Here is a 55,541-nt window from a genome sequence, read left to right as displayed (position 1 = left end):
TGGCGGCGGCCATCCTCGCCAAGCTGTTCCCCGGACGTGTCTATGTGAAATCCTGCGGCGTGCGGGAGGGTGAGCCCGATCCCTTCGTCGACGCGGTGATGGAGGAGATCGGCTGCGATCTGTCGGCGCATCGCCCGAAAACCTTCGAGGATCTCGATGAATCGGGCTTCGACCTGGTCATAACGCTGGCACCCGAAGCGCATCACAAGGCGCTGGAGATGACACGCACGGATGCGGTCGAGGTCGAGTACTGGCCGACGCCCGACCCGACGCTAGCCACGGGCTCGCGCGACCAGATTCTGGACAGCTACCGCAGTGTCCGCGACATGCTGATGACACGGATCAAGAAGCGCTTCGGCTGGACATCGACGCCCGGGGGCTGATCCGCGTCCGGACAGCTCCGGCGACCCGCGAAATTCCGCGAATCCAGCCTGTTCCCTTTCTTGATGCGATCCGCTAGGTTCCCGCCACATCTGGCTCGCTAATCAGGAATCCATATGGCCAAGGAAGAAGTCCTCGAATTTCCGGGGGTGGTTACGGAACTGCTCCCCAACGCGACGTTTCGCGTCAAGCTCGAAAACGAACATGAAATCATTGCCCACACTGCCGGCCGCATGCGCAAGAACCGCATTCGCGTGCTTGCGGGTGACCGCGTGCTCGTCGAGATGACGCCCTACGACCTGACCAAGGGTCGCATCACCTACCGCTTCAAGTAAGGCCGGCGTGATCTTTCGTCACCGCCCGCCGTCCGGCAGAAAGAATGCGGTCCGATGATCGCCTCCGCACCCGACCAGAACGACACATCGAGGGGCCGGCAGGATACCGGCCGCCCGACACTCGTGCTCGCCTCCGGCTCGCCGCGCCGCCTGGCCCTGTTGCAGCAGGTCGGTATCGACCCCGACAGCCTGTTGCCGGCGGATATCGACGAGAGCCCGCGCAAGGGCGAGACGCCGCGGGCGCTTGCCCAGCGGCTGGCCCGCACCAAGGCGGAGGTTGCCCGGCGGGCGGCCGACCGCGTGGAAGCCAATATCGACGGGCTCGTGCTGGCCGCCGACACGGTCGTCGCGGTCGGGCGTCGCGTTCTTCCCAAGGCGGAGACGCGTGAGCAGGCCGAGGCCTGTCTGCAGCTTCTTTCGGGACGCGGCCATCGCGTCTACACCGCGCTTTGCGTCAGTGCGCCGAAGGATGTCGTAAGGCAGCGCCTTGTCGAGACCCGTGTCCGCTTCAAGAAGCTGTCCCGTGCCGAGATCGCAGCCTATCTGGCAAGCGGTGAATGGCGCGGCAAGGCGGGCGGCTATGCCATCCAGGGGCTTGCGGGCTCCTTCGTGGCGAAGCTCGTCGGCTCCTATTCCAACGTTGTCGGCCTGCCACTGCATGAAACCGTCAACATGTTGTCCGGTCTCAAGTATCCGGTTCTCGACGGATGGCAGGACCCGGCGCGGATCCGTCCCTGACGCCCTCCCTTTTGTTGTTTTCGGCTTGGCCTTGTCGTCTCTTCCCTGCGATAAATGCGCAAGGGCATGCGTCCGCGTGACCTGGCAAGAACGACAAGATGCGTGGGAGGACACATGAATCTCGCTGCCTGGCTGGCGCGGGCCGGCCGGTCCCGGCCTGAGCAGACGGCCCTGGCGAGAGGGTTTGAACCCGTCGCCACCTATCGCGATTTCGCCGGCCGTTCCGCCCGGCTCGCCGGTGCCCTGCGTGGTCGTTACGGCCTTGAGGCTGGTGATCGCGTTGCGATTGTCGCCAAGAACGGTCCCCATTACCTTGAGGCGCTGTATGCGATCTGGTGGGCGGGCCTTGCCGCCGTGCCGGTCAATGCCAAGCTGCATGGCGCCGAGATCGGTTGGATCCTCGAGAACAGCGGTGCGCGTCTGGTTTTCGCAAGCGAAGGCATGGAGGCGGAGATTGCCGCCCATGCCCCGGAGGCACTGCGCGACATCGTTGTGCTCGGCAGTCCCGCCTTCTGGACGCTGGTCGCGTCCGATCCGTTGCTGCTGGCCGATGTGGCGCCGGACGGGCTTGCATGGCTCTTCTACACCTCCGGAACCACCGGCCGGCCGAAGGGCGCGATGCTCAGCCATCGCAACCTGGCGGCGATGAGCTACGCCTATCTGACTGATGTCGATCCCACCGAACCCGGCGACACGCTGCTTCACGCGGCACCCATGAGCCACGGCTCGGGCCTTTATGCCATGGCCCATGTCATGCGCTTTGGCGTGAATGCCGTCGCCGCGTCGGGCAGTTTCGAGCCTGACGAAGTACTGGGCATCGTTGCCCGCACGCAGCGTCTGTCGATGTTTGCCGCGCCCACGATGATCAAGCGGCTGACCGAATGCCAGATGGAGGCCGAAGCGGACAACATCCGCACGTTCATCTGGGGCGGCGCGCCGATGCATGTGGCGGACGCGATCCGGGCGGTCGACCGTTTCGGTCCGCGCTTTGCCCAGATCTACGGACAGGGCGAAACACCGATGACCACGACGGTGCTGTCGAAGGCCGACATCGCCGATCGCGATCATCCGCAATGGGAACAGCGGCTGGGCACCGCCGGGATCGCCAACTCGGCCGTCGAGGTGCGCATCGACGGCGCACATGGGCCGCACGGGGAAAGCGGCGAGATCCTTGTGCGCGGCGACACGGTGATGCTCGGCTACTGGAACAATCCCGAGGCCTCCGCGGACGCGCTTGCCGGGGGCTGGCTGCACACCGGCGATGTCGGTATGTTCGACGCAGACGGCTACCTGACGCTGAAGGACCGTTCCAAGGACGTCATCATTTCCGGCGGCACGAACATCTATCCGCGTGAGGTGGAGGAAGTGCTCCTGACCCATCCGGGCGTGCGCGAGGTCTCGGTGATCGGGCGCCCCGATGCGGAATGGGGCGAAAGCGTCGTTGCCTATTACGCGGGCGAGGCCGAGCCGCGCGACCTAGACACGCTGTGTCTGGAGCGAATAGCCCGGTTCAAGCGCCCCAAGGACTATGTCCGGATCGAGACGCTGCCCAAGAACAACTACGGCAAGATCCTGAAGACGGAACTGCGCTCCAGGGACGCGCGCCGCGTGGCGGAGCGGGGCGGTTCGCAAGTGGGGGGAACGGAATGAGCGGACGTTTGGCAGGCAAGGTGGCGCTCGTCATCGGGGCGGGGTCCGTCGGACCCGGCTGGGGTAACGGCAAGGCGACGGCCGTGCTCTTTGCCCGCGAAGGCGCCCGGGTGGTCTGCGCCGATATCAGTGCGGCGGCGGCCGAGGAAACGCGGGCCCTGATCGAGAGCGAGGGCGGAGAGGCGGTCGCCATCGCCTGCGATGCCACCAAGAGCGCGCAGGTCGCGGCCGCCGTCCAGCTTGCCGTCGACCGTTTCGGAGGGCTGCAGGTGCTCGACAACAATGTCGGCATTGCCGAGGTCGGCGGTGTCGTCGAGCTCGACGAGGCCGAATGGGACCGGGTCCATGCGGTCAACCTGAAGAGCGTCTTCCTCGCCATGAAGCACGCCATCCCGGTAATGGAGCGCGGCGGCGGCGGTGCGATCGTCAACATCTCGTCGATTGCCTCGCTTCGCTATACCGGGGTTGCCTATTCGACCTATTATTCCTCCAAGGCGGCGGTCAATCATCTCACCGCCACCACGGCCGTCGAATATGCCGCGCGTGGCATCCGGGTCAACGCGGTGCTGCCCGGCCTGATGAAGACCCCGATGGTCGAACATGCCGCGGGCCTTGCCAGCGTCTATGGCGATGGAGACGTCGAGGCGATGTGGCGCAAGCGCGACGGCCAGGTGCCGATGGGCCACATGGGAGATGCATGGGACGTGGCGAACGCGGCGCTGTTTCTCGCAAGCGACGATGCGCGGTACATCACGGGTCATTCGCTGGTGGTCGACGGCGGCATCACGCTAAAGTATAGCTGAGAACAGGTCGGCTGCCGTCCGGCAGCCTCGTTGTCGACGATCAGGAATTGCAGATGCCCCCAGTGGAAGGTCAGTCCGGCAAGTCCGCGCGAAAGGATTTTCGCGCCCGGCCGTGCCCGGTCTGCAACAAGCTTTCGATCGAACGGTTCAAGCCGTTCTGCTCGGCGCGTTGCGCCGATGTCGATCTCAATCGCTGGCTTTCCGGCGGCTACAGCGTTCCCGTCGTGGAGCTCGAGCCGGAAGATCTGGCGGAACTGGCCGAGATCGATGCCCGTGAGGATACCGATCGATGACGCTTGGACGGATCGCCATTGTGTGACCGGCATCACCGACAGGGAGCAGGGCCGGGGATAAGCTGACTTTCAGGATCTGGCAGCCCACTCGTTCCGGCAACTTCGCCCGACAGGAGCCTTGAAATGACCTTCTCCGCCCGTCTCCTCGCCACCGCGCTCGTCGCGGGATCGCTTGTTTCCGCGCAGGCCGATCGTGTCGCGGCGGCGGACCGTGTCGGGGTCGCCAGCGCCGTGAACCAGAGTGCCAGAAGCCAGGTTGGCGGCGGCGCGATGAAGACCGTGCGGATCGGCAAGGAGATGTTCAGCCGTGAGCGGATCGCGACCGGACCCTCGGGTCTCGTTCAGGTGCTTCTCGCGGACGGATCGAATTTCGTGGTCGGGCCGAATTCCAGCCTGGTGATCGACGAGTTCGTCTACCGGCCGGCCGAGGGGCAGGGCAAGCTTGTCGCGACCTTCGGGCGCGGGGTGGCGCGTTATGTCGGCGGCAAGATCTCCAAGAACCGCGGCGGCGTCACCATCAACACCCGCCAGGGGACGATCGGCGTGCGTGGCGGCATGGCCAATCTTGTCGACCGCGACGGCCAGACGATCTTCTCCTTCCTTTTCGGCAAGGATCTCACCTTCACCGGACGCAATGGCAAGGTGACCCGGGTTTACCGGCCGGGCTTCTCCATCGTGCCCTCGGGCGCCGGGGGCACGTCGCAGCGGACGCCCAAGTCGATCCTGGCGCTGGTCAACTCTCTCTTGTCCGGGAATCGGCCCTCCGGCAATCGCGCCGGAAACGGCCAGCTGCGGAAATTCTCGCAGGTCAACTCCGCCCTGGACTCTGCGCCTCTGCCGCGGTTTCCCGCACCGGTTCTGGGCCAGCGCAACGTGCCGCGCGGCTTGCTCGATCTCAATCACGCGAATTCCGTGATCCTGCAGGAAACCAAGCAATATTGCGGCTATTACTGCTGAACCGGGCCGGGTTGCCCGTCATGATCCGACGACAGGCGCATTCGCGCGTGTGAATGTCGGGCAGGCAGGACCGCCGAGGTCCCCTGAGTTGTTGATATCCCTCCGGCAAGCTGGCAGTCTCGGCAGGCAAGGGCGATATCCTGCGCCTGGCGACATGGCGCGCAATCTGGCGCCGGCGGGCTGGGCTCGACGGCTCCGGTGTCCGCTCGTTTGCGTAGCCTGGACGGTCCCGGCGGGGTCGGGCAGGGATGATCTGGGAGACGACGGACATGCGGCTGGGAATGTTGGGTGCCTGCGCCTTGGCGCTGACTTGCGGGTTTGGCGGTACTGCGGTTCTGGGAGTGGCGACGGCGCGGGCCGACTATGCCCTGACGATCCTGCATATCAATGATCTGCATTCCCGCCTGGAAGCCATCAACAAGTACGACTCGACCTGCGGCAGCAAGGACGAGGCCGACGGGAAGTGCTTCGGCGGCGTCGCGCGCATCAAGGCGAAGATCGACGACCGCCGCGCCGCGCTGTCCGCCGCCGGCCGCAACGTGCTGACGCTGGATGCCGGCGACCAGTTTCAGGGCTCGCTCTTCTACACCACCTACAAGGGAGCCGCCGCGGCCGAGTTCATGAACATGATCGGCTTTGATGCGATGGCTGTCGGCAATCACGAGTTCGACGACGGACCCAAGGGGCTGTCCGACTTCATCGACAAGGTCGACGCTCCCGTTCTGTCCGGCAACATCAACGTGGAGAACGAACCCACCTTGAAGGGCAAGGTGCCTGGCACGCTGGTGCTGGAGGTCGGCGGCGAACGGATCGGCATCGTGTCCGCCCTTGCCGAGGACACCGTGGAAACCTCGTCGCCGGGCCCCAATGTCCTGTTCTCGCGGGCCGAGGACTACCTCAAGGGCGCGGTCGAGGGGCTGGAAGCCGCCGGCATCACCAAGATCGTCGCGATCACCCATATGGGGCTGCCGCGGGACATGGAGATTGCGTCTCGCGTGCCGGGGATCGACATCATCGTCGGTGGCCATTCGCACACTCTCCTGTCGAATACGTTCGAGGGAGCGGCCGGGCCTTATCCAGTGCTGGTCCAGAACCCGTCCGGAAAACAGGTTCCCATCGTCCAAGCCTATGCCTATGGCAAGTTCCTCGGCGAGATCGAGGTTGTTTTCGACGATGCCGGAAACGTGACCTCGGCCAGCGGCAACCCGATCCTTCTCGATGCCTCGGTTCCGGCCGACAAGGCGGTGGCCGCGCGGCTCGCGGAACTTGCCGCACCGCTTGATGAGGTCCGTGCCCGGGTGATCGGCAGTGCCACCGGAACGATCGACGGTTCGCGTGACACCTGCCGTGCCGGGGAATGCCCGATGGGCAACCTCGTTGCCGACGCCATGCTCGAGCGCACCAAGGCGCAAGGCGTTCAGATCGCGATCCAGAATGGCGGCGGGCTTCGCGCCTCGATCGAGGGCGGCGAGATCACGATGGGCGAGGTGCTGACCGTGCTGCCCTTCCAGAACGCGCTGGCAACGTTCCAGCTCAAGGGCAAGGACGTGATCGCCGCCCTGGAGAACGGGGTCTCCCAGGTTGAGGAGGGGGCCGGACGGTTCCCGCAGGTCGCCGGGATCCGTTATTCCTGGACCCGTGCCCGCAAGCCCGGTGACGGCCGGATCATCCAGGTCGAGGTCAACGGCGAGAACGGCTGGGAGCCGCTCGATCCGGACAAGACCTATGGTGTCGCCACCAACGACTACATGCGCCGCGGTGGTGACGGCTACAAGGTGTTCGCCGAGGCGGGAATGAACGCCTATGACTTCGGACCCGGGCTCGAAGTGGTGGTGGCCGACTATATCGGCGCGCTTCAGGATGGCTACACGCCGTTCACGGAAGAGCGGTCGCGCGAGGTCAAGTAGGCGCCGCTGCCTGCTCCATCCTTGCGATGTTGACCGGATTTTGGTCACTTGGCGCGTGCGGCCGGTCTGGCCGCGCGCCTTTTGTGCCATGAATGCAACATCCCCGTGGAAATTCCTGCAGGTTTGACCAAGGGTCGGGACTCTCGCAACTCGCCTAACGTAAGCTCGCCGCGTTCTTGTACATGAATTCGGCTCGGAGGGGCTCGTGAGCTTGGCCCAGATTGCCCGGCGCGGTGTGATGCGTATCGCTGGTGCGGCGTTGGCGGTTGCCGTTTTCGCTGGTCACGCGCTTGCCCAGGCGCCCGCTCCGACATCGGCGGAGTTTTCCGCGAACGGAGCCGCTTCCGCGGCATCGGTGTCGGACGACCAGCTGAAAGCCCGCCAGACCGAGCTTCTGGCGGCCATGCTGCGCGATCCGGCCAATCTCGACATTGCCTTCGAGTACGCGACCGTCTCCGCCCGCATCGGCGACTACGAGGCGGCCATCGGGACCTTCGAGCGCATGCTCATCTACGCCCCGGGCCTGCCGCGTATCCAGCTCGAACTCGGCGTTCTCTATTACCGGCTGGGGTCCTTCGACGCAGCGCGCTCCTATTTCGAGGCGGCCCTGCAAGCGCCCGACGTTCCCGCCGAAGTCGAACAGCGGGTGCAGACCTTCCTGGCGGCGATCGACAATGCCGAGGAGCCGACGAAGTTCTCGGCCACGGTGGTTTCGGGCCTGCGCTGGCAGTCCAATGCCAATGCCGGCCCCGGTGGACGGCAGGTGACGCTCAACGGTGTGAATTTCCTGCTGGATGATACGGCTGTCGGCCGTGCCGACTGGAACGTGTTCATCGCCGGCAATATCCATGCCGCCTATGACCTTGGCACCCAGGGCGATCTGCTGGAAGCGGACCTGCTTTTCTATGGCGGCCGCTATTTCGACAGTGCCCGGCTGAACAGCGAACTGGCGGAGCTGACCTTTGGTCCTTCCTTCAACCTTGCGCGGTTCGACATCGACAATGCACGGTTCGGCGTCTACGGCATTCTCTCCGGCGTGCGCCTCGATGACACGAACTATTCCGGCGCCACCGGCCTTGGCGCTCGCGTCGCCGTCCAGCCGAGCCTGCGCTCCGCGCTGACCGCAAAGCTCGAATACCGCTACCGCTGGTTCCGCGACAGCGCGGTCTACCCGACAGTGAGCAACCGCAACGGGTATCAGATCCTGGCGGAGGCGGCCCACAGCTATCAGTTGACGAACAACTGGTCGGCGCGTCTCACCGTGCTCGGTGATTACGAGAACGCGGCAGCCCGCTTCGAGCAGAGCTGGGAGCTAGGAGCCGGTATCGGCGCCACCTATCGTTTTGCCTCGCCGGTCGAGATGATCGAGGCGCCCTGGTCGCTGGACTGGGATGCGGGCTATATTCGCCGGCAGTACGACCGGCCCGACCCGGCCGTCAGCTTCACCGAAAGCCAGCGGGACAACGAGTTCTGGCTCCGAAGCGGGCTGACGGTGCCGTTGCGCGCGGATTTCGCGCTTGCCCTGTCGGCCGAGTTCCGGCGGATGCAATCCAATTACCAGACGCGTGACTATTCCAACGCGTCCGTGACGCTGAGCGTCGTCAAGGCGTTTTAAGACCTGTTATCGGCTGTCGGAGCGAGGAGCCTGACATGCACAAGCAACTCGGCGCTGCCGGCATCGCCGGCATGGCATTGCTGCTCGTCCCGCCCGCTTTCGGTGCCGGCGAGCGGGTGGGCGTTGCCGCCGCGGTCAACCAGGACGCCTCGCGAACCCCGCCAGGCGCATCGGCGCGCACGGTCATCCTTGGCGACAACCTGATCTTTCGCGAGCGCATCGAGACCCGCGGCGACGGGCTCGTGCAAATCCTGCTGGTCGACGGATCGACCTTTACGGTGGGCGCCAATTCCGATCTGGTGATCGATGAATTCGTCTACGATCCGGATGCGGGAACCGGTCGTCTCGTCGCCTCGTTCGGCAAGGGCGTCGCCCGCTTTGTCGGCGGCAAACTGAGCAAGAACCCGGGCGGCGTCACCGTCAAGACCCCCGTCGGCACGATTGGCATCCGCGGCGGCATCGCCAATCTCAACGTGCAGGGAGAGGAAAGCCGGTTCTCGCTGCTTTTCGGTGACGAACTGAGTTTCATCGGCAAGAACGGCAAGCAGAGCCGCATCTACGAGCGCGGTTATACGCTCTCGGTTGCCGCGGCGTTGTCGGGCGGCCTGGAGCGTCCTGTCGTCCGTCGCACCACGCAGGCGGATATCGGCGGCGTGCAACGCGGGCTGTCCGGTTCGCCGGGGCAGTCGGGCGGAGCCCCGACCCCGCCGACCGACCAGAAGGTCTCCCGCTCTCCGGTGGGCAGGGCGAATTCCGGGCGACGGACGACCAATGTCGCGCCGCGGCCGAAGCCGCAGGTGGTGCGCTCGACCAACATCAACGAAAGCGGGCATGTCACCAATGTGATCAACCGGGGCGCCAACAACGACATCGTGCGGCGGACCGACACGCCGGTCGACGGGTCGACCGTGCGCGTTCGCGTGCTCTCGGCCGGCACATCCTACACTCCCGCCTCCGAGACGTTTTCCGTGACCGATCCCGGTGCCCAGGGCCTGCTTGGCGGCAGCACCGTCGCGGACCGTGAGGTTGTCTTCACCGTCGGGGAGGAGGGGACGCAGATCACCGGAACGATCGACGGAGAGACGCTCGCCATACCCTTGCCAAGCGGTGACGAGGCGGCTTTCCGGGTGGTGACGAGCGGCGATCGCGTCGTGGTGGGGACCGTTCACAGGAGCGGCGACCATTTCGTCGCCTTCACCTATTTCGAGGAGATTTCGGCTTCGCTTCTAAGCGCGTTCGAGGGCGGATCGACGCCGGTTCTGGCGACCGGCCAGCCGGTCTTCGGCTTTTGGGGCACCCGCACCGACCCGGCCGCGGTGCGGGCCAACAACGATGCCCAGGTGCGTCGCTACAGGCTGTCCGCCGACCCGGTCCACACCGCTCGGCTTGGCGCTGGCCATGACCTTTACTTCCTCAATCCGCTTGCGGCGGACGCGCTCGGGTCGGCTTTTCTGGCAAATGTTCGCACCAGTGACCTGCTGCTGGTGGCGGGTGACGACCTGATTGCCGATGACCCGCGCTTCCTTGTTGCCTCGATGAACATCGAGGGCAGCGGCATGTCCCAGTCCTCGGCCATCTCCCTGTCAGTGGGACGGATCCACGAAGACGAGACCAGCGGCTTTGTTGTCGGCGGCCCGCGCCGTGGTGGATACCGGGCGTCGGCGGATGGTCCTTCGGTCTCATTCGCCGGCCCCGTCAGCTCCGTTGCGGCCGCGGACGGCAGCCATGTCTTCGGCCCCGACGCGGAGACCTTCGTCCTTGGCTACGGGCTCGATACGCGGGATGTGGGCCACGATGTCTCGGCCGTTCCTCCCTCGCCCTATGACAGCCCGGGCGAGCAGGTGGCCGGTTATCTGCACGTGGCGCAGCTCCAGTCGGCGACGCCGATCTCCGAATATTCGCGCACCTCCCGTGTCCTGAACGGCTTTGCCTCGGGCATGGTGGAGGCGGGCTCCCATGGCGGGGCGGCCACTCCGTTCTGGTCGGTGACGCCCGACGCGCTCGTCATGGTATTCGACGCGACCTCGAATTCGATCGGCGCCGGCATGTCGGTTGCCGACGTATTGGGACGGGATCCGCATCTCGCCGGCCTTGTGCTCGGCTTCGGCGACAGCCTGTTCACCACTGGCCCCAGCGGCCAGTCGGCGTTGATCGATGACGGGACCTACGCCCTGACCCACAATTTCGGCGAAACCTTCGCCATCACCGATGCGGAGGAGGTGCTGGTGCCGGACAGCAATCCGCGCAGCTTCATGGTGCCCTCGACACTGGTCGGCGGCGCCGACGACGCCCTGTTCACCGACGTTGCGCGCTGTACCTGCGCCTTTCTCGAATGGGGGTATTGGGGCACCCGGTTCGCCGGCGAGGACACCACGGCGACGGGGCCGGGCGCTCAGCGCAACGACATCGTGCATCTGGGCACCTGGGCGGCCGGGGACGTTTCCACCTTCGGCGAGTTGCCAATGACCGGCTCTGCCTCCTACTCGGGACATGCGGTCGGCAATGTCGCGCGCAGCACCGAGGGCGGCCAGGCCCAGTATCTGGCGGCCGGCAATTTCAACATGACCTACAATTTCGGCTCGCGGGTCGGCTCGGCCAGCATCACCGGTTTCGACGGCGTGAATGTCGGCGGGACGATCGCCGGGCCGGCCGGGCTTGCCACTTCGCTCAATCACTTCGGCGGTGCCATCGCCGAGGTGGAGGGCGATATTTCCGGCACGTTGACCGGCGCTTTCGTGCGCGGTCCCGCGGGCCCGGCGCAGGGCGTGGTCGGCAGCTTCGGGCTGAGCAATCCGACCGGCACCTACACGGCGACCGGCGTCGTCGTCGGCCAGCAGTAGAAGACCGGCCGCGCACCGAAACCCGTTCCTTTCCAAGGTGGTGCAGCATGGCCGGCAGCCTGCGCCGGCTTTCAAACAGGGCTTGTGCAAAACTTGCAAGCTGTCGCTGGACAGGCCGGGAACGAGCCTCTATAAGACCGGCACTTCGAGGCGTCGCGCATGATCGCGAACCGCCCGGGCCCAGGTAGCTCAGTTGGTAGAGCAGCGGATTGAAAATCCGCGTGTCGCTGGTTCGATTCCGGCCCTGGGCACCACTGCTTCTGCTGAAATTGTAACCCTTTCTCCGCATTGGCCCGCTGTGCCGCCGTCTTCCCGTGCTGCAACGGGGATACGCCGTTCGGCCTGGTTGGCGCGTTCTGGGTGGTGGCGAGGCGGTCCGGTCGGACCAAGGCCGAGGCAGGCCCGGCGTCGGCATATGACGCTTCCGGGCCGGGTTGAAGAATTCAGCCCGATGGAGGAGGTTCGCAGAACCTGACCTGCGCCAGCCAATACGAGGATCTCGCGAAGTGACCACGCTCTATGTCGATGCCGATGCATGCCCGGTCAAGTCCGAGGTGGAGCGCGTGGCGACGAGATTGGAAATCCCCGTGGTGCTGGTCTGCAACGGCGGGATACGGCCCTCGAGAAACCCGCTTGTCTCGCTCAGGGTCGTTGCCGAGGGGCCGGACGTGGCCGACAAGTGGATCGCCGATCATTGCGGTCCGGGGGACGTCGTGGTCACCGCGGACATTCCGCTTGCGGACCGATGCCTGAAGGCCGGCTCGCATGTGTTGCAGCACGACGGGCAGATCCTGACCCTCTCCAATATCGGCGGGCGCCTGGCGACCCGCGACCTGATGCAGGACATCCGCGCCGCGGACCCGTTTCACCAGGGCGGTGGTCGGGCCTTTTCCCAGGCCGACCGGTCCCGCTTCCTGCAGTCGCTGGACAGGCTGGCAAGGCTGGCGCTGAAACACGGGTAGGGGAGAGGCCCACCCGTCTTGCTGGCGGTCCCGGCCGGCCGGACCAACCCTGGTCGGCGTCTTGCTATTCGCTGTCCGCGGCGGCGGCATGATCGGCGGACAGGGTTGCCTTGCGGATCCTGCTGAAGCTCATGGCGATATGCGCGCGTCTGACATGGCCGGCGGCGATCAGGTCGCCGTGGCCGACCGCTTCGGTTATGTCGGCAACCTCGCGCTGGAAGGTCACGAATTCGTTGTTGATCAGTTCGTCGAAGTTCCTGAGGCGCGAAGCCGTCTTCAGCCAGATCCGGGCCGTCTGATAGTAGAGCCGTTCGCTGATTTCGCGCAGGGGTTCGTTGGTCGTCAAAGTGGTGAAGAGATGGAAGAACTCCATGTTGATCCGTGAGAACGAACGCGGATCGCCGTCGGCGACCATCCGGTCGCAACGCGCCCGGATGTCGCGGAACCGCGCCACCAGCGCTTCGTCGACAACGGCCGGCGACAGCTTGCCGATGAGTTCTGCCAGTTCGACGCGCAACTCGTAGACTTGCGCCAGTTCGTTGACGTCGATGTCGGTGACGATCGTGCCGACGCCATGCATGGACCGCAACAGGCCCTCCGCCTCCAGCTTGACGAGAACGCGCCGTATCGGTGTCCGTGACACGTTGAACTCGTCCGCCAGGTCTTCCTCGCGCAGGCGACTGCCCGGCGCGTAGTCAAGCAGGCAGATGCGCGTCCGCAGGGTCTGGTAGATGCGTTCGAATCGGCCCCTCGCGCCTTCGTCGGCGGGTCCCGCGGCCGCGCGTTTTTCCGTCATCGGCTATCTCCATCCCGGTTCAATGGCGTCTCTCCCGCGCTGTGTCGGCGCCGCAGCTTGTCCGGCATTATCAGGCGAACGGCAAGATCCCGGCACTGGAAGCCACGTCGGCCCCCGCGACAGCGAGACGGCCTCCTTGCGCGCCGACGACGGGGGCGTGTCATCCTTCAATGTATACATCTTTGCTGCGTTCTGCAGGGTGGATGACGAATGCTCTCCGGATTTCCGCTAAATTCCATTGACACAGTCTGAGGCAGCGTGATGTTGTGCACAACATAAGAATACAGGAACTGGTGGAACACAGGAGCAGCCTCATGAAAAGCGCAATCTTCAAGGGTCTTGCCACGCTCGGCGTGGCCATGTTCGCGTACGGTTTTGCAGGTGCCGCCAGCGCGCAGTCCCTGCTGGAACGTGCCGAGAAAGGCGAGCCGATCCGCATCGGTTTTGCAAACGAGATTCCGTTCGCCTATCCGGGCGACGACGGCAGCCCCAAGGGCTTCGTCAACGCCTTTACGATCGGCGTTCTGAAGAAGATGGGCTTCGAGAAGATCGAGCCGGTCCAGACGGAGTGGGGCGGGCTCATTCCCGGCCTCAACGCCAACCGCTTCGACATCGTCACCGGCGGCATGAACATCCTGGCGAGCCGCTGCGAGAACATCGCCTTTTCCGAGCCGATGGCGAAGGTCGGGGACGGCTTCATCTTGGCGCCCGGCAACCCCAAGAACATCAGCGACTACGCAAGCCTCGTCGAGAGCAATGCGGTGATGGTCACCGGTGCCGGCTATTCCAACATCGAGGCCGCCAAGGCCGCCGGCGTACCCGAGGCCAACATCATGCAAGTGCCTGGACCGACCGAGATCCTGGCCGCCGTGCGCGCGGGCCGTGCCGATGCCGGCGCCGGCACCTACTTCACCATGACGCAACTGGCCGACAGCTCGAACGGTGCCGTCGAGGCCTCCGATCCCGACGCCATGCCGGAGGACTCCTTCAACTGGGCCGGCATCGGTTTCCGCAAGGCTGACGAGGCTTTCCTCGCCAAGTTCAACGCGGCGCAGGCCGAGTATATCGGGTCCGAGGAAATGCTCGCCGCGGTCGCGGAGTATGGCTACGGCAAGGGCTCGCTTCCCGGTGACAAGACCACCGAATGGGTCTGCGCCAACCGCTGACAATGACGAAGGGCGGACCGGCTCGTCCGGCCCGCCTTCCTTCCCCGATGCCTGAGCGGGCGATGCCTGCCTCGCCTTCGTGGCCTTGAGCAAGGTCTGAGCGGCATGTCCTATTTCGAGTTTCTCAGTCAGTATAGCGACCGGATCGTCAGCGGCACGTTCATCACCATGGCGCTGACGGTCCTTGCCGCGCTGCTGGCCGTGGCGATTGCCGTTGCCGCCGGTCTCATACGGATGGCGCCCAATTTCGCGGTCCGCGGCGTTGCGATGGTCTATATCGAGATCTTCCGCGGCACCTCGCTGCTCGTGCAGCTCTACTGGATCTTCTTCGTCCTGCCGCTCTTCGGCATCACGCTGGAGAAGTTCACGGCCGGTTTCGTTGCCGTCGGCATGAATCTCGGCGCCTATGGCGCGGAGCTCGTGCGCGGTGCGATCCTGTCGGTGCCGAAGGGGCAGTGGGAGGCGGCGCTGGCGCTCAACATGTCGCCGGCCAAGCGCATGCGCCGGGTGATCCTGCCGCAGGCGGTGCTCATCATGCTGCCGTCCTGGGGCAATCTTCTGATCGAGCTTCTCAAGGGTACCGCGCTTGTCGCACTGATCTCCGTCGCCGACCTGATGTTCCAGGTGAAGCAGATCAACGGCACGACCTTCATGTCGGCGGAGGCCTTCGGCACCGCGCTCATCATCTACTACGTGCTGGCGCGTTTCATGATCACGCCGTTCATGCGCTGGCTCGAACGGTTCATGATGCGCAAGATGGGGAGGGCCTGAGCCATGTTCGACTGGCGCTGGGACTTCACCTTCGAGATCCTGCCCCGGCTGATCGTTGCCACCGGCAACACGCTGCTGGCGGCCGGCCTCGGCTATGCCATCGCCGTCGTGCTCGGCCTTGTGCTCGCACTGGCGCAACGCACTCCGTTCAGGCCGCTGACCATGGCCGTGCGCGAGGCGGTCGAGTTCGTACGCTCGACGCCCCTGGTGCTGCAGATCTTCTTCGTCTTCTATGTCGGGCCGCAATTCGGCATCCGCCTGTCGCCCTGGACAGCCGGAATGATCGCCATCGGGCTGCACTATGCCGCGTACCTGTCCGAGGTCTATCGCGGCGGCCTGGAATGCGTACCGAAGGGACAGTGGGAGGCGGCGAAATCGCTCAACCTGTCGATGCCGCGCACCTATTTCCGCGTCATCCTTCCGCAAGCGCTGCCACCGTCTCTGGCGGGCATGGGCAACTACCTGGTCGGCATCTTCAAGGACACGCCGATGCTCTCGGTCATCGGCGTGGCGGAGCTGATGCACACGGCCAATGCCATCGGCTCCGAGACCTACCGCTTCCTCGAGCCCTTCACGCTCGTCGGCATCATCTTCCTTTGCATCTCGCTACCAACGGCGGCAGCGGTCCGGTTTTTCGAAGCCTGGGTGCGCCGCAAACTCGGATTGAGCTGATGGACACCAGAGACGTATCCGGCTTTCCCCTCACGCTGGAGGGCGACCCGACCCCGATGGTGAGCTTCAGGAAGGTCACCAAGTCCTATGGCAGCCTCGTGGTGCTCGATTCTCTCGATCTCGATGTTGCCGAGGGCGAGATGGTGACGGTCATCGGCCCGTCCGGATCGGGCAAGACGACGGTCCTGCGCATGCTGATGACGCTGGAGACCATCAATGGCGGCGTCATCTATGTCGATGGCGAGCCGCTGACCCACATGCCGGAAGGCGGCAGGCTGGTTCGCGCCAACAACCGGCACATGCGTCAGATGCGCTCGAAGATCGGCATGTGCTTCCAGCACTTCAACCTCTTTCCGCACATGACGGCGCTGGAAAACTGCATGGAAGGTCCCGTGCACGTGCTCGGCCTGTCGAAGCAGGACGCGCGGGAGCGGGCCGAGGAGCTTCTGGCGATGGTCGGCATGGCGGAAAAGCGCGACCAGCATCCCTCGCGCCTGTCCGGCGGCCAGCAGCAGCGTGTCGCTATCGCCCGCGCGCTCGCCATGCGCCCGAAGGTCATGCTGTTCGACGAGGTGACTTCGGCGCTCGACCCGGAAGTCATCGGCGAGGTCACCACGGTGATCCGCAAGCTCGTTTCCGAGCACAACCTGACCATGCTGATGGTCACGCACCAGATGGGTTTCGCCAAGGACATTTCCGACCGCGTCTGCTTCTTCTATGGCGGCCGCATCGAGGAGCAGGGCACCCCGGACGAGTTGTTCGGCAACCCGCAGAAGGAGCGCACCCAGCAGTTCCTGAGCGCGGTGAAGGAGGCGGGTTGACCATCGATCTTGCCGACATCCTGGCGGCGCGGGCGACAATCGCCGGCGTGGCCGCACGCACGCCTTTGGTGCCCTCGCTGCATGTGGGCGCCATTTCGGGCAACGAGTTCCTGCTGAAGCTGGAGACGACGCAGCCGATCGGCGCGTTCAAGCTGCGCGGCGCGCTCAACGCGGTCGCGGCGGTTCCCGCTGACGCGCCCGGCGTCACCTGTTGCTCCACCGGCAATCATGGCCGGGGCGTTGCCTATGCGGCGCGGGCGAAGGGGTTGAGAGCCGTCATTTGCATGTCCTCGCTCGTTCCGCAGGCCAAGGTCGAGGGGATCCACGCCCTGGGGGCGGAGGTGCGCATTGCCGGCCGCAGCCAGGACGACGCGCATGCTGAGAGCCGGCGGCTGGCGCGAGAGGAGGGGCTGGCCGAGATATCGCCTTTCGATGACCCTCTGGTGATCGCGGGGCAGGGCACCATCGGTCTGGAGATGCTGGAGGACAGGCCCGACCTTGCGGCGATCCTTGTGCCGCTGTCCGGCGGCGGGCTGGCGGCGGGCGTTGCGCTGGCGGCGAAAGCTGTCAAGCCGTCCATCAAGGTCATCGGCGTTACCATGGACAGGGGCGCGGCCATGTACGCGTCCGTCCGCGCCGGCCGGCCGGTCGAGGTGGAGGAGGTGGCAAGCCTTGCCGACTCGCTTGGCGGCGGCATCGGGCTTGAGAACCGGCTGACCTTCGCCATGTGCCGCGACCTTCTCGACGACTATGTCCTTGTGACCGAGGACGAGATCTACGGCGCGATGCAGACGCTCTACTTTGAGGACCGCATGGTGGCCGAAGGCGCCAGCGTTGTCGGCATTGCAGCGATGCAGGCCGGCAAACTGCCGGCCTTCAAGGGGCCGGTGGCCACCATCCTGACAGGGCGCAATGTCGACATGACCAGCTTCACCGACGTCGTCGCGGGGCGCGATGTCAGATTGGGCGATGTTGAGGTAAAGGGACGCAGCTATGGCGCATGAGGTGACCATCCTGACCGCGACGGAACTGCGCGGACTGGTCAAGCTCGGCCCTCCGGCCATTGACGTGGTGGAACGCGCGTTCGCCGCCCTTGCCTCCGGCAGCGTCATCATGCCGCCGATCCTGTCGATGGCGATCCCGCAGGCCAACGGGGAGGTCGATGTGAAGACCGCTTATATCCCCGGCTTCGACGGCTTCGCGATCAAGGTCAGCCCCGGCTTCTTCGACAATCCGAAGCTCGGCCTGCCGAGCCTCAACGGGTTGATGATCCTGTTTTCGGCCCAAACCGGCCTGGTCGAGGCCCTGCTGCTCGACAACGGCTACCTGACCGACGTGCGCACCGCTGCCGCCGGCGCCGTTGCGGCGCGCCACCTTGCCCCGTCGACGGTCGAGACCGCCGGCGTCATCGGCACCGGCATCCAGGCGCGGCTTCAGATCGAGGCGGCCCATCTGGTGCGGCCGTTCTCCCGCGTTCTCGTCTGGGGGCGCGACATGGCCAAGGCACAGGCCTGCGCCGCCGACATCGCCGACCGGTTGAAGATCGAGGCCGAGGCCGTCGCGGATCCGGCCCAGGCTTTGGCGCGGAGCCAGTTGGTCGTGACAACGACGCCGGCCGAAGATCCCGTGCTCAAGGCCGAATGGCTGCATCCGGGTCTGCACATCACGGCAATGGGCTCGGACCAGTCGGGCAAGAACGAGATCGAGGCGGCGGCACTCGCCGCGGCCGATCTCTATGTCTGCGACCGGGTCAGCCAGTGCGAGCTGATGGGCGAACTGCGTGCCGCGCTTGCCGCCGGTGTGTGGCGCGGCGGCACGCCGCCGGAGCTTGGCGAGATCGTCACCGGCCGGCAGACGGGACGCACATCCGACGATCAGGTCACGATCTGCGACCTGACCGGCACCGGCGCGCAGGACACCGCCATCGCCACCCATGCACTGGACGCCGCGCGCAAGGTGGGGGCGGGCTCCGCCATCATGACCTGACGCCGTCATGGCAGTGCGCCGGGCAGCTCGATACTCTCAGCCGCCGCGACGGGCCTTGTAGACGCGGCTGGTCGGGCGGATGTCCATGTCGTGCTCGATGAAGGCGACCGCGTCGAGCAGTTGTTCGAGCGACAGGTCCGTCGTGTAGCCTTCGCCTTCGAGCATGAAGAGCACGTCTTCCGTGGCGACATTGCCGCTGGCACCGGGTGCGAAGGGGCAGCCGCCGAGCCCGCCGGCGGCCGCATCGACCGTACGGATGCCGAGGCGCAGCGCCTCCGCGACATTGGCGATGCCCATGCCGTAGGTGTCGTGGAAATGTGCGGCCAATGCGTCCAGCGGAACGTGCCGGGCGACCGCCCCGACAACGGCCGCGATCCGGCGCGGTGTTGCCTTGCCGAGCGTTTCGCCGAGCGCGATTTCATCGCATCCCATCTCGAAGAGGGCGCGCGCCACCGGGGCGACGTCGCCGGGGGGGACCTCGCCAGAATAGGGACAGTCGGTGATCGTGGAGATGTATCCGCGCACGAAGACACCCGCCTCCCGTGCCGCCGTGACCAGGGGGGAGAAGCGTTCCAGCGAGGCTGCGACCGCGCGCCCGATGTTCTTTTCGGCAAAGGCATCGCTTGCGGCGGTGAAGACCGCGATGGCGCGCGCGCCGTTTTCCATGGCTTGGTCGAGGCCGCGCCGGTTGGCGACAAGCACCATGTCGCCGTCCCGTTCGCGTGAGCCGACGGCCGCCATCACCTCGGCCGTGTCGGCCATGCGCGGCACCCGGTCCGGGGCGACGAAGGCGCCGACCTCGATGCGTCTCGCGCCGGCGCGGCGCAGATGCTCGACGAGGCCGATGCGCGCCGCCGTCGCGACGGGATCCTTGCGGGCCTGCAGCCCGTCGCGCGGGCCGACTTCGACGATGGTGACGTGCTCGCTCATCCTTGTCTTCTCGCAGTTCCGGCTTACTTGCCGGCGCGAAGCCGTGCGAGGATTTCCTCGGCGAGATCCTGACGCACCTTGCCGAGCGCCTTGAGTTCGTTCGCCACCTGATCGATCTCCGCGCCGACGGCGCCAATCGCCAGTGCGACGTTCTGGGCATGAAGCGCCATGTGGCCTTTCTGGATGCCGGTCGTCGCCAGCGCGCGCATCGCCGCGAAGTTCTGGGCAAGGCCGATGGAAACGATGATGCGGGCGAGCGCATCGGCCGTCTTGACACCAAGGATCTCCAGGTTGGCCTGCGCGGTCGGGTGAACCTTTGTCGCGCCGCCGATCAGTCCGACGGCCATCGGCATTTCGAGGATGCCCACCAGATTGCCGTCGCCATCCGCTTCCCAGCGCGACATCGAGCGATAGTGACCATCCTTCGCCGCGAAGGCATGGGCGCCGGCCTCGATGGCGCGGGTGTCGTTGCCGGTCGCCAGCACGACGGCGCTGACGCCGTTCATGATGCCCTTGTTGTGGGTGGCGGCACGATAGGGATCGGCATCCGCGAAGCGATAGGCCGAGAGCATGTCGTCGCGCACCTGTTCGCCGCCGATCTCGGCGAGCGGCCACACGGCCCGGGCACGCACCACGCGCCGGTCGGCAAGGTTGGTCAGGATGCGCAGCAGGCTGCGCGCGCCGGTCCACTCGACGAGCCTTGGCGCCAACGCCTCGGCCATGCTGTTGACGGCGTTGGCGCCCATGGCATCGCGCGTATCGACGATGATGTGGACGATGGTCATCGGGCCTTCGTCCGTCTCGATGACGCGGATGTCGAGATCGCGGAAGCCGCCGCCGAACTTGACCAGCAGCGGGTCGGTCTCGTCGCAGATGGCGCGGATCTTGTCCATCCGCTCATAGACCTTGAGGCGGACGTTTTCCGGGTCGCTCGCACCCAGCAGCTGGATCTGCGCGGCCATCACCGGGCCGGAGGAGGAGGTGAAGAAGCCCCCGGTCGGCCGGCAGCGTTTGGCCGCGTTGCACACGGCGGCAATGACGGAAGACTCTTCCGTTGCCATCGGCACCAGGACCTCATGTCCGTCGACGAGCATGTTGGTGGCGATGCCGACCGGAATGGACATGGCCGAAATGGCGTTCTCGACCAGCCGGTCGGCCAGTTCGATCTGCCCTTGCGCGGCGGCGGAAAGGCTGGCGATGGCCGCGTTGCCAAGGCCTGCCTGCCGGGCCACGGCCTGGAGGCGGGCCTCCGGCGCCATCTTGTGGAGGCCTTCGATACGGGACGATCGGGCGTCGCTCATCATGTGTCCTGTTAGTTGATCATGGAGTTGGGAAGCCAGAGCACCAGCTCCGGGAAGAGTGCGCAGATCAGGATCCCCAATGCCTGGAGCAGCATGAAGGGGATGATCGCGCGGTAGACGGTGCCCATGCCGATGCCGGCGGGCAGCACGCCCTTCATGTAGAAGAGCGTGTAGCCGAAGGGTGGGGAGATGTAGGCCATCTGCGCCGAGACGAGGAACAGGATGCCGAACCACAGCCTGTCGAAGCCGAGGAAGTCGATCACCGGCAGGAAGACAGGCACGCAGAGCAGGATGATGCCGATCTCGTCGAGGAACATGCCGAGGAAGAACAGCATGGCCAGCATCACGGCGAGCACGATCCAGCGGTCGGCATCCAGCGTCTGGATGAAGCCGAGCAGGAAGTCGGCGCCCCCTGTTCCGGTGAAGATGGCGACGAAGGCGCGGGCGCCGATCGTGATCCACAGGATCATCGTCGTCACCTTGACCACATCCATCCCGACGTCCTGGATCAGTTCCCAGCCGAAACGCCGTTCGATGATCGCCGAGACGAAGGCGAGCGCCACGCCGACGGCGGCCGCCTCGGTCGGAGTGGCGATGCCCATGTAGATGGTGCCAAGGACGCCGACGATGATCAGCATGGGAAGCACCAGCGACTTCAGAGCCGCGATGCGGATGCCCCAGGTGATGTCCTCGATCTCCTCCGGGCGCGGTGCGATCGCCGGGTTGAGCGCGGCCCGCAGCACGATGTAGCCGATATAGAGCGAGGCCAGCAGCAGGCCGGGGACCACGCCTGCGATGAACATCTGCCCGATGGAGGCCTGGGCCGTCACCGCATAGACGATGGTGATGACCGAGGGCGGGATCAGGATGCCGAGCGTGCCGCCCGCGCAGATCGTGCCGATGGCGAGTTCCGGCTGGTAGTTGCGCTTCAGCATCGAGGGCAGCGCCAGCATGCCCATGGCCGCGACGGCGGCACCGACGATGCCGGTCATCGCGGCGATGATGGTGCAGATGGCGATGGTGCCGACAGCAAGCCCGCCGGGCAGGCGCCGCGACCACAGCTCCATCGCCTTGTAGAGGCTCTCGATGACGCCGGAGCGTTGCAGCACGCTTGCCATCATCACGTAGAGGGGGATCGCCAGAAGCGATTCCGAATGCATCGTGTCGTAGAGATTGAGCACGGTGACGGCGAGGGCCGCTTCGCCCCACAGCGTGAGGGTGAAGACAAGGGCGAGGGCGCCGAGCGTGAAGGCAAGCGGCACGCCGGTCAGCAGCAGGCCGACAAGGCTTGCGAACATGACCGCCAGGACGAGTTCGGAACTCATGGCCGCGCCTCCCCGGCCGGCGCGCGCGAGGCGGGGGCGAAGAGTTCGACAAGCGCCTGGGCGAACAGCATGACAAAGGCGAAGGGCACGATGAACTTGACCCACCAGATCGGCGGGTTCCAGGCGGAGAAACTTGTTTCGCCGAGCGCATAGGCGTTCACGGCCAGCGGCCAGCTGACCTTGGCGAAGACGGCGGCGAAGATCGCGATCACCGAGAAGGTGAAGATCTCCAGCACCCGCCGGGGCACGCCGGAAGCGCGATCGCTGAGGATGTCGACGGAGACATGGCCGCGCAGATGCAGCAGGTAGGGACCGGCCAGCATGAAATGCGGTCCGAAAACGAGCGTGCTTGCCTCCATCGCCCAGACGGTCGGGGCGTCGAAGGCGTAGCGCGCCACGACCTCATAGAGGAGCATCGGCACGACGGCGAAGATGATGGCGGCCGCGATGACGAAAAGGATCCGGTTGAGGCCGGTGACAAGGAAGCTGAGCGTTTTCATGGGCTGCCGTCTGGCCGCGTCCGGTGCGGCGGGAAAGGGCGGGCAGCGCCATGCGCTCCCCGCGACGTGTTACGCGAGACGTTCGCTCAGAGCAGGCCGAGCGCCTTCATGAAGGCGGTCTGGCTTTCGACGATCTTGGTCGCCAGCGGATCGCCCTTGGTCGCCTTGGACCAGGATTCGACCGCCTTCGACCGGGCCTCGGCCACGTCGCCCTGGTCGAGATGGAGCACCTCGACGCCCTTCTCGCGATACTTGTCGAGCACCTGGGTGTTCTGCACGATGATGCGCTGGCGCAGCGATCCCGAGATCTCGCGGGCGGCGACGGCAAGGGCCGCCTTGAAGCTCTCCGGCAGGGCCGCATGGGCCGCCGAATTGGCGACATAGCTGGTCGCGGTCGTCGGCTGGTGCACGCCCGGCAGGATGACGAACTTGGCCACCTCGGCGAGGCCCGCCTCGTAGTTGGCGGTCAGGTCGCCGCGGTCGGCGAAGTCGATCAGGCCCTTCTCCAGGCCGGAATAGACTTCGGCGGTCGCCATCGGCGTCACGGCAACGCCCAGATCGCCCATCACGGCGGAGGCGAGGCCGACGAAGCGGCCCTTCTTGCCGGCCATGTCGGCGATGCTTTCCATGCGCACCGTCGAGTGGATCGGCTCCTCGCCATAGACGGTCGGCGCGATATAGGTCAGGCCTGCCTTGCCGTAGGCTTCGCGGGCCATGTCGAGGCCGCCGAGCTCGTAGAACCACGCCTCGTACTGGTCCGGATCGGGGAAGCCGAAGGGGATGGTCGAGGTGAAGGCGAAGGCCGGGATCTTGCCCGCCTCGTAGCCGTCGAAGGTCTTCATCATCTGGAACGCGCCGGAGCGCACCGCGTCGAAGGCCTGTGCTGCGGGAACCAGCTGACCGGCCGAGAAGAGCTTGATCTCGAACTTGCCGTCGGTCAGTTCGCCGACGCGCTCCACGAACTTCTTCTCGAACTCGAACGGCGTGGTGCCACCGTCCCAGAGGGCCTGCATGCGCCATTGGACGGTGTCCTGCGCATTGGCGATTGCGGGCATTGCAAGCGTGGCTGCGCCACCAAGTGCCGATGCGGTCAGGAACCGGCGGCGGTTCAATGCGGTCATGTGTTTCCTCCCAGGGATGGTTTGATTGTCGACCGACGTAAATTGTCATAAAATAGACTGGGACAATCAAGGGACAGTCTCAGGCATTTTTGCGATGACTGTCCCAATAATCGGAGTGGGACAGTCATCGCAAAAATTAGCAATGCACGGGTGACTCGCGCCGGACGGATTGTCCAGCATGTAAGCGGTCTTTTGTCAGCTGGAGCCTACAAACCGGGCGAACGGCTGCCGTCTGTTCGCCAGGCGGCGCGCGAGCACGGCGTCTCCAAGAACACGATGGCCGATGCCTATGACCAGCTCGTGGCGCAAGGACTGCTCGAGGCGCGCGCGGGTTCCGGCTACTACGTCGCCCAGTTCCAACTGCCGCGTGCCGTGCCGCCGGCGCCGCATGTCGCGGCCGCCGTCGATGTCGTTTCGCTGTTGCGCGAGCAGCTCGACCAGCACTACGAGGTCCGCCCCGGCGATGGCCGCCCCCCGGCGTTCTGGACGGAAGGCTCCGAGCTCAAGCGCTACTTCTCCGGCTTCAAGACGGCCGAGCCGGAGGCCGTCGATTTCGGCTACGGCAGTTCCTGGGGTTATGCGCCCTTGCGCGAGCGGCTGCGCATGCTGCTGCTGGAACGCTCCATCTCCGTGCAGCCGGACGGATTGCTGCTGACGCACGGCGTCAATCACGGCCTCGACCTGATCATTCGTCATCTGATCGAACCGGGCGACACCGTCTTCGTCGACGATCCTGGCTATTATCCGCTGTTCGGCAAGCTGACCCTTGCCAAGGCGCGGATGATCGGCATCCGCCGTGGTCCCGACGGTCCGGACCTTGAGGATCTTGCCGCGCGCCTTGCCGTGCACCGGCCGAAGGTCTTCTTCACCCAGTCGCTCGCCCACAATCCGACCGGCAGCACCCTGTCGCCGGCCGTCGCCTTCGGGCTGATGCAGCTTGCAGAGCGCTGGGGCTTCCTGATCGTCGAGAACGACGCGCTCGCCGACATCGTCCCGACCACGCTGCCGCGCCTTGCCGCCCTCGACCAGCTCAACCGGGTTCTCTATGTCGGCACGTTTTCCAAGACCCTTTCGGCGAGCCTGCGCTGCGGCTTCGTCGCCGGTCATCCCTCGCTGGTCGGCGCGCTCGCCAATCTCAAGATGCTGACCACCGTGGCGACCTCCGACTATGTCGAGCGTTTCGTCTTCAACCTCATCCAGGGAGGCCAGTATCTGCGGCACCTGCGACGGCTGAAGGCGCGGGTCGAGGAGGCGCACAAGGCCTCCTGCGCCCGGCTCGAGGCGGTCGGGCTGAAAGTCCGGCAAAGCGTCACGCCGGGCTTCTACCTGTGGACGGAGTTTCCCGGCGAGATCGACGAGCTCGAGCTTTGCCGCAAGGCGGCCGAGCGCAGCATCTTCCTTGCGCCGGGCAGCCTGTTCCGGCCGGACCGCGCATCGGGGGGGCGGGCGGCGATCCGCGTCAATGTCGCCTATGGAACGAACCCGGCCTTCATCGATTTCCTGGGCGAACAGATGCGCTGAAGCTTCCGGACGCCCGGGAAGCCGAAACCCGTCAACCAGCCGGATCGAGCGTCAGGCCGGCTCCCTGGCCGAGTAATCGGCACGTGCCTCGCGGATCGCCGCATGGTGGGTATCCGCCCAGGCGATCAGGCCCTTCATCGGCTCCAGGAAGGAGCGCCCCAACTCGGTCAGTTCGTATTCCACCCGCGGGGGAACTTCCGCGTAGATCGTGCGGTGGACGAAGCCGTCATGTTCCAGCCGTCGCAGGGTCTTGGACAGCATCTGCTTGGAGATGTCGCCGATCTGCCGGGAGATGGCGTTGAACCGCAGTGTTCCCCCGCTCAGAACGTCCAGAACGAGCAGGCTCCACTGATCGCCGATCCTGTCCAGCACGTCGCGTATCGGGCAGGGTTGCTCGAAGGAACAGGATTTGGGGAATGCGGTTTCTTCGCTCATACGGGATCCTTTCCTGCCACCGACAAGGGTCACGCCGCGATGACCATGTCGCGAAAAGATGACTTCTTGCGGGTTTCGCGCGTCCGTCCTAACTGGGTTTCAGTCTGGATAATAGACCAGATCCGATTTTGAAACCAAAGGACGAAACATGACACATGTCGCGCTGATCGGCGCATCCGGCAACGCCGGGTCGCGCATCCTCACGGAACTCTCCAACCGGGGTCACCAGGTGACGGCGATTGCCCGCAATCCGGACAGGATCGCGGCCCTGCCGGGCGTGACCGCCGCAAAGGGCGATGTCTTCGACGGCGAAGGGCTCGCAAGCTTGTTGAAGGGGCATGACGTGGTGATCAGCTCGGTGCATTTCAGCGCCAGCGATCCGGCCATCCTGATCAAGGCCGTGCGTGCCTCCGGCGTGAAGCGTTACCTGGTTGTCGGCGGCGCCGGCAGCCTTGAGGTGGCGCCGGGCCAGAGGCTGGTCGACCAGCCGGACTTTCCGGCGGAGTACAAGGAGGAAGCCCTTGGCGGCGCGCGTTTCCTTGATCTTCTGAAGGATGTCGACGATCTCGACTGGACCTTCCTGTCCCCGTCCGCGATGTTCGTGCCGGGTGAGCGCACCGGCCGGTTCCGGCTTGGCAAGGACGCCCTTCTGGCGAACGAGAACGGCAGCAGCATCTCCTTCGAGGACTATGCCATCGCCATGGTCGACGAGATCGAGACACCGAAGCACTCGCGCCAGCGCTTCACCGTCGGCTACTGACGTAAGAGGCGAGGTGGGGACCATGGAAACCGGTTCGACGATGCATCTGGATTATATCTTCGACCCCCTGTGCGGCTGGTGCTATGGCGCATTGCCGGCCATGGAACAGGCCGGCCGGCACCCGGAGATCGCGGTTGAGCTGGTCCCCTCCGGCTTGTTTGCAGGCGGCGGCGCCTTCCCGATGAACGACGGGTTTGCCGCCCATGCCTGGGAGGCGGACCAGCGTATTGCCCGCCTGAGCGGCCAGCCCTTCAGCGAAGCCTATCGCGCCAATGTGTTGGGCGCGCGCGGAACACGTGTCGATTCCGGCCCGGCGACGCTGGCCCTGACGGCGGTGCGTCTCACCGCTCCTGAGCGCGAGCTGGAGGCGCTTTCCGCCATCCAGCGCGTCCGCTACGTGGCGGGCCGGGACAATGCCGATCCGGCCATCCTCTCCGATGTGCTTCAGGAGATGGGGCTGGACGAGGCGGCGCGCCGCTTTGCCGCTCCGGACGAGGCTCTCGTCCAGGCCAACGCGGCACGCATCGAGGCCGGACGAACCGAGATGGCACGGTTCGGGGTGCGCGGCGTTCCCGCTCTTGTCGCGGGCCGGGGGGAGGCCCGCCGCCTGATCGGCACGGACGCGCTTTATGGCGGCCTCGAAACGCTTCTCGCCCGGCTTCGGGGCGTCTGAGATCAGCTTTCGTCCGGGTCGAGAGTGACGATGACTGCGCCGGCATCGAGCGTATCCCCGGCCGCAGCTCCCACCGCGGTGACGATGCCGGATGCGGCCGCCTTGAGGTCCATGAGCAGTTTCATCGATTCCATCACCGCCAGCGTGTCGCCCTTTGCCACCTTCTCGCCGGGGCGGACGTTGAGCGAAACCAGCAGGCCCGGCATCGGTGCCGTGACGCGGTCCGCCGCGCCGGCGCCTTCGCCGGCCTGGGCGGCATCGAAGTCGGCTGCGGGCACGACCCGGTGGACGGCATCGCAACGCGCGCTCCAAAGGTGGACGGCGTCGCCCGCGACAAGCGCCCCGACCGTCTCTGCCCGGCCGTCGATCGAGATCGCCAGCCGTGTGTTGTCCCGCCAATCGACATCGATCTCGCGTGTCTCGCCTCCGACCGTGACCGCGAAAGGGCTTTCCTGCCCGGAGATCGCCACCCGCGTTTCCGGTCGCTCGGCATCGAGATAGGTGGCACGGGCCGGGCTGCCGGCTTCGCCGAGCAGGCGAAAGCCGCCGAGCGTGTGCCAAGGAGACGGGGGCCGTGCCGGGGAGCAGGGCTGCCGGTTCCGCAGATGCCGGGCAAGGGCCGCGAGGACAAGACTGTCGGAGGTGCCCGCCGCCTGCCAGCCCTCCGGCCATTCCTGCGCGAGGAATTCGGTGGTCGCGCGCCCCTCGGCGAAGGCCGGCCGGCGGATCGCGTCGCGCAGGAACAGCCGGTTGGTGGTCACGCCGGCGACCTCCGTCCGCTCCAGTCCGGCGGCGAGCCTGCGGCAGGCTTCCGTCCTGTCGCGGCCGTGGGCGACGAGCTTGGCGATCATCGAATCGTAGGAGGCGCCGACCGTGGACCCGGTCGCGACACCGCTGTCGCAGCGCAGCTCCGGGGCCGGGTTCCAGTGCAGCAGCGTGCCGGTGGACGGGCGGAAACCGCTGGCCGCGTCCTCGGCCGCAAGCCGGGCCTCGATGGCGTGTCCGGTGGCGCGGATCTCGTGCTGGGCGAAGGGCAGGGCTTCGCCGGCGGCGATGCGCAACTGCATTTCGACCAGGTCGATCCCGGTGATTGCCTCGGTGACGGTATGCTCGACCTGCAGGCGTGTGTTCATCTCCAGGAAAAAGAAATCCCCGGTGGCTCCATCCATGATGAACTCGACCGTTCCGGCATTGTCGTAGTCGATGGCCCGGCCGAGCGTCAGCGCGGCCGAGAAAAGCCGCTCGCGGGTGCCGGGATCGAGGTTCGGGGCAGGCGCTTCCTCCAGCAGCTTCTGGTGGTTGCGCTGGACCGAGCAGTCACGCTCGAAGAGATGGAGGAGGTTGCCATGACGGTCGCCAAGCAGCTGGACCTCGATGTGGCGCGGGTTCTGCACGAGCTTTTCAACGAGCAGCCGGCCGTTGCCGAAGGCGCGCTCGGCCTCGGTCCTGGCGGAGGCGATCGCTGCGGCAAGGTCGGCCTCGGCGAGAACGGCACGCATGCCCTTGCCGCCCCCGCCGGCACTGGCCTTGACCATCACCGGCAGGCCGATGCGCAGGGCGGCGGCGACGAGCGCGGCATCCGACTGGTCCTCGCCCGCATAGCCGGGAATGCAGGGCACGCCCGCCTCTCCGGCGATCCGTTTCGCCTCGATCTTCGATCCCATGGCGGCGATGGCGTGAGGGGCCGGACCGACCCAGACGAGGTCGTTTTCGGCGCAGGCAAGGGCGAGCTCCGGCCGTTCGGAGAGAAAGCCGTAGCCTGGATGGACCGCAGCGGCGCCCGTCGCCCTTGCGGCTTCGACGATGCGTTCGACCTTGAGATAGCTCTGGGATGCGGGCGCGGCGCCGATATGCACGGCCTCGTCCGCCATCTTCACATGCAGCGCGTCGCGGTCGGCATCCGAATAGACAGCGATGGTGCGCAGGCCGAGCCGGCGTGCGGTGCGGATGATGCGGCAGGCGATCTCGCCGCGATTGGCGATAAGCAGGCTGTCGAACATGTGCGGCCTCACATCCTGTAGACCGGGCGCGGGCCGGTGTCCTGTGCCTCGCCGGCGGAAAGCGCCAGGCAGAGACCGAGTACGTCGCGGGTCTGGTCCGGCTCGATGATGCCGTCGTCCCAGAGCCGCGCGGTGGCATAGTAGGGATCGGACTGCTCCTCGAACTGGGCCCGGGTCCGACGATCCAGTTCGGTGATGTCCGCCTCGCTGGCCGCGCCCTTGAGGCTGGCGCGGCGCAGCTCCGTCACCACGGTCGAGGCAACGTCCGGGCTCATCGTGGCGATGCGCGCGTTCGGCCAGGAGAAAAGGAAGCGCGGACGGAAGCCGCGCCCGCACATGCCGTAATTGCCTGCCCCGTAGGAACCGCCGACGATCACCGTCAGCTTCGGCACCCTGGCGTTGGAGACCGCGTAGACGAGCTTGGCGGAATGCTTGGCGATACCGCCGCGCTCCGCTGCCGTGCCGACCATGAAACCGGTGATGTTCTGCAGGAAGAGGAGCGGGATCTGCCGCTGGTCGCACAGTTCGATGAAATGGGCGCCCTTCAGGGAGCTTTCCGAGAACAGCGCCCCGTCATTGGCAAGGATGCCGACCGGATAGCCGTGGATATGGGCAAAGCCCGCGATCAGCGTCGCGCCGTAGTCGGGCTTGAACTCCGAAAGCTGCGATCCGTCCACCATCGAGCGAATCAGCGCGCGCATGTCGGCCGGCCGCTTCAGGTCGACCGGGGCATGGGCCGAGGGGTCCCCCGTCGTGGGCAGGGGCGGCACGGGGGCGAGCGGCGGCGGCGCGATCCGTCGGCCCTCGCCCAGGTGGGCGACAATCTCGCGCAGCTTCCTGAGCGCGCTTTCCTCGTCGGCCGCGACATGGTCGCTGACGCCGGAAACGCCGGTGTGCATGTCGGCACCGCCCAGCGTTTCGCCGTCGACGATCTCGTTGATCGCCGCCTTGACGATGGGCGGCCCGCCAAGGTGAATGCGCCCCGTGCCGCGTACCATGATCACCTGGTCGCTGAGCGCTGGAATATAGGCGCCGCCCGCGGTGCAGCCGCCGAAGACGACGGAGATCTGCGGCAGCCCTTGCGCCGACATCTGGCACTGGCGCCAGAACGCCCCGCCGAAATGGTCCTTGTCGGGAAACACCCGGTCCTGCTCGGGCAGGAAGGCGCCGCCGCAATCGACCAGGTAGATCACCGGCAGGCGGTTTTCCTGCGCGATCTCCTGGGCGCGGGCGTGCTTGCGCACGGTCTCGGCGAAGAACGAGCCGCCCTTCACCGTCGCGTCATTGGCGATGATCATGCAGGGACGGTCGTGGATCAGGCCGATGCCGGTGACGATGCCGGCGCCCGGCACCTCGCCGCCATAGAGCCCGTTGGCGGCGAGCGGCGAAAGCTCCAGGAAGGCGGTGCCGGGATCAAGGGTGAACTCGATGCGCTCGCGCACGAACCATTTGCCGCGCTCGGCGTGACGGGTGCGGAACTTCTCACCGCCCCCTTGCGAGGCGGCGGCGTGTTTCACCCGCAATTCCGCGACAAGCGTTTCGATTGCCAGCGGCTCGGTTGTCGGCGTTTTGACGTCCGGCGTCTCGATAGCGGCCATGGCGCGCCTCCCTTGCCATTATCCGGTTTGACGTTCTACCTAACGTTCGTTAGAAATTAAGTCAACGACAGGTGCTGACGGGGGGCTGCCGGATGCAGCCAGGCCCCGGGCGGGACTGTCGCGGCAAACGGGGAACAGGGCCGGGAACCGGCAAGGCAACAAGGCAGGGCACATGAAGGCGACACTCGGTTTCGACGCGACAACGGCCAGCAGCTTCTTCTTCGAGGAGGAGCATCACATGCTGCGCGCGCAGGTACGCCGCTTCGTCGAGCAGGAGGTCAAGCCCCACGCCGACCAGTGGGAGGCGGACGGGCTCACCCCGCGCGCCGTGCTGCGCAAGATGGGCGAACTCGGCTTCTTCGGCATCCGCTATCCGGCCGAATATGGCGGATCCGGCATGGACGAACGGGCGACCGTGGTGCTTGCCGAGGAACTTGGCCGCTCGACCTATGCCGGCGTTGCGATCACCGCGCTGGTCCATACCGACATGGCTTCGGTCCATGTCTTCAACGCCGGCAGCGCGGCGCAGAAGGCGCGCTATCTGCCCGGTGTCATCGCCGGCGAGACGATCACCGCCGTCGCCGTGACCGAGCCGGATGCCGGCTCCGACGTGAAGGGCATCCGGACCACGGCGCGGCGCGAGGGCGACCACTATTTGCTCAACGGGTCCAAGATGTTCATCACCAACGGGGTCCATGCAGACCTTTATTGCGTGGCGGCCAAGACCGAGGCGGGCGGCCCGGCCAGCCAGTCGGTGACGATGTTCCTGGTGGAGAAGGGCACGCCCGGCTTCAGCGTTTCGCGGGCGCTCGACAAGCATGGCTGGCGCAGTTCCGACACGGCCGAGCTCTCCTTTGCCGATGCGCGCGTGCCGGTGGAGAACGTCCTCGGCGAGCAGGGGCGCGGTTTCTACGCCATCATGAAGAACTTCCAGAACGAGCGGCTCGTCCTCGGCGCCATGTCGATGGGCGAGGCACAGGCGGCGATCGAGCTGACCGTGGACTATGTCCGCGAACGCAAGGCGTTCGGCGCACCTTTGTGGGAAAAACAGGTGGTTCGCCAGCGGCTTGCCGAACTCGCGACCTGGGTTGAAGCCGGGCGGCAGATGATCTACGCAACGGCGGCCCGCGCCGCCGCCGGCGAGGATCTCGTGCGCGAGGTGTCGATGATCAAGTCCTATTGCGGGGAACTGGTCAACGAGGTCATGTATGCCTGCGTCCAGTTCCATGGCGGCATGGGCTTCATGAGCGAAAGCACGATCGAGCGGATGGCACGCGATGCCCGGGTCCAATCGATCGGCGGCGGCGCCACCGAGGTGATGCTGGAAGAGGTCGCCAAGCGCATGTGAGACGGGCGGAGTTTGTCGCAAAGCGGCGGGTTTGACTCAATTTTTGCGTCAGATTTTCGAAAAATTGTCGAAACGGAGAGTCATATTGATCGAAACGACGGCGCTCCGGAAGCCGACGCGGAAGGCGCGGATGGCGCGCCACGAGATCCTGACCGTTGCCGCCCGGATGATGCGCGAGCGCGGTTATGCCGAGACGTCGCTGCGCGATCTGGCGGCGGAGGTCGGCATGAAGGCCGGCAGTCTCTATTACCACTTCTCCTCGAAGGAGGAACTGGCCTGCGAGGTGATGCGGGCCGGCGTCGAGATCGTCTCCGACGCGGTCACGCAAGCGCTGGAGGAGGACGCAAACACCTCGCCGCGGGAGCGGCTGGTCGTGGCGCTCCGGGTCCACCTGGAGACCCTGCAATCGGCCAGCGACTTCGCCTCGGCCCATATCCGCTGCTATCCCTTCGTTCCGCCGGCCGTGCAGGCCGAACTGAGAGGCGTGCGCCGCGACTACGACAAGGTCTGGAACGGCATCATCTCCGCCTATCTCGGGCCGGACGCCGACGCCAACCGCATCCGCTACCTGCGCCACGCCCTGATCGGCGCGCTCAACTGGTCACTCGAATGGTTCGACCCGCAGCGCGACAGCGTCGCCGAATACGCCGCCTCGCTCGCCCGGCTGCTGCCGGAGGAGGGTGCCCGCCCGGCCTCGTGAGGAGCGCGGCGGCCGGCGCTTGCATCGCGGCGCGCGGTCGGACATGAACGGAGCAGAACCCTTTTCCGTCCGGTCCGGCCGGCGGCCGTCAAGAGGCGCTGTCCTTCATGTCGCTGACCATCGTCACCGCCGCCGATACCGCCTTCGCCCGCACGCTGGCGCAGTTCCTGAAAAGCATCCGGCGGCACGGCATCGAGAAGACCGCGCGGATCGCCGTCTACGACCTCGGGCTCGGTCCGGCTGAGCGCGCGGCGCTTGCCGCCCGCTTCGCCTTCGCGCAGTTCCTGCCCTTCAGCCTGGTGCCCTATCCCGCGCATGTGGCGCCCGCCACCGGTACCTATGCCTGGAAACCGCTGGTCATCGCCGATGCGGCCGAGCGCTTCGGCGGCCGGCTCTTCTGGTTCGACAGCGCGACGCTGTTTCACGCGCCCCTCGATGAACCGCTCGCCGAACTCGGCCGCCTCGGCGCCTACACGCTGTCGGGCCAGTCGAACCTGGCGCAGCGTTGCGCCGCCGAAATCCGCGAAAGGCTCGAGGTGGAGCCGCAGTTCCTCGACCGGCGGATCCGCGTCGGCGGAGTGCTCGGTCTCGACCTTGCCCGGCCCGCGGCCCGGGAATTGCTGATCGACTGGGCGGAGCTGGCGTTCGATCCGAAGGTGTTCATTCCGGCGCGGTCCGACCACAGCCACAATGCGGACCAGGCGATCCTCTCCATCCTGCTGTTTCGGGCCGAACGGCGCGGCGATCTCGCCCTCAACGAGGGCGACATCGACATCAGCTCGCCCCGGCCGGTGCGCTGGATGTCGTCGCGCAACAAGATCGACGCGGGCCGCCCGGCCTGGACCGACCCGCTGCAGCGGTTCTGGCACCGCGCCTACAAGGCGGGCGACCGGCTCAACCTGCGCTGGCAGGACTTCTACCGCCGCCGGGTCCTGGGCCTGCACCGGTTTCCCAAGGAGCATTTCCGCACCTATGTGATGCGTGCCGGCGACAGCCTGCCGATCAAGGTCGCCACCCCGCCGCTGAGCTACTATGCCGACCCTTTCCTGTGGGAACGGGACGGGCGGACCTGGCTCTTCGTCGAGGAGTTCGAATATCTCGAGCAGCGCGGCCGGCTGGTGGCGATGGAGCTCGGTGACGACCTGACGCCCGGACCCGCGATCCCGGTCCTGCCGATCCGCGAGCATGTAAGCTTTCCGTTTCTCTTCGAGGCGGAAGGCCGGCTCTACATGCTGCCGGAGACCTGCGCGATGGGCGCGCTCGATCTTTATGAATGCGAGCGCTTTCCCGACCGCTGGCGGCGGGTGCGGCGCATCTTCGAGGGGCGCGACGCGGTCGACAGCCTGCTTTTCCGACACGAGGACTGGTGGTGGCTCGTCACCTGCGAGAAGCCGGCCGGCGCGGACGGGCCCCGCTGGCTGACCGCCTGCCGGGCCCGCGACCTCCTGTCGGGCCGTTTCCAGCCGCTGCCGGTCAATGACGAGAAGATCTTCGCCGATGCGAGAAACGGCCTCGGCCGGGGGGCGGGCAGCGTCTTTGCCGATGGCGAGGGCCTGCTGCGGATGATGCAGAAGAACACGGACTATTACGGCCAGGGAGCGGAGGTCCGGCGCATGAGCGGGCTGGAGGCGGGGGACTACCGCGAGACGCCGGTGGGCGCCGGGCATCCGCTCGCCGACCTCGCGCGCCTTGCCTCGCCGCACCATGTCTCGATGGCGGGCGACACGGTCGCCTTCGATGTGCGCACCCGGCTCGGCTTCGTCTCCGGCCTGCCCTGGATCGGCCGCCGGCTCAACCGGCTCGACCCGGCCGCCAAACGCTTTCTCGCCGGCGACCCGAAGGTGCTTGCCGGGGTCGCGGAGGCGGTCAGCCGGCTGGTGCGCGAGACCCGGCCGGTCGATGGCCGCCGACCGTCCAGCGATCGGCGAGATGGCGGATGACGATGGTGTTGTTGCGCGTTTCCGGCGTGCCCTCGCCGCGATTGACGCGGGCAAGGCTCGACGCCTTGTAGAAGGACATGCGGCTGATCATCTGGAAACCGGCGCGCCTTGCCGGGGCGACGTATTTGGGCGCGGCGCAGAAGCCGGAGATCCACACGTCGTCGACGAAGAAGGCCGCCTCCGGCGCATCGCGATGGGCAAGCATCGCCTCCATTTCCGGGAAGAAGCGCGGCCGCACGAGATAGCCGGAAAACCCTTGCAGGATGTCGATAGGGACGGGCCTGCGGAGGCGCCGGGCCCGGATCGGTGCCGGCGGCAGCATGAAGAGATTGCTGCGCAGCGTCGTCGGCCGGTCGATGAAGTCGTCCGGAACCACCCAGCCCGACAGGCCGAAGGCGGCGTCCGGCTCCGCCGTCGCGTGGGCCGCGAGGTTTTCCAGAAAGTCCGGCGGATAGATCCGGTCGTCGTCGACGACGACGATGGCCGTGTCTTCGGGCACGCGCGTCAGCGTCGGGAAGAGTTTCGTCGCCGGGCCGAAATCCTGGCACCGCACGATGGTGACGGTGGCAAGCCCCGTGAGCCAGCCGGGGATCTCGTAGCCGCAATTTTCCCGGCGCGAATGTTCCGGCACGTTGAGGCGGATTTCCGCCGGTGGCAGCGACTGGTCGAGCAGGCTCTTGATCGTCATGGCGATATGGCCGATGCGGCTCGGGATCGTCGTCAGGGTGACGACGGGGCCGCGCTCGGGGGCGGCCGCCGCGCGGGCGTCAAGCTCGGCAATGTCGCGCCGCGCCAGACGGCGGGTGCGAATGAGATCGGCAACCAGCGTCTCGCCCTCGAAGAAGTCATGCACGGCAACCGCGGTCGCGGCGCAGCCGCCGAGCGCGGCAAGGGCGAGCGGGTGGACGAGGGACATGGCGGCCTTTCGTTGGGCGGGTGAAGCCGGTCGGGACTGGGAGATTGCCGCCCGGCCGCGCGCTGTCAAGCGCGGGAGCCTACCCGCCCAGCCCCTGCTGCCAGTCGCGGATGGCGTCGATCGGCCAGACCAGCATGATCACGTTGAGGGTGAGGTTGTCGCGGATGACGATGGCCGTGCCGATCTCCATGACGAGCGCAAGCGCGACGGTGACGGCCACCGGCAGCCGCAGCGCCAGCCAGAAGCCGAACAGCATCCAGCCGATATCGGCGACGGAGTTGATGACACTGTCGCCGGTATAGCCGACGGCGATGGTCGCCTCGCGGTAGCGGTCGATGATCAAGGGGCTGTTTTCGACCAGCTCCCAGGCCGCCTCGATGATGATGGCGCCGACCGCGCGCCAGCCGAGCGAGAGCTGCGGCGTTACCAGATGGAACAGCCCGTAGAAAAGCATGCCGTGAATGATGTGCGAGGGCACGTACCAGTCGGCGAGGTGCTGCGAGTTGTCGGCGGAAACGACGTCGCCGGTCCACAGTTTGATCTCGCCGCAGGTGCAGATCGGCACGCGGCCCATGGCAAGCAGGATGACGGCGGTGAGGGCGACCAGCGCGAGCCCTGTGAGGAGCGGCGCGAGGGCGGAGCGGGAAACGGTCATGCGGCGGAGTCTCGTCCTGCTCATTGGCGGGAAGGGCGGTCGGAAGGTCCAGCTATGGTCGGGAATGCGGCCATGCGCAAGGCGCACTGGAATTTGCCGGTGCAAACGACTAGACCTTGCGCCAACCTTCGCGCGGGCGGAACCGGCCGGCGCCAGTGAATTCCAGACCGAACTCCAGGGAGCGGCCATGAGCCTCACCGAAACCCGCGCCGATGCAGGGGCAGCCAATGCCGCCGGGTCCGCGCCGTCGCATCTGACCCGGCGCACCTTCGCCATCATCTCGCATCCGGATGCGGGCAAGACGACGCTGACGGAAAAGCTGCTCTTGTCCGGTGGCGCCATCCGCGCCGCCGGCCAGGTGCGCGCCCGCGGCGAGCGCCGCCGCGCCCGCTCGGACTGGATGAAGATCGAACAGGAACGCGGCATCTCGGTCTCGTCCTCGGTGATGACCTTCGAGCGCGACGGGATCACCTTCAACCTGCTCGATACGCCGGGCCACGAGGACTTTTCCGAGGACACCTACCGCACCCTGACTGCGGTGGACGCGGCGATCATGGTCATCGACGCGGCCAAGGGCATCGAGACCCAGACGCGCAAGCTGTTCGAGGTCTGCCGCCTGCGCGACATCCCGATCATCACCTTCATCAACAAGATCGACCGGGAAGGCCGTCATCCGCTGGAGGCGCTGGACGAGATCCAGGAGGCGCTGGCGCTCGACGTCACGCCGATGACCTGGCCCGTCGGCATGGGCTCGGATTTCTTCGGCGTCTACGACTGGCAGGCGAAGATGTTCATGACCTCGGCGGAAGGGCGCGGCCAGCGCCTCGACACCGAGCGCCAGGTGAGCGGCGTCGACGATCCCTATCTGGCCGAGACGCTGTTTCCCAACGTCCTGGCCGAGCTCCAGGAGAATGTCGAGCTGGGCGCCGAGGCCTATCCGGCCTTCGATCGCGAGGCCTTCCTGGAAGGACACATGACGCCGGTCTTCTTCGGCTCGGCGCTGCGTGACTACGGGGTCGAGGAGATCATCCGGTTCATCGCCAGCTCCGGCCCCGCGCCCCACGCCCAGCCGGCGACGACGCGGGTGATCCGGCCGGAGGAGCCGAAGGTCACCGGCTTCGTCTTCAAGGTGCAGGCCAACATGGACCCCAAGCACCGCGACCGCATCGCCTTCGTGCGCCTGTGCTCGGGCGTCTTCAAGCGCGGCATGAAGCTGAAGCACGTGCGCGCCGGCAAGACCATCGCCGTTACGGCGCCGATCTTCTTCTTCGCCGAGGAGCGCGAACTGGCCGAGACCGCCTATCCCGGCGACGTGATCGGCGTGCCCAACCATGGCCAGCTGCGCGTCGGCGATACCTTGAGCGAGGGCGAGGAAATCCACGTCACCGGCCTGCCGGCCTTCGCCCCGGAAGTGCTGCGGCGCGTGCGGCTTTCCGACACGATGCGCGTCAAGCAGATGCGCCAGGGCTTGATGGATCTGGCCGAGGAGGGGCTGGTGCAGATCTTCAAGCCGCAGATCGGCTCCAACTGGATCGTCGGCGTTGTCGGCGTGCTGCAGCTCGACGTGGTCGTCGACCGGCTGCGCAACGAATACGCGACCGAGATCGGCTTCGATCCGGTGCCCTACAACACGGCGCGCTGGGTCGAGTGCGACGACGACACGACCTTGCGCAAGTTCCTGGAAACCAGCCGGATGAGCGTTGCCCAGGACCGGGACGACCGGCCCGTTTACCTTTTCAAGAATGCCTGGGAGGTAAACTATGTCGGAGAGAAGAACCCGGATATCCGCTTCCGCGAGACCCGCGAGATCGTTCACACCCCGGAGGGTTGAGCAGGGTCTGGAAAGGATGCGCGCCGGACGTCCGGCTTGAAGCGAAAAGCGCACATATTACGCTTTTTGTTGCAAATCGGCGCGACGCGTCCTATCTCTGACATATCAGCCGTTAGTATGACGGCTTCATTGATTCCGTTTGATTCGACAACGACTAAAGCGATCGAACAGCGAAACGCAGCAGTCGAGCCGCAACAAGAGGGGCTTTCCAGCCGTGGCCCTAGCCGTGCCAACCGAACCCAGGGGGAACTCGCGCATCGGGGATGCGATCGAGACCATGCGCCTGTGGCTCGGCGGCAAGCCGGCCGCCGTTCAGGTCGCGGCCCTGCCCTGGCGCCGCGACGGCGCGGATGCGCTTGAGATCCTGCTGGCGACGAGCCGCGACACGGGCCGCTGGGTGCTGCCCAAGGGCTGGCCGCAAAAGGGCCGCTCGCTGAGCGAGACGGCGGCGCGCGAGGCCTGGGAGGAGGCGGGGCTCGTCGGAGATATCGGCGCCGATCCGCTGGGCAGCTTCTTCTACCGCAAGGTGCTCGACAACGGGCTGCGCCGCCGGGTGCGGGTGCAGGTGTTTCCGCTTGCCGTTGTCTCCATCGACGAGGACTGGCCGGAAAAGGGCCAGCGCCGCTTTGGCTGGTTCGCCCCGCAGGAAGCGGCGCGCAACGTGCATGAGCCGGAGCTTTCGGGCCTGCTGCTCAATGCGCGGCTGCTGGACCGCCTGCGGTGATCGCGGCGCCGGTGTCGCCAAACCGTTACGCGCCTGGCGCAGCATAGGACGCGAACTCATAAATTCTGGCGAGAAACGGCATGAGGGAACGGGACTGGATACCAGGAGCAAGCCTGCAGGAAATCATCCGGTCTGGCGGATCATTGCCGGGCCGGATGCCGTTTCCGGCCCGATCATGAGCCCGCGTTCCTGGCCATGAGCGAGCGGAATTCCCGGAAATCCAGATCGACGATCGACAAGGATCTCGACAAGTTCACCTATGTGGAGGAGGCGACGAGCTATCTGTCGCGTTCCTATGTGACGCTCGGCTTCGGGCTCCTGTTCCTCATTGTCACGGCCTGTCTTGCCGCCCTGTTCTTTTCCGACAGCTCCCACTGGCTGCTGCTGACGGCCGCGCTCGTGCTCGGCGGCTACATGGCGCTCAATATCGGTGCCAACGATGTCGCCAACAACATGGGCCCGGCGGTCGGCGGCCGCGTGCTCACCATGGGCAGCGCGCTGGTGCTGGCCGCCCTGTGCGAAAGCGCCGGGGCGCTGCTTGCCGGCTCGGAAGTGGTGACGACGATCTCCTCGCGCATCGTCGACCTCGACAGTTTCGCCCGCCCGGCCGACTTCCCGCTCGCCATGCTGGCCGCCCTGGTCGCGGCCGCCTTGTGGATCAACCTTGCCACCGTCATCGGCGCGCCGGTCTCGACCACCCATGCGGTGGTCGGCGGCGTGCTCGGCGCCGGGTTCGCCTCGGCCGGCGCCGCCGCGCTGGACGGGGGCACCATCGCCGCCATTGCCGCCAGCTGGGTGGTCTCGCCGCTGCTCGGCGCGGTCCTCGCGGCCGCCTGCCTTGCCCTGATCAAGAACCGGATCATGTATCGCGAGGACAAGATCGCCGCCGCCAGATGCTGGCTGCCGGTGCTGTTCGCGCTGCTGGCCGGCACCTTCACCCTCTATCTGGTGCTGATAGGCCTGCCGGTGGCGCGCGCCGCCGGCCCGCTCGGCATCGCCGCCATCGGCGCGGCGGCCGCGCTCGCCGCCTGGGCGCTCGCCGCGCCGGCCGTGGCTCGGGCCGCGCAGGGGCTCGACAACCGCAACGCCTCGCTGCGCCAGCTCTTTCGCGTGCCTCTGATCGCCGCCGCCGCGATTCTCTCCTTCGCCCATGGCGCCAACGACGTCGCCAACGCGGTCGGCCCGGTCGCGGCCATCTTCTCCGCCGTCGACCAGGAAAACTGGAGCTACACGGGCCAGGACTTTCTGCTGCCGGTGTTGGTGGTCGGGGCGCTCGGCATCTCGCTCGGCCTGCTGCTGTTCGGGCCAAGGCTGATCCGCATGGTCGGCGAGCGGATCACCCGGCTGAACCCGATCCGCGCCTTCTGCGTGCTGCTGGCGACGGCCGCGACGGTCCTGCTCGCCAGCGCGCTGGGGCTGCCCGTCTCCTCCACCCACATCGCCGTCGGGGCCGTGTTCGGCGTCGGCTTCTACCGCGAATGGTTCATGAACCGCATCCGCTCCCGGCGCGTGCTGGAGCGGATCGACGATGTCGCGGTGACCATCGCGGGAAACTGGCGCCAGTCCGAGCCGGCCGACCTGCGCCGCCGCAAGCTGGTGCGCCGCGCCCATGTGCTGACCATCATCAGCGCCTGGGTGGTGACGGTGCCGGCGGCCGCGCTTTTGGCCGCCATCGTCTGGGCCGGGTTCTCGCTGGTGCATTGAGGGCAGGGCGCGCGCGTGCAAGGGGATTGACTTTCAACGCGCGCGCACGGCCTTGTCGCAACGCGCGCGGGGCATGCATGCAGGGTGAGGAATGATGGATCGGTCGCACTACCGGAAACTGCTGGAAGCGGACCTTGCCCGCTGGCTCGAAAAGGGCTGGATCGGCACGGAGGGCGCGGGCCACATCCGGGCCGAGCTGGCGGCCGCGCCCCGGGCCGCGAGCCGGCTGCCGGCACTGTTCGCCGGCATCGGCACGATCTGCCTGGCGCTGGCGGTCGCCGCCTTCGTCGCCGCCAACTGGGAGGCGATCCCGCGCCCCGCGAAGCTCGCCGGCATCGCCGTGCTGCTTCTCGGCGCGCACGGCTTCGCCGCCGCGATGGCCGCGCGCGGGCGGACCGGCATCGCCGACCTGGCGACCATGTTCGCGACCCTCGTCTTCGTCAGCGGCATGTCGCTGGTCGGCCAGATGTACCACCTGCCGGTCGACTGGGCCGGGGGCGCGTTGCTGGTCGCCGCCGGCGCGCTGGCGGCGGCCTGGATCTGCGGCTCGCGCGCCTCGCTGGTCGCCGGCGCCATCGCCGCGATCACCTGGTTGGCCTGGATCGGCGATCCGCCTCGCCCGACGCTGGCGGAGACGACAATCGCGCTGGTCCTGCTGGCCCTGACCGCCGGCCACGTGCTGCGCCGCACCTCGCTGGCCGGGCGCTGGATCGTGCTGCTGCAGGCAACGAGCGTTTATGGCTGGCTCTTCGCCGCCCTGCTCGAGGCGCGCTACACGCTCTCCTCCTCCGACATGGAATTCGCCGTGCTGCCGGCCTTTGCCGGGCTCGGCGCGGTGCTGGTCGCCTGGGCCCGGGTGCTGGCCGCGCGCGCCGAACCCCTTGCCGGCGACACGGGCGAGGGCGCCGCGCGCCTTGCCGGCTCCGCCGACACATACGGGCTGCTGCTGCTGGCCGGCACGGCGCTGCTCTCGCTGGTGCTCGGCTTCTTCGACGCGCTGGACAAGGGCGTCGCGGCGCGCGAATTGCTCTCCGTCTGGCCGCTCTGGCTGACCCTTGTCCTTGCGGTTGCGGGTCTTGCGATCATGTTCGCGCGCGCAAGCGGCGACCAGGCCGCGCAGGCGCTGGTGGCGGCGGTGCTGCTGATGCTCGCCTGTCCGCTGGCGCTGATCACGGCGCCGGAGGCACGGGTGGTGCTGGCGGCCCTGGTGCTCGGCGCCATGGTGGCGACGAGCGCGGCCGGCTCGCTCGGCGACAACAGGGGCTGGAGCGCCACCGGCAACCTGGGCATCGCGCTGGCGCTGCTCTTCTTGCTCTATGTCACGGTCGGCTCGCTGCTCGGCCAGTCGGTGTTCTTCCTCGTTGCCGGCATCGTGCTGGTCGCGGTCGCCATCGTCGCCGCGCGCCGGATGCGCCGCCAGCGGGCGGAGACAGTCACGGGAGAACCGTCATGAACGCCGCGCTCCGCTCCCCCGTCCTGCGCTCCCCCTGGCTGAAATGGGGTCTCGTCGCGCTGATCCAGCTGGCGCTGGTCGCCCTGCCGCTTGCCGAGCGGCTGCGTGTGCACGCGAGCGGCACCGAGGTGACGCTGGCGCTGACCCCGATCGATCCGCGCGACCTGCTGCGCGGCGACTACGTCATCCTCAACCCGCAGATCAACGTGGTCGAGGCAGGCAGCCTCGCCGACAGCGTCTATCAGGGCGATCCGGTCTGGGCCGTGCTGGAGGCGGACAACGAGGGCATCCACCGCGCCGTGGAGCTGCTGGACAAGGCTCCCGAGGACGGCCGGCTGGTGATCCGTGGCCATGTGCGCGGCCACCGCTCGGAGCAAAGGCTTGCCGTCGACTACGGGCTCGACGCCTTCTTCGTGCCGGAGGGGCAGGGGCTCGACATCGAGCGGCTGCCACGCGACCGGATCCGCCTCGTCGTCGCGGTCAGCAAGGGCGGCGCCTCCGCCCCGCTGCGGCTGATGGCCGACGGCAAGGTGCTGCTTCGCGACAGCGCCTTTTAGGCCGTCTCTTCCCGTCTGTCGTTCAGGCTGCCGGGCCGCCAAAACACCCTGCGACGGCGCGTCGCATGAAAGAAGCATATTGGATGCATGTTTTGCCTTGCGCGGCCCGCCATGAAAGAGGTATCTGATACGCATCTTTTATGGAGAGACCCATGCGGCTGACACTCCAGACCGACTATGCCCTGCGCATGCTGATGCATCTGGCGCTTGCCGGCGACAGGGACCTCGCCACCATCGCCGATGTGGCGGAGAGCTACCGGATCTCGAAGAACCACCTGATGAAGGTGGCCCAGGCGCTGGTCCATGCCGGGCTGGTGGAGGCGGTGCGCGGGCGCGGCGGCGGCTTGCGGCTGGCCCTTCCGGCGAAACGGATCAGCGTCGGCCAGGTGGTGCGCCGGCTGGAGGAGGGCACCGCGCTGGTTGACTGCTTTCCGGGCGGCAACGGCACCTGCCGGATCACCCCGTCCTGCCAGCTGAAACACGCCCTGCACGCGGCGCGCGAGGCCTTCTTCGCGGTGCTCGACGGCTACAGCATCGACGACCTGGTGGCCGGCAACAGCGGCCTCAGGCACATTCTTACCGGAGACGCGGCATGACGACGATCAGGGTCAGGAGCGCGGCCGAGCGCCGCGCGGAAATCCAGGCGGAAGCGGCGCGGCTCGGCATTGACGATGCCTATATCTCGCGGCTGGTCGAGACTTTTTATGAGCGGATCCGCGCCCATGCCCTGCTCGGGCCGATCTTCGAGCATGAGATCGGCGACAACTGGGGGCCACATCTGGCCAAGATGAAGGATTTCTGGGCTTCGGTGGCGATGAATGCCGGCCGCTATTCGGGCAAGCCCGTGCCGGCGCACACCAAGCTCACGGACCTGCAACCCTGGCATTTCGGCGTCTGGCTCGGCCTTTTCGAACAGGTGCTGAAGGACACCGCGCCGCACCCGGAGGCGGTCCCCTATTTCATGGAGCGGGCACGGCGCATCGCCCAGAGCCTGGAATTCGCCATTTCCGGCCTGCCGCCCCTCAACACCGGAGACAGGCCATGAGCATTGCCGCTGTCGTCATCCTCGCCGAGATCGGGACGGGCCTCTTCTTCGCCATTTATCTCGGCGCGCTGACGCTGGGCCTGCGCGAGGACCGCGACGAGGGCCGCGTGCCGGTTCTCGATGCGACGGGCCGGGCGCTGTTCTCGGCCGCCAAATACGGTTTCGGCGCCGGCATATTCGCTGTCGTCGTCCTGACCCTCCTGAACATCACGGGGAGCGTGACATGACCGGACAGGCAAACGGACAGGCAAACGCGGCAGCGGGCGGCGGCGTGAAGGCGGAGAGGGTCATGCAGAGAGGTGAGGGGACGCAGCCGGAGGCGGGCAGGGGCGTGCAGGCCGCCGGAGGGATGTGGGCGGGCATTCCGGCGGGCGCCGGCATCAATGGCGACTTGGAACTTGCCGCGCCCGCCCGCCCGGACGGGGCGACGCAGGCAACACCGCAGCGCAACCGCTGGGGCCGGATCTGGCCCTGGGCGCTGCTCTGGGGCGCCGCCCCCATGCCGCTCTATATCTGGGTTGTGGTGGGGATGATGGTGTAGGGGTGATCAGCGGGACTATCCACGTGCTGAAGTACGGTGCGTTGGGTCGATACGCTGGAGGTCTATGGCCCGCGTAAGACCCTTTACAACCGGTTTGTCCGCTGAGCCGACAAAGGTATCTGGAGCGGTCCGATCCGTCGCCAAATCGAGGCCGGCCGACACTGGAATAGCCGCTTCTCGCCGCCTCTCTACCGAGACTGCAATGCCAATGAGCGAGTATTCTGCAAGCTCAAGAACTGGCGACGCATCGCAGCACGTGACGACCGCAACGCCGCAAACTTCCTTGCCGCTGTCTGCATCGCAGTCGCCACTAGCACTGGTCACGGAGCCGAGTCATGGGAGAATTTCAGCTTCTCTCGGTCAATACTTGACGAAATAGATCTAGAGAGTTCATCAAATTTTTTGACGAAGCCTCTGGAATATAGCGTTTAAAATCAAAGAGGTAAATGCTTCAAAATACAGAGGGAAGTGTGTTCTACAAAGGTATTTAGCTTTGCATTGCATGATCTGCCGTATTGACAACTCAAGAGTTGTGGCGACAAAATATGCGTTTTAAACGCGCAAATTTGGAGAACATCAATATGCCGACGTTTATGCAGCCGGAAATTGTCGACCGTGAATACGTTGTAAAAAATGGTGGTCTGTTGCCTTTAACAGATATAGAAATTTCCGAAATTTCAGAGTTAGTTAAAATAGACTCAAGGTTAATAACTCGTCTCCCTATTTACCGAGTAATCGGGGATAATTCTTGGAATCCTACGTTGTTTGATTTCCTGAAGAACTCCATGAGCGTAATGCCGGAATCGCACACAAGAACTGCAATGGCGGAGTTCCTAACGCTCAAGGATGTGGAAGAGTACGCGGTGGGTGATTTTACTCTTGAACATCCAGAGACTGGCGAAACTGGTCGCTTCAGATTGATGTACCCCTACCCTGATCTAAAGTGGGCGCACACTTTTTGCGAATAGAATATCTATTATAGGAAGAGGATTTGATAGATGGTTACAGTAATTTATGATTTGGTTGACAAGAGCAATCTTGTCACAAGAATTTCACTGAATAAACCAATTATAGGATCCCAGAGTTGGGAAGATCTAACCAGCTTTTCAAGCTTTTTATGTGTTCACGAGGGAAGTGTAGATGATCGCAACGGTAATCTAGAACTCCTTGGGGTTCGTAACGGGCAACCAGAGACAGTTGTGATATTGGAGGGAACAAGCTGGAACGGCTCCGTGGGAGATCGAGGATCAGCCTCGTGTCAATGCTGCAATGCCGGCTGTGATCCAACTCCGGTTTGGAAGATTGTTGGTGTTGAGTGAATGCAGCAGGTTAGGATATGAACGTACCAATTGGGTGGTGGAATGAGCGACATAAAATTTGTTGATGACGGAAAGTATGCATACTTGTCTGTGCGACAGTTGATTGATTTGATCCATTCTCTAAATGGCAATGAAAATGCTGTTGATGCCATCATTGGTTTAGTTGGAGACGTAAATCTTATAGCATCATCGGATAGTATTAATAATATTAAGAATTCCGTTTTTAAGTTAGGGTTGCATAAGTATAATAAAACCGCAAAGTCCTTTCTTTCTTGCTCCTGTAGCGAGGTTGTAGATGATATCAACAACCCTGAAGGACCGGAAAACTAATTTACATCCTTTTTGTTGTTGTTTTATTGTCGACTAATGAAAACATTCAGTTGCTTGCCGCAAGTTTTTCGATCGAAAATCGGATATGGCCGCGTCTCAACCGCCCATCCAGATGCCAACTCGCAACGAGATTCACTAAGTTGCGGGACGCGAAAAAATGTCACTGACCAAGTGTCTGGAGCGTCGGTCAAGCGCCCAGAACTCGATAAGCCGTTGGCGCGTTTGAAAGCGCGTGATGTGCTCATGGTCCCGCGGTTGGATCGCCTTGGACGCTACCTGCCCCGTCTGATCGAAATCGTGCACGATCTGGAAACCAAAGGTACTCACTTTCAAAGCCTGAGCGAAGGGATAGATATGATCACGATGCAAGGTCGCTTGACTTTTCACTTGATGGGCGCTCTGGCTGCATTTGAACGATTTCTGAGGTTTGCAGCGGCTGGACGTTAGCTAGGGTTCACTCTATGCGTTAAGTTGGAAGTCCTCGCAGCCTGTCCACTTCCCCCTCACCCCTCTTCCGCCAGCATCTCCAGTTCCAGCCAGGTTTCCTCGGCCGTTGCGAGTTTCGACTGCAGGTCGGAGAGTTTGGCCATCAGCGTGTCGAAGCGTTTCGGGTCGCGGGCATAAAGGGTCTGGTCCTCCAGCTCGCCCTGCAGCTTGCCGATCTCCGCGCCGAGCTTGTCGATCTCCTTCGGCAGGGTCTTCAGCTGGTGCTGCTGCGAGAAGGTGAGTTTTGACTTCTTCTTCGCCTTCTCACTGGTCGCCTTGTCTCCGCTGGCATTGCCGCCGGAGTTGCCCCCGGAAGCGTTCCCGCCGGTTTTCTCGTCGTTGGTCTTTCCCTTGCCACTCTCGGTGACGGACTTGCGCGCCGCAACGCCGGCGCCCCGCTGGGCGATCATGTCGGAATAGCCGCCCGCATATTCGCGCCACACGCCCTTGCCTTCGGCGAAGACGACGGAGGTCGCCACCCGGTCGAGGAAGTCGCGGTCGTGGCTGACGAGGAGAACGGTGCCGGGATAGTCGGCGAGCATTTCCTGCAGGAGATCGAGGGTTTCAAGGTCGAGATCGTTGGTCGGCTCGTCGAGAACCAGAAGGTTCGAGGCGCGGGCGAGGGCCCGGGCGAGCAGCAGTCGGCCGCGCTCGCCGCCTGAAAGGGCGGAAACGGGCGTGCGCGCCTGTTCGGGGGAGAAGAGGAAGTCCTTCATGTAGGAGACGACGTGGCGGGGCCCGTCGCTCAGCATCACCTGGTCGCCGCCGCCGCCGGTGAGGATTTCCGAAACGGTCTCGTCCTTCTTCAGTGCCTCGCGCGACTGATCCATGGTCACCATGGTGAGGCCGGAGCCGAGGATGACCGTGCCGCTGTCGGGTTCGAGCGCGCCGGTCAGCATCTTCAAAAGCGTCGTCTTGCCCGCGCCATTGGCGCCGACAAGGGCGACCCGGTCGCCGCGCAGGATGCGGGTGGAGAAACCGTCGACCACCGGGCCGGGGCCGAAATCCTTGGAGATGGCTTGCGCCTCGATCACCCGCTTGCCGGAGACCTCCGTTTCGCCGACGGTCATGCGCACATTGCCCTGCGGCCCGCGATGCGCCTTCTTCTGGGCGCGCAGGTCGGCAAGCTCGCGCACGCGGCGCATGTTGCGCTTGCGCCTGGCGGTGACGCCGTAGGTCATCCAGTGCTCCTCGCGCTTGATCTTCTGCGCGAGTTTCTGCTGGTCGCGTTCCTCCTGCTCGAACACCTCGTCGCGCCAGGCCTCGAAATGGGCAAAGCCCCGGTCGTGGCGGCGGCCGACGCCCCGGTCGATCCACACGGTGGCGCGGGTGAGGTCGGCGAGGAAACGGCGGTCGTGGCTGATCAGGACGAGGGCCGACTTCATCGAGGCGAGCTCGCTCTCCAGCCATTCGATGGCCGGCAGGTCGAGATGGTTGGTCGGCTCGTCGAGGAGCAGGATGTCGGGCTCGGGCGCCAGCGTGCGGGCAAGCGCGGCGCGCCGCTTCTCGCCGCCCGACAGCGTCGCCGGATCCTCGTCGCCGCGCAGGCCGAGCACGTCGAGCAGGTACTGGGCGCGGTAGGCATCGTCGCCCGGCGCAAGGCCGCCGCTGGCATAGTCGAGCACGGTGGCATGGCCGGCAAGGTCCGGCTCCTGCGGCAGGTAGCGGATGGTGCGACCCGGCTGGACGAAGCGCTCGCCGGCATCGGCCTCGACAAGGCCGGCGGCGATCTTCAGAAGCGTCGACTTGCCCGAGCCGTTGCGCCCGACAAGGCCGATGCGCTCGCCCTCGCCGACCTGCAATTCGGCCGAGGTGAGCAACGGCGTGCCGCCGAAGGTGAGGGCGATGTCGCGAAGGTGCAGAAGGGGAGGGGCCATGAAGTCTCGCGTCGGGGGCTCGTGTTCGAAAGCCGCGGGGTGAGCGCGGCAGGGTGCGCGGCAAGGGGGCTGGAGGAGCCCGTGCCCGCCGCGCCGGGTGTTGGTATCAGGTCGCCGTGGTGTCAGTCGAGTGCGCCGGCATTGACGAGCAGCGCGCGCGTCATCGACATCAGCTTGCGCATTTCCTCGCGCGCCCGCTCCGGATCGCGGGCGGCGACCGCGTCGAGCACGCCGGCATGCTGGCCGAGCGCGATCGGATCGCTGACGCCGGGGGCGGAGGTGATCCCGATCGAGGCGCGCAACGCGCTCTCGATACAGGCCCCGAGCCCGGACATCAGCGCGTTGCCGCTGGCCGCCAAGAGCAGCCGGTGGAAACGCACATCGGCATCAAGGGTCGCCGGCGTGCGGTTGCCGTCGGCGATGCCCATCGCCTGAAGCGCCTCGCGCATGGCGGCGATCTCCGCCTCCGTGGCGTTCAGCGCGGCAAGGGCGGCGGCCTCCGGCTCGACCAGTTCGCGGATGCCGACCAGCTCGGCCAGCAACTGGGTCTGCGGCACGACCTTGCGCCGCCAGGATAGCATCTGGTCGTCGAGATAGTTCCAGTCGACCGCCGGGCGCACGCTGGTGCCGTGTTTCGGCCGCGAGGTGATCAGCCCCTTGCCCACCAGCATCTGCAGCGCCTCGCGCAGGCAGGTGCGGCTGACGCCCAGATCGCCGAGCAGTTCCGCCTCGGTCGGCAGCGTCGTTCCCGGCGGATAGGTGCCGCCGAGAATGCGCAGCGCGATGATTTCCGCGACGGCGGACTTGAGATTGCCGCGCAGCTGCGGCGGGGCGGATGACATCGGTTTCGTCTCTTGCATCGTGGTTGCGCCCCGTCCCGTGCGTGCGGACCGCCGCGCGTGGCCTATGCCTTCCGCGATTGTGGCCGGCAAATCAAGAAAAACAGGGAAAATCATGCCGGAAAGGAGCGCTGCGGCGGCTTTCCGGTGGGTGCGCGAGCGTTTTCGCATGTGGCGGGGAGCGGCCCCGGTCCCGCGACCTCACGCGCATTTGAGCGGGCCGGGAAAAAATCCCCGGCCGGCGTTGCGCGCCTGCACTCGCGCTGGCGCCCCCGATCGGGTAAGAGGGACGGGTTTTCCACCGGTCGACCGGGAGCATTTCATACATGGAACCGACACGTTCCGCCTCAGGATCCTTCTTGCTGAGCCGCCGCGCCCTCCTCGTCGGCGCGCCGCTGCTTCTCGCCGCCTGCCAGAGTTCGGGCGTCGGCACCACCGGCGCGGCGCTGACCGGGGCCGCGCCGAACACGCCGCCGCTGCCGGGCGAGGATTTCGACTACGCCTCGGCCTATGCGGCGCTGACCGACTACGATTTCAAGATCCCGGCGATTCCCTACAAGAATTTCGACCGCAAGTACTGGCGCCAGGTCGTCGACTACGACAGCCGCCACGCGGCCGGCACGATCATCGTCGACCCCTACACCAAGTTCCTCTACTGGACGCTGCCGGGCGGCAAGGCGCTGCGCTACGGCATCGGTGTCGGCAAGGCGGGCTTTGCCTGGTCGGGCGATGCCAAGGTGCGGGTCAAGCGGGTGTGGCCGCTCTGGCGCCCTCCGCGGGAGATGATCGCCCGCAACCCGGGGCTGGAGAAATACTGGAAGGACGGCTATCCGCGCGGCCCGAAGAACCCGCTCGGCGCGCGCGCCCTCGACCTGTGGCAGGGCAGCGTCGACACGCTCTACCGCATCCACGGCACCAAGGAGCCGACGAGCATCGGCCGCAGCGTGTCGTCGGGCTGCATCCGCATGTGGAACCAGGACATCATGGACCTGTTCCAGCGGGTGCCGACCCACACCAAGGTGGTCGTCCTGTCGAAGGCGTCGTCGACCTCCTGAGGTCTCAGCCCGCCTGCAGGTGAGCGGCCAGCAGCGCCGCTGCCGGCTTGCCCTCCCCGGACTTGCCCGGGCCCTGCTTGCCCGGGCCCTGCGGCGGGCTCACCAGGTAATAGGCCCCGCCGGGGATGAGGGGACGGTCGTGGAAGACCACCAGCCGTTCCTCCCTGACGAGGTCGGCGGTGCTGGCGATCCATCCCAGCATCACGCCCAGGCCCGCCAGCGCGGCCTGGGTCGCCTGCACATGGTCGCCGAAGGAAAGGTCTCCCCGCCGCGCGCGCGGCAGGCCGGTCGCCTCGAGATACGCGTCCCAGCCCGGCGACAGGTCGTCGCCGGTCTCAACGTGAAGAAGGGTGGCGTCCGCGAAGTTTCCCGCGCCGATCCGCTCAAGGGTCGCGGGATTGCAGACGGGAACCAGACGCTCCTCGAAAAGCCGCTCGCACCGTCCGTCCGCCCAGTCGCCCGCGCCGTAACGGATCAGAAGGTCGGTTTCGGCCATGAACCGCGGCATGCCGGAAGTCGGCACGACCCTGACGACAATGTCGGGATGGCGGGCGTAGAACACCGCCAGGCGCGGCATCAGCCAGTACATGCCGGTGCACACGGTGCAGGCGATCGTCACGACGCTTTGCCCGGCCTCCTCCAGCGCCCTGATCTCCCCGACCGCCCCCTCGATCCGGTCCAGCCCTTCCGAGACCGCGCGCAGCAGGATGCGGCCGGCATCCGTCAGCGAGGCCGGACGCGTGCGGCGGTCGAGCAGCCTCGTTCCGACATGCTCCTCAAGGCTCCTGAGGGCCTGGCTGATCGCGGGCTGGGTGACGTTCAACTGCGTTGCCGCGCTCTGCATGCCGCCCGTCCGCACGACGGCTTCAAAGGCTGTCAGGAGGCGGAGCGGAGGGAGGTGGCGGCGCAGTATCATAACGTGTGTCTTATGCTCTATCAGGATTTCAGGTCTTACAGGCCCGATTATATGGGCTAGTTCCTGCCAGGGGAAACCGGCGCTTCCGCGTCGTGCAACATAAGCATGGCCGTGACGCGCCGGGGCTTGAAAACCGCCCGGAGCCAATGGAGGCAGACATGCACACCATCGAAGTGCTTTTCTTTGACGTCCTGGGGACGATGGTCGATTGGCGCGGCAGCATCGCGGCCGAAACCCGCGCGTTTCTGGAACGCCACGGGCGCGGCGACATCGATCCCGCCGCCTTCGCCGATGCCTGGGTCGGCCGCTACGACGATTCGGTGGAGCCGGTGCGTCGCGGAGAGCGGCCGTTCGTCTCGCTCGATCAGGTGAACCGGGAGAACCTCGACACGACCCTTGGGCAGTTCGGACTTGCTCCTGGGGCATTTCCTCCCGGGGAACTCGAACGGCTCAACGAGGCCTGGCACCGGCTGAAGGCCTGGCCGGATCTGGCTGAAGGGCTTCCCCGCCTGAGGTCGCGCTTCATCGTCGCGCCGCTGTCCGACGGGCACACCCGGCTTCTGGTGGATGTCTCAAGGCACAACGGCCTGTCGTGGGACGCGGTCGTCGGCGCCGACATTTCCCGGACCTACAAGCCGATGCCGCGGGCCTATCTGGGCGCCTGCGAGCTGCTTGGGGTGAAGCCGGAAAATGCCATGCTGGTGGCGGCGCACGGATACGACCTGGAGGCGGCGCGGAATTGCGGGCTGAAGACCGCCCATATTCATCGCTCCAACGCTGCCGACCCCGCCAAGGCCGGCCTCCCGGAAGCGGGCGAGGGGTGGGACTACAGCTGCAAGGACCTGCTCGACCTTGCCGACAGGCTCGGAGCCCCAGGTTCTGTTGACAAAGGGATTCCCGGATCGCGGCGTGACTGAATTCAAGGCTTCCTGCCTGGGCTTCCCCGCACGTGCCGCCGCAAGGCTATGGATGCCGGTCTTCGCAAGGAGGGCCAGCCAGTGCCGGACTTTCATCTACTTCGTCGGGCGCACCGGCTGCCGCAGGATGACCCTGCGCTGCCGCGGCGCAACGCGGCTCCAATCATCGAGATAGATCTCGTGATAGGGGCCATCCGGCTCGAGCCCCTGCTGTGGCAGGTAGTCGCCGTAAAGCCCTTCCAGGATATCAGGAAGGTTCTTCGTTTGGCCAACATGCAGGAATTGCACGCACTTGCCTTCAGCCAGAACCTCCCATCGAGCAGCAGGCTTGTCGCCCAATTCGCGCCTCGCCTCGGCAGCGGAGGCCTCCAGTCGCCGTGCGTCGGTCCAAACCGGCAAGGTAATCTGCACGCGCCAATGCCACTTCTCGCGATTGCCCGCTGCCAGGTCGCGCATGTCGTCTGCCCAGTAGACCATTTCCACCGGCGCCTCGACAAAGGACTTGCCCATCCGCTCGCGCGCGTCGCGCCGGATAGCGTAGATTGCGGTGTAGAGTGCCTTCACGGCAGCTTCGATGGAGGTCTGCTCGGGCGGGCCTTCCCCATCCAGGACCGCGAAGGGAAGTCTGGGCATATCAACCACGCTGAAGACACCTGCCGGTGGCGCGTACAGCGTGCGCAATGTGGTCCGGTCCTGCGTTAGATCGATCAGTGCCTCGTCTACCATGGCTTGCTTCTCATATAGTCCAGAGTGATGCTGATCCAGTTGCGCTCGGCGTTCAGTTGGCCGGCCGAAAAGTCAAAGAGAACCTCGACATGATCAGGGATGGGCTGCCTTTGTCGGCGCACGCGCTCGAGCCGCTCCAGTTCCGCGACGACCGACGGCAGGCGTGCCTCCAAGGCATCCAGCGCCGCATCGCGTGACAGCACAGGCCAGTGCACCATTCCGAGCAGGAGTGATGAGAATGTTGGGCGATATGCTCCAAGGGCAGCAATGGTCTGTTCGCACAGAACCTCACGGCCCGATGAGGTGATGCAAAACGTCTTTCGCGCCTTCGCACCCGCGGGTACCTCGGCCGCCACAAGTCCCGCCTTCTCCAGCTTGCCGAGCACAAAGTAAATCGACGAGAAGCCAACCTGCGTCCACTCGCGCATCCCGCGCGCTTCTATAACCTGTTCGAGCTCATATCCATGGCGCGGCATCTCAGCGACGAGCCCGAGCAACAGGAGTTCAGCATCTGTAAGGTTCGCCTGCATATTCTAGTGCTAGAATATCCGAATGCCGGGCGTCAAGCATTCTGGCGCTTCACTCGCGGGATTCGCTTCCACCAAAAGGCAGCCACGAACGATCGGCAGCTGCCTATCCTGGATCCTCTTTGTCAGCGGACCCTAGTCACCGGAAACTGAAGTTCGTCACACTTGCCGGCGTGCTCCAAGCGAACTTCAGATTCAAGGGGGTGCGACGCCATTGCCAGCCCGTTCTCTCATACCCGGAGGGCGCCCGTCCGGCTTCGATCCGCGGCGTCATACCGCTTGACCGGGGCCTCGCCCCGGCCATCGCGGCCTTTCTGGCGGATCATTGCCGGACCGGACGCCGTTTCCGGCACAATTATGAGTCCACGTCCTAGCCGGCGCGGCTGCGCGCCGGTTCGCCGACCGTGCTGAGCGTTGCGACGAAATCGTTGAACCGCTCGCCCTGGATGAGGATATGCGAGCGCAGGGCGCCTTCCGCCTTGCGGTCGTCGCCGGCCAGGATCGCGTCGACGATCTGCTGGTGTTCGGCGAGCGAATTGCCCATCCGGTTGCGCACCCTAAGCTGCAGGCGCCGATAGGGCTTCAGCCGGTTCTGCAGCGAGCGGGCCTGCTCCGCCAGATAGCCGTTGCCGCTGCCCCGGTAGATGGCGTCGTGAAATTTCTCGTTGGCGTGGAAATAGGCGTCCGGTTCGCCGGCCGCCGCGGCTGCCTCGCAGGCCTCGTGGGCGGCCTGCAGGGCCTCGTGCTCCGACGCGGTCATGCGCCGGCAGGCGAGCCTTGCGCACATCGCTTCCAGTTCCGCCATCACCTCGAACATCTCGATCAACCGCGGGATGCCGATCTCGCGCACGAAGGCGCCGCGCCGGGGGCGGATCTCGACGAGGCCGGAGGCCGAGAGCTCGATCAAGGCCTCGCGGATCGGCGTGCGCGACACCTGGAACCGCGTGGCGAGCGAGACCTCGTCGAGCCGCGTGCCGGGCGGATAGAGGCCGACGGCAATGTCGTATTCCAGCGTTTCACGCAGGGCCTGGGCGGCGCGTGCCGCGGGTTTGTGCGAAGGTGTCGAAGCGTCCATGGAACTCAGCTTATGCAAGCGCGCCTCTCTTGTATACAAAAACCGTTGACTTGGATGCAGTCCGGTGCTTGCCTGTGGTCAGACGGAGAACCACCGGCGGGGGGCCGGTTGTCGTGCCGTCCCGAAGACACGCAAGCCGGCGGCCGCGATCAACGCCGATCGGCAGTGGGAGGAAACACATGTTCAAGAAACTGACGAGGGCCGCTCTCGGCCTGACCACCGCACTCGCCATCGCCGTTCCGGCGGCCCATGCCGCAGACGTCGTCCTCAAGGCCTCGCACCAGTGGCCGGGCGGCAAGGGCGATGTGCGCGACGAGATGGTCCAGATCCTGGCCCGCGAGGTCGCCAAGGCGAATGTCGGCGTCGAGGTCAAGGTCTATCCCGGCCAGTCGCTGTTCAAGGCGCGCGAGCAGTGGGGCGCCATGACCAAGGGCCAGCTCGATATTTCCGCCTTCCCGCTCGACTATGCCTCCGGTCGCCATCCCCAGTTCTCGGCAACGCTGATGCCGGGCCTGGTGCGCAACCATGATCGCGCCGCCCGCCTCAACACCTCGCCCTTCATGGACGACATCAAGAAGATCGTGAACGATGCCGGCGTGGTCGTCATCGCCGATGCCTGGCTCGCCGGCGGCTTTGCCTCCAAGAAGCAGTGCATCACCTCGCCGGAGACCATGCAGGGCCAGGTCACCCGCGCCGCCGGTCCCGCTTTCGAGCAGATGCTTGTGGGCGCCGGCGCGTCGGTTTCCTCGATGCCGTCCTCGGAGATCTATACCGGCCTGCAGACCGGCGTGCTCGATGCGGCCAACACCTCGTCCGGCTCCTTCGTCTCCTATCGCCTCTACGAGCAGACCACCTGCCTGACGGCGCCGGGCGCCAACGCGCTGTGGTTCATGTACGAGCCGATCCTGATGTCGAAGCGCAGCTGGGACAAGCTGTCCAAGGAGCAGCAGGACGCACTGATGGCGGCCGGCAAGGTGGCCGAGGAGTATTTCGCGGGCGAGGCCAAGGGGCTCGACGCCAAGATGGCCGAGACCTTCAAGGGCGCCGGCGTCGAGGTGGTCGAGATGACCCCGGAGAACTATGACGCGTGGCTCGCGATCGCCAAGGAGACCTCCTACAAGAACTTCGCCGAGAACGTTCCCGGCGGCGAGGAGCTGATCGCCAAGGCGCTTGCCGTCGACTGATCCGGACCCGACGGGGGGG

Annotated in this window: 55 protein-coding genes, 1 tRNA gene and 1 pseudogene (1 of these 57 running past the window's edge); 40 read left to right on the top strand and 17 right to left on the bottom strand. The window is 65.9% G+C overall.

The features are described from left to right. From RBB46_RS18795 to RBB46_RS18740, 12 genes are all read left to right on the top strand, one after another. Window positions 1-383, top strand: the 3' portion of a protein-coding gene (locus RBB46_RS18795; protein WP_306030560.1) for a low molecular weight phosphatase family protein. Its footprint begins 70 nt before the window's first position; only the last 383 of its 453 coding nucleotides appear in the window; its start codon lies beyond the left edge, outside the window; it ends in the stop codon at window positions 381-383. A gap of 114 nt (window positions 384-497) precedes the next feature. Beyond that, complete coding sequence (gene infA, locus RBB46_RS18790) at window positions 498-716, top strand: translation initiation factor IF-1 (protein WP_224807306.1); 219 nt, start codon at window positions 498-500, stop codon at window positions 714-716. A 54-nt stretch (window positions 717-770) separates the two neighbouring features. After that, the gene (locus RBB46_RS18785) at window positions 771-1,454 is read left to right on the top strand and encodes a Maf-like protein (RefSeq protein ID WP_306030559.1); all 684 of its coding nucleotides are present in this window, start codon (window positions 771-773) and stop codon (window positions 1,452-1,454) included. A gap of 114 nt (window positions 1,455-1,568) precedes the next feature. After that, window positions 1,569-3,104 (top strand): AMP-binding protein, encoded by a 1,536-nt coding sequence (locus tag RBB46_RS18780; RefSeq protein WP_306030558.1) that lies wholly within the window; start codon window positions 1,569-1,571, stop codon window positions 3,102-3,104. Then, a complete protein-coding gene (locus tag RBB46_RS18775) occupies window positions 3,101-3,907 on the top strand; it encodes an SDR family NAD(P)-dependent oxidoreductase (RefSeq protein ID WP_306030557.1) in 807 nt (268 codons plus the stop codon). The genes RBB46_RS18780 and RBB46_RS18775 overlap by 4 nt, the downstream gene beginning before the upstream one ends. Before the next feature lie 53 nt (window positions 3,908-3,960). Next, entirely contained in the window at window positions 3,961-4,200 is a 240-nt protein-coding gene (locus tag RBB46_RS18770) for a DNA gyrase inhibitor YacG (RefSeq protein WP_306030556.1), read from the top strand. A gap of 123 nt (window positions 4,201-4,323) precedes the next feature. Further along, window positions 4,324-5,157, top strand: a complete 834-nt coding sequence (locus RBB46_RS18765) for a FecR domain-containing protein (protein WP_306030555.1) — start codon at window positions 4,324-4,326, stop codon at window positions 5,155-5,157. A 269-nt stretch (window positions 5,158-5,426) separates the two neighbouring features. Next, window positions 5,427-7,064, top strand: coding sequence for a bifunctional UDP-sugar hydrolase/5'-nucleotidase (locus RBB46_RS18760; RefSeq protein WP_306030554.1), 1,638 nt, complete (start codon window positions 5,427-5,429; stop codon window positions 7,062-7,064). A gap of 205 nt (window positions 7,065-7,269) precedes the next feature. Then, window positions 7,270-8,679 (top strand): tetratricopeptide repeat protein, encoded by a 1,410-nt coding sequence (locus RBB46_RS18755; RefSeq protein WP_306030553.1) that lies wholly within the window; start codon window positions 7,270-7,272, stop codon window positions 8,677-8,679. Between the two features lie 35 nt (window positions 8,680-8,714). Then, window positions 8,715-11,519 carry a FecR family protein gene (locus RBB46_RS18750; protein ID WP_306030552.1) on the top strand — a complete coding sequence of 935 codons (2,805 nt, stop codon included), beginning with the start codon at window positions 8,715-8,717 and terminating at the stop codon, window positions 11,517-11,519. Between the two features lie 178 nt (window positions 11,520-11,697). Then, window positions 11,698-11,773 (top strand) — tRNA-Phe (locus tag RBB46_RS18745). Between the two features lie 252 nt (window positions 11,774-12,025). Beyond that, window positions 12,026-12,481 carry a YaiI/YqxD family protein gene (locus RBB46_RS18740; RefSeq protein WP_306030551.1) on the top strand — a complete coding sequence of 152 codons (456 nt, stop codon included), beginning with the start codon at window positions 12,026-12,028 and terminating at the stop codon, window positions 12,479-12,481. A 64-nt stretch (window positions 12,482-12,545) separates the two neighbouring features. On the opposite strand, the gene RBB46_RS18735 is transcribed toward RBB46_RS18740, so the two are convergent. Continuing rightward, the gene (locus RBB46_RS18735) at window positions 12,546-13,277 is read right to left on the bottom strand and encodes a GntR family transcriptional regulator (RefSeq protein WP_306030550.1); all 732 of its coding nucleotides are present in this window, start codon (window positions 13,275-13,277) and stop codon (window positions 12,546-12,548) included. A 314-nt stretch (window positions 13,278-13,591) separates the two neighbouring features. Here RBB46_RS18735 and ehuB point away from each other — a divergent pair, with 314 nt between their 5' ends. From ehuB to RBB46_RS18705, 6 genes are all read left to right on the top strand, one after another. Continuing rightward, window positions 13,592-14,443 (top strand): ectoine/hydroxyectoine ABC transporter substrate-binding protein EhuB, encoded by an 852-nt coding sequence (gene ehuB, locus RBB46_RS18730; protein ID WP_306030549.1) that lies wholly within the window; start codon window positions 13,592-13,594, stop codon window positions 14,441-14,443. A 105-nt stretch (window positions 14,444-14,548) separates the two neighbouring features. After that, window positions 14,549-15,214 carry an ectoine/hydroxyectoine ABC transporter permease subunit EhuC gene (ehuC, locus tag RBB46_RS18725; RefSeq protein WP_306030548.1) on the top strand — a complete coding sequence of 222 codons (666 nt, stop codon included), beginning with the start codon at window positions 14,549-14,551 and terminating at the stop codon, window positions 15,212-15,214. Between the two features lie 3 nt (window positions 15,215-15,217). After that, entirely contained in the window at window positions 15,218-15,886 is a 669-nt protein-coding gene (gene ehuD / locus RBB46_RS18720; RefSeq protein ID WP_306030547.1) for an ectoine/hydroxyectoine ABC transporter permease subunit EhuD, read from the top strand. After that, window positions 15,886-16,707, top strand: a complete 822-nt coding sequence (gene ehuA, locus RBB46_RS18715) for an ectoine/hydroxyectoine ABC transporter ATP-binding protein EhuA (RefSeq protein ID WP_306030546.1) — start codon at window positions 15,886-15,888, stop codon at window positions 16,705-16,707. The genes ehuD and ehuA overlap by 1 nt, the downstream gene beginning before the upstream one ends. Beyond that, complete coding sequence (gene eutB, locus RBB46_RS18710) at window positions 16,704-17,711, top strand: hydroxyectoine utilization dehydratase EutB (protein ID WP_306030545.1); 1,008 nt, start codon at window positions 16,704-16,706, stop codon at window positions 17,709-17,711. Before ehuA ends, eutB begins: the two co-directional genes overlap by 4 nt. Next, window positions 17,701-18,693 carry a cyclodeaminase gene (locus RBB46_RS18705; RefSeq protein WP_306030544.1) on the top strand — a complete coding sequence of 331 codons (993 nt, stop codon included), beginning with the start codon at window positions 17,701-17,703 and terminating at the stop codon, window positions 18,691-18,693. The genes eutB and RBB46_RS18705 overlap by 11 nt, the downstream gene beginning before the upstream one ends. A 36-nt stretch (window positions 18,694-18,729) precedes the next feature. Here the strand turns inward: RBB46_RS18705 and RBB46_RS18700 are convergent, their stop codons facing one another. From RBB46_RS18700 to dctP (RBB46_RS18680), 5 genes are all read right to left on the bottom strand, one after another. Continuing rightward, window positions 18,730-19,623: a hydroxymethylglutaryl-CoA lyase gene (locus RBB46_RS18700; protein WP_306030543.1), complete on the bottom strand. Its 894-nt coding sequence runs from the start codon at window positions 19,621-19,623 to the stop codon at window positions 18,730-18,732. A 23-nt stretch (window positions 19,624-19,646) separates the two neighbouring features. Then, window positions 19,647-20,924 (bottom strand): hydroxymethylglutaryl-CoA reductase, degradative, encoded by a 1,278-nt coding sequence (locus tag RBB46_RS18695; RefSeq protein ID WP_306030542.1) that lies wholly within the window; start codon window positions 20,922-20,924, stop codon window positions 19,647-19,649. 11 nt (window positions 20,925-20,935) lie between these two features. After that, complete coding sequence (locus tag RBB46_RS18690) at window positions 20,936-22,249, bottom strand: TRAP transporter large permease subunit (protein ID WP_306030541.1); 1,314 nt, start codon at window positions 22,247-22,249, stop codon at window positions 20,936-20,938. Then, on the bottom strand, window positions 22,246-22,749 hold the full coding sequence (locus tag RBB46_RS18685; protein ID WP_306030540.1) for a TRAP transporter small permease subunit: 504 nt from the start codon (window positions 22,747-22,749) through the stop codon (window positions 22,246-22,248). The genes RBB46_RS18690 and RBB46_RS18685 overlap by 4 nt, the downstream gene beginning before the upstream one ends. Before the next feature lie 86 nt (window positions 22,750-22,835). Next, window positions 22,836-23,870, bottom strand: a complete 1,035-nt coding sequence (gene dctP, locus RBB46_RS18680; RefSeq protein ID WP_306030539.1) for a TRAP transporter substrate-binding protein DctP — start codon at window positions 23,868-23,870, stop codon at window positions 22,836-22,838. A 150-nt stretch (window positions 23,871-24,020) separates the two neighbouring features. Here dctP (RBB46_RS18680) and RBB46_RS18675 point away from each other — a divergent pair, with 150 nt between their 5' ends. Next, window positions 24,021-25,391 (top strand): PLP-dependent aminotransferase family protein, encoded by a 1,371-nt coding sequence (locus RBB46_RS18675; RefSeq protein WP_306030538.1) that lies wholly within the window; start codon window positions 24,021-24,023, stop codon window positions 25,389-25,391. Between the two features lie 51 nt (window positions 25,392-25,442). Here the strand turns inward: RBB46_RS18675 and RBB46_RS18670 are convergent, their stop codons facing one another. Then, window positions 25,443-25,826 carry a helix-turn-helix domain-containing protein gene (locus tag RBB46_RS18670; RefSeq protein ID WP_306030537.1) on the bottom strand — a complete coding sequence of 128 codons (384 nt, stop codon included), beginning with the start codon at window positions 25,824-25,826 and terminating at the stop codon, window positions 25,443-25,445. 148 nt (window positions 25,827-25,974) lie between these two features. Between RBB46_RS18670 and RBB46_RS18665 the strand changes: the two genes are divergently transcribed. Together RBB46_RS18665 and RBB46_RS18660 are read left to right on the top strand one after the other, a co-directional pair. Then, entirely contained in the window at window positions 25,975-26,586 is a 612-nt protein-coding gene (locus tag RBB46_RS18665; protein ID WP_306030536.1) for an NAD(P)-dependent oxidoreductase, read from the top strand. 22 nt (window positions 26,587-26,608) lie between these two features. Further along, the gene (locus RBB46_RS18660; RefSeq protein ID WP_306030535.1) at window positions 26,609-27,259 is read left to right on the top strand and encodes a DsbA family protein; all 651 of its coding nucleotides are present in this window, start codon (window positions 26,609-26,611) and stop codon (window positions 27,257-27,259) included. Window positions 27,260-27,261: 2 nt separating this feature from the next. Here the strand turns inward: RBB46_RS18660 and RBB46_RS18655 are convergent, their stop codons facing one another. Together RBB46_RS18655 and RBB46_RS18650 are read right to left on the bottom strand one after the other, a co-directional pair. Continuing rightward, window positions 27,262-29,259, bottom strand: a complete 1,998-nt coding sequence (locus RBB46_RS18655) for a biotin carboxylase N-terminal domain-containing protein (RefSeq protein WP_306030534.1) — start codon at window positions 29,257-29,259, stop codon at window positions 27,262-27,264. 8 nt (window positions 29,260-29,267) lie between these two features. Beyond that, window positions 29,268-30,857, bottom strand: a complete 1,590-nt coding sequence (locus RBB46_RS18650) for an acyl-CoA carboxylase subunit beta (RefSeq protein ID WP_306030533.1) — start codon at window positions 30,855-30,857, stop codon at window positions 29,268-29,270. 172 nt (window positions 30,858-31,029) lie between these two features. Here RBB46_RS18650 and RBB46_RS18645 point away from each other — a divergent pair, with 172 nt between their 5' ends. From RBB46_RS18645 to RBB46_RS18635, 3 genes are all read left to right on the top strand, one after another. Next, on the top strand, window positions 31,030-32,205 hold the full coding sequence (locus tag RBB46_RS18645) for an acyl-CoA dehydrogenase family protein (protein ID WP_306030532.1): 1,176 nt from the start codon (window positions 31,030-31,032) through the stop codon (window positions 32,203-32,205). Window positions 32,206-32,290: 85 nt separating this feature from the next. Then, window positions 32,291-32,905, top strand: coding sequence for a TetR/AcrR family transcriptional regulator (locus RBB46_RS18640; protein WP_306030531.1), 615 nt, complete (start codon window positions 32,291-32,293; stop codon window positions 32,903-32,905). A gap of 107 nt (window positions 32,906-33,012) precedes the next feature. Next, entirely contained in the window at window positions 33,013-34,845 is a 1,833-nt protein-coding gene (locus RBB46_RS18635) for a hypothetical protein (protein ID WP_306030530.1), read from the top strand. On the opposite strand, the gene RBB46_RS18630 is transcribed toward RBB46_RS18635, so the two are convergent. Next, a complete protein-coding gene (locus RBB46_RS18630; RefSeq protein WP_306030529.1) occupies window positions 34,772-35,761 on the bottom strand; it encodes a hypothetical protein in 990 nt (329 codons plus the stop codon). The two genes, RBB46_RS18635 and RBB46_RS18630, sit on opposite strands and share 74 nt — an antisense overlap. 79 nt (window positions 35,762-35,840) lie before the next feature. Then, on the bottom strand, window positions 35,841-36,416 hold the full coding sequence (locus RBB46_RS18625; RefSeq protein WP_306030528.1) for a DUF2585 domain-containing protein: 576 nt from the start codon (window positions 36,414-36,416) through the stop codon (window positions 35,841-35,843). Between the two features lie 187 nt (window positions 36,417-36,603). Between RBB46_RS18625 and RBB46_RS18620 the strand changes: the two genes are divergently transcribed. From RBB46_RS18620 to RBB46_RS18560, 13 genes and pseudogenes are all read left to right on the top strand, one after another. Further along, entirely contained in the window at window positions 36,604-38,247 is a 1,644-nt protein-coding gene (locus RBB46_RS18620) for a peptide chain release factor 3 (RefSeq protein ID WP_306030527.1), read from the top strand. A gap of 214 nt (window positions 38,248-38,461) precedes the next feature. Continuing rightward, the gene (locus tag RBB46_RS18615) at window positions 38,462-38,971 is read left to right on the top strand and encodes an NUDIX hydrolase (protein WP_306030526.1); all 510 of its coding nucleotides are present in this window, start codon (window positions 38,462-38,464) and stop codon (window positions 38,969-38,971) included. 195 nt (window positions 38,972-39,166) lie between these two features. Then, window positions 39,167-40,675 carry an inorganic phosphate transporter gene (locus tag RBB46_RS18610; protein ID WP_306030525.1) on the top strand — a complete coding sequence of 503 codons (1,509 nt, stop codon included), beginning with the start codon at window positions 39,167-39,169 and terminating at the stop codon, window positions 40,673-40,675. A gap of 94 nt (window positions 40,676-40,769) precedes the next feature. Continuing rightward, window positions 40,770-42,128 (top strand): DUF2157 domain-containing protein, encoded by a 1,359-nt coding sequence (locus RBB46_RS18605; protein ID WP_306030524.1) that lies wholly within the window; start codon window positions 40,770-40,772, stop codon window positions 42,126-42,128. Next, entirely contained in the window at window positions 42,125-42,685 is a 561-nt protein-coding gene (locus RBB46_RS18600) for a GDYXXLXY domain-containing protein (protein WP_306030523.1), read from the top strand. The genes RBB46_RS18605 and RBB46_RS18600 overlap by 4 nt, the downstream gene beginning before the upstream one ends. A gap of 152 nt (window positions 42,686-42,837) precedes the next feature. Next, a complete protein-coding gene (locus tag RBB46_RS18595) occupies window positions 42,838-43,281 on the top strand; it encodes an Rrf2 family transcriptional regulator (protein ID WP_306030522.1) in 444 nt (147 codons plus the stop codon). After that, the gene (locus tag RBB46_RS18590; RefSeq protein ID WP_306030521.1) at window positions 43,278-43,730 is read left to right on the top strand and encodes a group III truncated hemoglobin; all 453 of its coding nucleotides are present in this window, start codon (window positions 43,278-43,280) and stop codon (window positions 43,728-43,730) included. Before RBB46_RS18595 ends, RBB46_RS18590 begins: the two co-directional genes overlap by 4 nt. Beyond that, the gene (locus RBB46_RS18585) at window positions 43,727-43,957 is read left to right on the top strand and encodes a hypothetical protein (RefSeq protein ID WP_306030520.1); all 231 of its coding nucleotides are present in this window, start codon (window positions 43,727-43,729) and stop codon (window positions 43,955-43,957) included. Before RBB46_RS18590 ends, RBB46_RS18585 begins: the two co-directional genes overlap by 4 nt. Continuing rightward, window positions 43,954-44,271: a hypothetical protein gene (locus RBB46_RS18580; protein WP_306030519.1), complete on the top strand. Its 318-nt coding sequence runs from the start codon at window positions 43,954-43,956 to the stop codon at window positions 44,269-44,271. Before RBB46_RS18585 ends, RBB46_RS18580 begins: the two co-directional genes overlap by 4 nt. Before the next feature lie 2 nt (window positions 44,272-44,273). Then, a pseudogene (locus RBB46_RS18575) lies at window positions 44,274-44,574 on the top strand (hypothetical protein); the annotation flags it as partial. 278 nt (window positions 44,575-44,852) lie between these two features. Further along, a complete protein-coding gene (locus RBB46_RS18570; protein ID WP_306030518.1) occupies window positions 44,853-45,239 on the top strand; it encodes a hypothetical protein in 387 nt (128 codons plus the stop codon). Window positions 45,240-45,632: 393 nt separating this feature from the next. After that, window positions 45,633-45,920 carry a hypothetical protein gene (locus RBB46_RS18565; protein WP_306030517.1) on the top strand — a complete coding sequence of 96 codons (288 nt, stop codon included), beginning with the start codon at window positions 45,633-45,635 and terminating at the stop codon, window positions 45,918-45,920. Between the two features lie 36 nt (window positions 45,921-45,956). Next, window positions 45,957-46,367 carry a recombinase family protein gene (locus RBB46_RS18560; protein ID WP_306030516.1) on the top strand — a complete coding sequence of 137 codons (411 nt, stop codon included), beginning with the start codon at window positions 45,957-45,959 and terminating at the stop codon, window positions 46,365-46,367. Window positions 46,368-46,423: 56 nt separating this feature from the next. On the opposite strand, the gene RBB46_RS18555 is transcribed toward RBB46_RS18560, so the two are convergent. Together RBB46_RS18555 and RBB46_RS18550 are read right to left on the bottom strand one after the other, a co-directional pair. After that, complete coding sequence (locus RBB46_RS18555; protein ID WP_306030515.1) at window positions 46,424-48,283, bottom strand: ABC-F family ATP-binding cassette domain-containing protein; 1,860 nt, start codon at window positions 48,281-48,283, stop codon at window positions 46,424-46,426. A 122-nt stretch (window positions 48,284-48,405) separates the two neighbouring features. Beyond that, on the bottom strand, window positions 48,406-49,125 hold the full coding sequence (locus RBB46_RS18550) for a FadR/GntR family transcriptional regulator (protein WP_306030514.1): 720 nt from the start codon (window positions 49,123-49,125) through the stop codon (window positions 48,406-48,408). A gap of 356 nt (window positions 49,126-49,481) precedes the next feature. Here RBB46_RS18550 and RBB46_RS18545 point away from each other — a divergent pair, with 356 nt between their 5' ends. Continuing rightward, window positions 49,482-50,177 (top strand): L,D-transpeptidase, encoded by a 696-nt coding sequence (locus RBB46_RS18545; RefSeq protein ID WP_306030513.1) that lies wholly within the window; start codon window positions 49,482-49,484, stop codon window positions 50,175-50,177. 4 nt (window positions 50,178-50,181) lie between these two features. Here RBB46_RS18545 and RBB46_RS18540 read toward each other — a convergent pair whose 3' ends face one another. Beyond that, complete coding sequence (locus RBB46_RS18540; RefSeq protein WP_306030512.1) at window positions 50,182-51,093, bottom strand: LysR substrate-binding domain-containing protein; 912 nt, start codon at window positions 51,091-51,093, stop codon at window positions 50,182-50,184. Between the two features lie 158 nt (window positions 51,094-51,251). Here RBB46_RS18540 and RBB46_RS18535 point away from each other — a divergent pair, with 158 nt between their 5' ends. Beyond that, window positions 51,252-52,010: a haloacid dehalogenase type II gene (locus tag RBB46_RS18535; RefSeq protein WP_306030511.1), complete on the top strand. Its 759-nt coding sequence runs from the start codon at window positions 51,252-51,254 to the stop codon at window positions 52,008-52,010. 96 nt (window positions 52,011-52,106) lie between these two features. On the opposite strand, the gene RBB46_RS18530 is transcribed toward RBB46_RS18535, so the two are convergent. From RBB46_RS18530 to RBB46_RS18520, 3 genes are all read right to left on the bottom strand, one after another. Further along, on the bottom strand, window positions 52,107-52,736 hold the full coding sequence (locus RBB46_RS18530) for a GyrI-like domain-containing protein (RefSeq protein ID WP_306030510.1): 630 nt from the start codon (window positions 52,734-52,736) through the stop codon (window positions 52,107-52,109). Then, entirely contained in the window at window positions 52,730-53,266 is a 537-nt protein-coding gene (locus RBB46_RS18525) for a PadR family transcriptional regulator (protein ID WP_306030509.1), read from the bottom strand. The genes RBB46_RS18530 and RBB46_RS18525 overlap by 7 nt, the downstream gene beginning before the upstream one ends. Before the next feature lie 367 nt (window positions 53,267-53,633). Continuing rightward, window positions 53,634-54,338 (bottom strand): GntR family transcriptional regulator, encoded by a 705-nt coding sequence (locus RBB46_RS18520; RefSeq protein ID WP_306030508.1) that lies wholly within the window; start codon window positions 54,336-54,338, stop codon window positions 53,634-53,636. Window positions 54,339-54,517: 179 nt separating this feature from the next. Between RBB46_RS18520 and dctP (RBB46_RS18515) the strand changes: the two genes are divergently transcribed. Next, window positions 54,518-55,522: a TRAP transporter substrate-binding protein DctP gene (gene dctP / locus RBB46_RS18515; protein ID WP_306030507.1), complete on the top strand. Its 1,005-nt coding sequence runs from the start codon at window positions 54,518-54,520 to the stop codon at window positions 55,520-55,522. Window positions 55,523-55,541: the final 19 nt, after the last annotated feature.

The organism is Stappia sp. MMSF_3263, from assembly GCF_030733745.1.
In the GTDB taxonomy this organism is placed as follows: domain Bacteria; phylum Pseudomonadota; class Alphaproteobacteria; order Rhizobiales; family Stappiaceae; genus Stappia.
The sequence above is the reverse complement of the archived record's forward strand: the minus strand, read 5'-3'. Positions and strand labels throughout refer to the sequence as shown.

Bases quoted from the DNA above. Each gene is read 5' to 3' on its own strand.
- infA (WP_224807306.1), top strand. From the start codon at position 498: ATGGCCAAGGAAGAAGTCCTCGAATTTCCGGGGGTGGTTACGGAACTG.
- RBB46_RS18785 (WP_306030559.1), top strand. From the start codon at position 771: ATGATCGCCTCCGCACCCGACCAGAACGACACATCGAGGGGCCGGCAG.
- RBB46_RS18780 (WP_306030558.1), top strand. From the start codon at position 1,569: ATGAATCTCGCTGCCTGGCTGGCGCGGGCCGGCCGGTCCCGGCCTGAG.
- RBB46_RS18775 (WP_306030557.1), top strand. From the start codon at position 3,101: ATGAGCGGACGTTTGGCAGGCAAGGTGGCGCTCGTCATCGGGGCGGGG.
- RBB46_RS18770 (WP_306030556.1), top strand. From the start codon at position 3,961: ATGCCCCCAGTGGAAGGTCAGTCCGGCAAGTCCGCGCGAAAGGATTTT.
- RBB46_RS18765 (WP_306030555.1), top strand. From the start codon at position 4,324: ATGACCTTCTCCGCCCGTCTCCTCGCCACCGCGCTCGTCGCGGGATCG.
- RBB46_RS18760 (WP_306030554.1), top strand. From the start codon at position 5,427: ATGCGGCTGGGAATGTTGGGTGCCTGCGCCTTGGCGCTGACTTGCGGG.
- RBB46_RS18750 (WP_306030552.1), top strand. From the start codon at position 8,715: ATGCACAAGCAACTCGGCGCTGCCGGCATCGCCGGCATGGCATTGCTG.
- RBB46_RS18735 (WP_306030550.1), bottom strand. From the start codon at position 13,277: ATGACGGAAAAACGCGCGGCCGCGGGACCCGCCGACGAAGGCGCGAGG.
- ehuB (WP_306030549.1), top strand. From the start codon at position 13,592: ATGAAAAGCGCAATCTTCAAGGGTCTTGCCACGCTCGGCGTGGCCATG.
- ehuC (WP_306030548.1), top strand. From the start codon at position 14,549: ATGTCCTATTTCGAGTTTCTCAGTCAGTATAGCGACCGGATCGTCAGC.
- ehuD (WP_306030547.1), top strand. From the start codon at position 15,218: ATGTTCGACTGGCGCTGGGACTTCACCTTCGAGATCCTGCCCCGGCTG.
- ehuA (WP_306030546.1), top strand. From the start codon at position 15,886: ATGGACACCAGAGACGTATCCGGCTTTCCCCTCACGCTGGAGGGCGAC.
- RBB46_RS18705 (WP_306030544.1), top strand. From the start codon at position 17,701: ATGGCGCATGAGGTGACCATCCTGACCGCGACGGAACTGCGCGGACTG.
- RBB46_RS18700 (WP_306030543.1), bottom strand. From the start codon at position 19,623: ATGAGCGAGCACGTCACCATCGTCGAAGTCGGCCCGCGCGACGGGCTG.
- RBB46_RS18695 (WP_306030542.1), bottom strand. From the start codon at position 20,924: ATGAGCGACGCCCGATCGTCCCGTATCGAAGGCCTCCACAAGATGGCG.
- RBB46_RS18690 (WP_306030541.1), bottom strand. From the start codon at position 22,249: ATGAGTTCCGAACTCGTCCTGGCGGTCATGTTCGCAAGCCTTGTCGGC.
- RBB46_RS18685 (WP_306030540.1), bottom strand. From the start codon at position 22,749: ATGAAAACGCTCAGCTTCCTTGTCACCGGCCTCAACCGGATCCTTTTC.
- dctP (WP_306030539.1), bottom strand. From the start codon at position 23,870: ATGACCGCATTGAACCGCCGCCGGTTCCTGACCGCATCGGCACTTGGT.
- RBB46_RS18670 (WP_306030537.1), bottom strand. From the start codon at position 25,826: ATGAGCGAAGAAACCGCATTCCCCAAATCCTGTTCCTTCGAGCAACCC.
- RBB46_RS18665 (WP_306030536.1), top strand. From the start codon at position 25,975: ATGACACATGTCGCGCTGATCGGCGCATCCGGCAACGCCGGGTCGCGC.
- RBB46_RS18660 (WP_306030535.1), top strand. From the start codon at position 26,609: ATGGAAACCGGTTCGACGATGCATCTGGATTATATCTTCGACCCCCTG.
- RBB46_RS18655 (WP_306030534.1), bottom strand. From the start codon at position 29,259: ATGTTCGACAGCCTGCTTATCGCCAATCGCGGCGAGATCGCCTGCCGC.
- RBB46_RS18650 (WP_306030533.1), bottom strand. From the start codon at position 30,857: ATGGCCGCTATCGAGACGCCGGACGTCAAAACGCCGACAACCGAGCCG.
- RBB46_RS18645 (WP_306030532.1), top strand. From the start codon at position 31,030: ATGAAGGCGACACTCGGTTTCGACGCGACAACGGCCAGCAGCTTCTTC.
- RBB46_RS18635 (WP_306030530.1), top strand. From the start codon at position 33,013: ATGTCGCTGACCATCGTCACCGCCGCCGATACCGCCTTCGCCCGCACG.
- RBB46_RS18630 (WP_306030529.1), bottom strand. From the start codon at position 35,761: ATGTCCCTCGTCCACCCGCTCGCCCTTGCCGCGCTCGGCGGCTGCGCC.
- RBB46_RS18625 (WP_306030528.1), bottom strand. From the start codon at position 36,416: ATGACCGTTTCCCGCTCCGCCCTCGCGCCGCTCCTCACAGGGCTCGCG.
- RBB46_RS18620 (WP_306030527.1), top strand. From the start codon at position 36,604: ATGAGCCTCACCGAAACCCGCGCCGATGCAGGGGCAGCCAATGCCGCC.
- RBB46_RS18610 (WP_306030525.1), top strand. From the start codon at position 39,167: ATGAGCGAGCGGAATTCCCGGAAATCCAGATCGACGATCGACAAGGAT.
- RBB46_RS18605 (WP_306030524.1), top strand. From the start codon at position 40,770: ATGGATCGGTCGCACTACCGGAAACTGCTGGAAGCGGACCTTGCCCGC.
- RBB46_RS18600 (WP_306030523.1), top strand. From the start codon at position 42,125: ATGAACGCCGCGCTCCGCTCCCCCGTCCTGCGCTCCCCCTGGCTGAAA.
- RBB46_RS18595 (WP_306030522.1), top strand. From the start codon at position 42,838: ATGCGGCTGACACTCCAGACCGACTATGCCCTGCGCATGCTGATGCAT.
- RBB46_RS18590 (WP_306030521.1), top strand. From the start codon at position 43,278: ATGACGACGATCAGGGTCAGGAGCGCGGCCGAGCGCCGCGCGGAAATC.
- RBB46_RS18585 (WP_306030520.1), top strand. From the start codon at position 43,727: ATGAGCATTGCCGCTGTCGTCATCCTCGCCGAGATCGGGACGGGCCTC.
- RBB46_RS18580 (WP_306030519.1), top strand. From the start codon at position 43,954: ATGACCGGACAGGCAAACGGACAGGCAAACGCGGCAGCGGGCGGCGGC.
- RBB46_RS18570 (WP_306030518.1), top strand. From the start codon at position 44,853: ATGCCGACGTTTATGCAGCCGGAAATTGTCGACCGTGAATACGTTGTA.
- RBB46_RS18565 (WP_306030517.1), top strand. From the start codon at position 45,633: ATGAGCGACATAAAATTTGTTGATGACGGAAAGTATGCATACTTGTCT.
- RBB46_RS18560 (WP_306030516.1), top strand. From the start codon at position 45,957: ATGAAAACATTCAGTTGCTTGCCGCAAGTTTTTCGATCGAAAATCGGA.
- RBB46_RS18555 (WP_306030515.1), bottom strand. From the start codon at position 48,283: ATGGCCCCTCCCCTTCTGCACCTTCGCGACATCGCCCTCACCTTCGGC.
- RBB46_RS18550 (WP_306030514.1), bottom strand. From the start codon at position 49,125: ATGTCATCCGCCCCGCCGCAGCTGCGCGGCAATCTCAAGTCCGCCGTC.
- RBB46_RS18540 (WP_306030512.1), bottom strand. From the start codon at position 51,093: ATGATACTGCGCCGCCACCTCCCTCCGCTCCGCCTCCTGACAGCCTTT.
- RBB46_RS18535 (WP_306030511.1), top strand. From the start codon at position 51,252: ATGCACACCATCGAAGTGCTTTTCTTTGACGTCCTGGGGACGATGGTC.
- RBB46_RS18530 (WP_306030510.1), bottom strand. From the start codon at position 52,736: ATGGTAGACGAGGCACTGATCGATCTAACGCAGGACCGGACCACATTG.
- RBB46_RS18525 (WP_306030509.1), bottom strand. From the start codon at position 53,266: ATGCAGGCGAACCTTACAGATGCTGAACTCCTGTTGCTCGGGCTCGTC.
- RBB46_RS18520 (WP_306030508.1), bottom strand. From the start codon at position 54,338: ATGGACGCTTCGACACCTTCGCACAAACCCGCGGCACGCGCCGCCCAG.
- dctP (WP_306030507.1), top strand. From the start codon at position 54,518: ATGTTCAAGAAACTGACGAGGGCCGCTCTCGGCCTGACCACCGCACTC.